61 protein-coding genes (1 of these 61 cut by a window edge) are annotated in these 54,463 nt (G+C 73.7%); 39 read left to right on the top strand and 22 right to left on the bottom strand.

Going from position 1 to position 54,463, the window contains the following annotated elements; genetic code table 11:
• The 3 genes from proC to ABZ885_RS02805 all read left to right on the top strand — a co-directional run.
• Positions 1–267 carry the 3' portion of a pyrroline-5-carboxylate reductase gene (gene proC / locus ABZ885_RS02815; protein ID WP_360182636.1) on the top strand. The gene continues 561 nt to the left of window position 1, outside the view, so the window shows 267 of its 828 coding nt (coding positions 562–828); the start codon falls outside the window, past its left edge; its stop codon occupies positions 265–267.
• Positions 268–296: 29 nt separating this feature from the next.
• Positions 297–956 carry an HAD family hydrolase gene (locus ABZ885_RS02810; protein ID WP_360182633.1) on the top strand — a complete coding sequence of 220 codons (660 nt, stop codon included), beginning with the start codon at positions 297–299 and terminating at the stop codon, positions 954–956.
• Between the two features lie 171 nt (positions 957–1,127).
• Positions 1,128–2,339: an MFS transporter gene (locus tag ABZ885_RS02805; protein ID WP_360182654.1), complete on the top strand. Its 1,212-nt coding sequence runs from the start codon at positions 1,128–1,130 to the stop codon at positions 2,337–2,339.
• On the opposite strand, the gene ABZ885_RS02800 is transcribed toward ABZ885_RS02805, so the two are convergent.
• Positions 2,319–2,792, bottom strand: a complete 474-nt coding sequence (locus ABZ885_RS02800; protein ID WP_360182630.1) for a MarR family transcriptional regulator — start codon at positions 2,790–2,792, stop codon at positions 2,319–2,321. The genes ABZ885_RS02805 and ABZ885_RS02800 overlap by 21 nt on opposite strands.
• A gap of 109 nt (positions 2,793–2,901) precedes the next feature.
• Here ABZ885_RS02800 and ABZ885_RS02795 point away from each other — a divergent pair, with 109 nt between their 5' ends.
• The 6 genes from ABZ885_RS02795 (at position 2,902) to ABZ885_RS02770 (ending at position 7,558) form a co-directional block, all read left to right on the top strand.
• Entirely contained in the window at positions 2,902–3,276 is a 375-nt protein-coding gene (locus ABZ885_RS02795; protein WP_360182627.1) for an HGxxPAAW family protein, read from the top strand.
• Between the two features lie 110 nt (positions 3,277–3,386).
• Positions 3,387–4,583, top strand: a complete 1,197-nt coding sequence (locus ABZ885_RS02790; RefSeq protein ID WP_360182624.1) for an acetoin utilization protein AcuC — start codon at positions 3,387–3,389, stop codon at positions 4,581–4,583.
• Positions 4,584–4,786: 203 nt separating this feature from the next.
• Complete coding sequence (locus ABZ885_RS02785) at positions 4,787–4,996, top strand: helix-turn-helix domain-containing protein (RefSeq protein ID WP_148644250.1); 210 nt, start codon at positions 4,787–4,789, stop codon at positions 4,994–4,996.
• Between the two features lie 191 nt (positions 4,997–5,187).
• Positions 5,188–5,286 carry an AURKAIP1/COX24 domain-containing protein gene (locus tag ABZ885_RS02780; protein ID WP_003948845.1) on the top strand — a complete coding sequence of 33 codons (99 nt, stop codon included), beginning with the start codon at positions 5,188–5,190 and terminating at the stop codon, positions 5,284–5,286.
• Between the two features lie 147 nt (positions 5,287–5,433).
• A complete protein-coding gene (locus tag ABZ885_RS02775) occupies positions 5,434–6,540 on the top strand; it encodes an NAD-dependent epimerase/dehydratase family protein (protein WP_360182651.1) in 1,107 nt (368 codons plus the stop codon).
• A 7-nt stretch (positions 6,541–6,547) separates the two neighbouring features.
• Entirely contained in the window at positions 6,548–7,558 is a 1,011-nt protein-coding gene (locus tag ABZ885_RS02770; RefSeq protein WP_360182621.1) for a lysophospholipid acyltransferase family protein, read from the top strand.
• 103 nt (positions 7,559–7,661) lie between these two features.
• Here the strand turns inward: ABZ885_RS02770 and ABZ885_RS02765 are convergent, their stop codons facing one another.
• From ABZ885_RS02765 to ABZ885_RS02755, 3 genes are all read right to left on the bottom strand, one after another.
• Entirely contained in the window at positions 7,662–8,972 is a 1,311-nt protein-coding gene (locus tag ABZ885_RS02765) for a DUF5667 domain-containing protein (RefSeq protein ID WP_360182618.1), read from the bottom strand.
• 256 nt (positions 8,973–9,228) lie between these two features.
• Positions 9,229–10,116, bottom strand: coding sequence for an ECF subfamily RNA polymerase sigma factor, BldN family (locus ABZ885_RS02760; protein ID WP_360182615.1), 888 nt, complete (start codon positions 10,114–10,116; stop codon positions 9,229–9,231).
• Between the two features lie 540 nt (positions 10,117–10,656).
• Complete coding sequence (locus ABZ885_RS02755; RefSeq protein ID WP_360182612.1) at positions 10,657–11,697, bottom strand: HAD-IB family hydrolase; 1,041 nt, start codon at positions 11,695–11,697, stop codon at positions 10,657–10,659.
• Between the two features lie 176 nt (positions 11,698–11,873).
• Here ABZ885_RS02755 and ABZ885_RS02750 point away from each other — a divergent pair, with 176 nt between their 5' ends.
• From ABZ885_RS02750 to hemB, 7 genes are all read left to right on the top strand, one after another.
• A complete protein-coding gene (locus tag ABZ885_RS02750; RefSeq protein WP_360182609.1) occupies positions 11,874–12,158 on the top strand; it encodes a glutaredoxin family protein in 285 nt (94 codons plus the stop codon).
• A 185-nt stretch (positions 12,159–12,343) separates the two neighbouring features.
• Positions 12,344–13,231 carry a 3'-5' exonuclease gene (locus ABZ885_RS02745; protein WP_360182606.1) on the top strand — a complete coding sequence of 296 codons (888 nt, stop codon included), beginning with the start codon at positions 12,344–12,346 and terminating at the stop codon, positions 13,229–13,231.
• Positions 13,232–13,332: 101 nt separating this feature from the next.
• On the top strand, positions 13,333–14,235 hold the full coding sequence (locus tag ABZ885_RS02740) for a redox-sensing transcriptional repressor Rex (RefSeq protein WP_360182603.1): 903 nt from the start codon (positions 13,333–13,335) through the stop codon (positions 14,233–14,235).
• A gap of 31 nt (positions 14,236–14,266) precedes the next feature.
• Positions 14,267–15,616: a glutamyl-tRNA reductase gene (locus ABZ885_RS02735; RefSeq protein WP_360182600.1), complete on the top strand. Its 1,350-nt coding sequence runs from the start codon at positions 14,267–14,269 to the stop codon at positions 15,614–15,616.
• 41 nt (positions 15,617–15,657) lie between these two features.
• Positions 15,658–16,683 carry a hydroxymethylbilane synthase gene (gene hemC / locus ABZ885_RS02730; protein WP_360182597.1) on the top strand — a complete coding sequence of 342 codons (1,026 nt, stop codon included), beginning with the start codon at positions 15,658–15,660 and terminating at the stop codon, positions 16,681–16,683.
• The gene (locus ABZ885_RS02725; protein WP_360182594.1) at positions 16,680–18,347 is read left to right on the top strand and encodes a bifunctional uroporphyrinogen-III C-methyltransferase/uroporphyrinogen-III synthase; all 1,668 of its coding nucleotides are present in this window, start codon (positions 16,680–16,682) and stop codon (positions 18,345–18,347) included. The genes hemC and ABZ885_RS02725 overlap by 4 nt, the downstream gene beginning before the upstream one ends.
• Positions 18,348–18,428: 81 nt before the next feature.
• On the top strand, positions 18,429–19,409 hold the full coding sequence (gene hemB, locus ABZ885_RS02720; protein ID WP_360182591.1) for a porphobilinogen synthase: 981 nt from the start codon (positions 18,429–18,431) through the stop codon (positions 19,407–19,409).
• A 108-nt stretch (positions 19,410–19,517) separates the two neighbouring features.
• On the opposite strand, the gene ABZ885_RS02715 is transcribed toward hemB, so the two are convergent.
• The 3 genes from ABZ885_RS02715 to ABZ885_RS02705 form a co-directional block, all read right to left on the bottom strand.
• Complete coding sequence (locus tag ABZ885_RS02715) at positions 19,518–19,778, bottom strand: hypothetical protein (protein ID WP_360182588.1); 261 nt, start codon at positions 19,776–19,778, stop codon at positions 19,518–19,520.
• Positions 19,779–19,998: 220 nt separating this feature from the next.
• Positions 19,999–20,343: a rodlet layer protein gene (locus ABZ885_RS02710; protein ID WP_360182585.1), complete on the bottom strand. Its 345-nt coding sequence runs from the start codon at positions 20,341–20,343 to the stop codon at positions 19,999–20,001.
• A 103-nt stretch (positions 20,344–20,446) separates the two neighbouring features.
• Positions 20,447–20,791: a rodlet layer protein gene (locus ABZ885_RS02705; RefSeq protein ID WP_238863694.1), complete on the bottom strand. Its 345-nt coding sequence runs from the start codon at positions 20,789–20,791 to the stop codon at positions 20,447–20,449.
• A gap of 299 nt (positions 20,792–21,090) precedes the next feature.
• Between ABZ885_RS02705 and ABZ885_RS02700 the strand changes: the two genes are divergently transcribed.
• Positions 21,091–21,747 (top strand): hypothetical protein, encoded by a 657-nt coding sequence (locus ABZ885_RS02700; RefSeq protein ID WP_360182582.1) that lies wholly within the window; start codon positions 21,091–21,093, stop codon positions 21,745–21,747.
• Positions 21,748–21,842: 95 nt separating this feature from the next.
• Here the strand turns inward: ABZ885_RS02700 and ABZ885_RS02695 are convergent, their stop codons facing one another.
• The 4 genes from ABZ885_RS02695 to ABZ885_RS02680 all read right to left on the bottom strand — a co-directional run bounded on the left by ABZ885_RS02695 (position 21,843) and on the right by ABZ885_RS02680 (position 23,524).
• On the bottom strand, positions 21,843–22,208 hold the full coding sequence (locus ABZ885_RS02695; protein ID WP_360182579.1) for a hypothetical protein: 366 nt from the start codon (positions 22,206–22,208) through the stop codon (positions 21,843–21,845).
• 120 nt (positions 22,209–22,328) lie between these two features.
• Positions 22,329–22,601 (bottom strand): chaplin, encoded by a 273-nt coding sequence (locus ABZ885_RS02690; protein ID WP_360182576.1) that lies wholly within the window; start codon positions 22,599–22,601, stop codon positions 22,329–22,331.
• A 110-nt stretch (positions 22,602–22,711) separates the two neighbouring features.
• Positions 22,712–22,954 (bottom strand): chaplin, encoded by a 243-nt coding sequence (locus ABZ885_RS02685; protein ID WP_238863698.1) that lies wholly within the window; start codon positions 22,952–22,954, stop codon positions 22,712–22,714.
• Between the two features lie 318 nt (positions 22,955–23,272).
• Positions 23,273–23,524 (bottom strand): chaplin, encoded by a 252-nt coding sequence (locus tag ABZ885_RS02680; protein WP_360182573.1) that lies wholly within the window; start codon positions 23,522–23,524, stop codon positions 23,273–23,275.
• A gap of 232 nt (positions 23,525–23,756) precedes the next feature.
• On the opposite strand from ABZ885_RS02680, the gene ABZ885_RS02675 reads away from it, so the two are divergent.
• From ABZ885_RS02675 to ABZ885_RS02645, 7 genes are all read left to right on the top strand, one after another.
• On the top strand, positions 23,757–23,996 hold the full coding sequence (locus tag ABZ885_RS02675) for a chaplin (RefSeq protein WP_238863700.1): 240 nt from the start codon (positions 23,757–23,759) through the stop codon (positions 23,994–23,996).
• 256 nt (positions 23,997–24,252) lie between these two features.
• Complete coding sequence (locus ABZ885_RS02670) at positions 24,253–25,923, top strand: RICIN domain-containing protein (RefSeq protein WP_360182570.1); 1,671 nt, start codon at positions 24,253–24,255, stop codon at positions 25,921–25,923.
• A 247-nt stretch (positions 25,924–26,170) separates the two neighbouring features.
• Entirely contained in the window at positions 26,171–27,571 is a 1,401-nt protein-coding gene (locus ABZ885_RS02665; protein WP_360182567.1) for an ATP-grasp domain-containing protein, read from the top strand.
• A 67-nt stretch (positions 27,572–27,638) separates the two neighbouring features.
• Positions 27,639–28,910 (top strand): hypothetical protein, encoded by a 1,272-nt coding sequence (locus ABZ885_RS02660; protein ID WP_360182564.1) that lies wholly within the window; start codon positions 27,639–27,641, stop codon positions 28,908–28,910.
• A gap of 153 nt (positions 28,911–29,063) precedes the next feature.
• Entirely contained in the window at positions 29,064–29,552 is a 489-nt protein-coding gene (locus tag ABZ885_RS02655) for a MarR family winged helix-turn-helix transcriptional regulator (RefSeq protein ID WP_360182561.1), read from the top strand.
• 91 nt (positions 29,553–29,643) lie between these two features.
• A complete protein-coding gene (locus tag ABZ885_RS02650; RefSeq protein ID WP_360182558.1) occupies positions 29,644–31,125 on the top strand; it encodes an MFS transporter in 1,482 nt (493 codons plus the stop codon).
• Positions 31,126–31,534: 409 nt separating this feature from the next.
• Positions 31,535–32,248: a winged helix-turn-helix domain-containing protein gene (locus tag ABZ885_RS02645; RefSeq protein WP_360182555.1), complete on the top strand. Its 714-nt coding sequence runs from the start codon at positions 31,535–31,537 to the stop codon at positions 32,246–32,248.
• Positions 32,249–32,320: 72 nt separating this feature from the next.
• On the opposite strand, the gene ABZ885_RS02640 is transcribed toward ABZ885_RS02645, so the two are convergent.
• Positions 32,321–32,809 carry a hypothetical protein gene (locus tag ABZ885_RS02640; protein ID WP_063348869.1) on the bottom strand — a complete coding sequence of 163 codons (489 nt, stop codon included), beginning with the start codon at positions 32,807–32,809 and terminating at the stop codon, positions 32,321–32,323.
• A 443-nt stretch (positions 32,810–33,252) separates the two neighbouring features.
• On the opposite strand from ABZ885_RS02640, the gene hemL reads away from it, so the two are divergent.
• The 7 genes from hemL to ABZ885_RS02605 all read left to right on the top strand — a co-directional run bounded on the left by hemL (position 33,253) and on the right by ABZ885_RS02605 (position 40,267).
• Positions 33,253–34,581: a glutamate-1-semialdehyde 2,1-aminomutase gene (hemL, locus tag ABZ885_RS02635; protein WP_360182552.1), complete on the top strand. Its 1,329-nt coding sequence runs from the start codon at positions 33,253–33,255 to the stop codon at positions 34,579–34,581.
• Between the two features lie 63 nt (positions 34,582–34,644).
• Positions 34,645–35,292 carry a histidine phosphatase family protein gene (locus ABZ885_RS02630; protein WP_360182648.1) on the top strand — a complete coding sequence of 216 codons (648 nt, stop codon included), beginning with the start codon at positions 34,645–34,647 and terminating at the stop codon, positions 35,290–35,292.
• 147 nt (positions 35,293–35,439) lie between these two features.
• Positions 35,440–36,054 carry a TlpA disulfide reductase family protein gene (locus ABZ885_RS02625; RefSeq protein ID WP_360182549.1) on the top strand — a complete coding sequence of 205 codons (615 nt, stop codon included), beginning with the start codon at positions 35,440–35,442 and terminating at the stop codon, positions 36,052–36,054.
• Positions 36,051–36,824, top strand: coding sequence for a cytochrome c biogenesis protein CcdA (locus ABZ885_RS02620; protein WP_360182546.1), 774 nt, complete (start codon positions 36,051–36,053; stop codon positions 36,822–36,824). The genes ABZ885_RS02625 and ABZ885_RS02620 overlap by 4 nt, the downstream gene beginning before the upstream one ends.
• Positions 36,825–36,826: 2 nt before the next feature.
• Entirely contained in the window at positions 36,827–38,599 is a 1,773-nt protein-coding gene (locus tag ABZ885_RS02615) for a cytochrome c biogenesis protein ResB (protein WP_360182543.1), read from the top strand.
• A gap of 3 nt (positions 38,600–38,602) precedes the next feature.
• On the top strand, positions 38,603–39,739 hold the full coding sequence (gene ccsB / locus ABZ885_RS02610; RefSeq protein ID WP_360182540.1) for a c-type cytochrome biogenesis protein CcsB: 1,137 nt from the start codon (positions 38,603–38,605) through the stop codon (positions 39,737–39,739).
• Positions 39,740–39,862: 123 nt separating this feature from the next.
• Positions 39,863–40,267: a hypothetical protein gene (locus tag ABZ885_RS02605; protein ID WP_360182538.1), complete on the top strand. Its 405-nt coding sequence runs from the start codon at positions 39,863–39,865 to the stop codon at positions 40,265–40,267.
• A gap of 187 nt (positions 40,268–40,454) precedes the next feature.
• On the opposite strand, the gene ABZ885_RS02600 is transcribed toward ABZ885_RS02605, so the two are convergent.
• On the bottom strand, positions 40,455–41,552 hold the full coding sequence (locus tag ABZ885_RS02600; RefSeq protein ID WP_360182535.1) for a ScbA/BarX family gamma-butyrolactone biosynthesis protein: 1,098 nt from the start codon (positions 41,550–41,552) through the stop codon (positions 40,455–40,457).
• Between the two features lie 343 nt (positions 41,553–41,895).
• On the opposite strand from ABZ885_RS02600, the gene ABZ885_RS02595 reads away from it, so the two are divergent.
• Positions 41,896–42,495, top strand: coding sequence for a ScbR family autoregulator-binding transcription factor (locus tag ABZ885_RS02595; protein WP_360182532.1), 600 nt, complete (start codon positions 41,896–41,898; stop codon positions 42,493–42,495).
• Between the two features lie 196 nt (positions 42,496–42,691).
• Here ABZ885_RS02595 and ABZ885_RS02590 read toward each other — a convergent pair whose 3' ends face one another.
• The 3 genes from ABZ885_RS02590 to ABZ885_RS02580 all read right to left on the bottom strand — a co-directional run bounded on the left by ABZ885_RS02590 (position 42,692) and on the right by ABZ885_RS02580 (position 45,405).
• Positions 42,692–42,904 carry an acyl-CoA carboxylase subunit epsilon gene (locus ABZ885_RS02590; protein ID WP_360182529.1) on the bottom strand — a complete coding sequence of 71 codons (213 nt, stop codon included), beginning with the start codon at positions 42,902–42,904 and terminating at the stop codon, positions 42,692–42,694.
• Positions 42,905–42,959: 55 nt separating this feature from the next.
• A complete protein-coding gene (locus tag ABZ885_RS02585) occupies positions 42,960–44,561 on the bottom strand; it encodes an acyl-CoA carboxylase subunit beta (protein WP_360182526.1) in 1,602 nt (533 codons plus the stop codon).
• A 439-nt stretch (positions 44,562–45,000) separates the two neighbouring features.
• Entirely contained in the window at positions 45,001–45,405 is a 405-nt protein-coding gene (locus ABZ885_RS02580) for a PLD nuclease N-terminal domain-containing protein (RefSeq protein WP_360182523.1), read from the bottom strand.
• Between the two features lie 115 nt (positions 45,406–45,520).
• On the opposite strand from ABZ885_RS02580, the gene ABZ885_RS02575 reads away from it, so the two are divergent.
• Positions 45,521–46,978, top strand: a complete 1,458-nt coding sequence (locus ABZ885_RS02575; RefSeq protein ID WP_360182520.1) for a menaquinone biosynthesis decarboxylase — start codon at positions 45,521–45,523, stop codon at positions 46,976–46,978.
• A complete protein-coding gene (gene mqnP / locus ABZ885_RS02570; protein ID WP_360182645.1) occupies positions 46,975–47,883 on the top strand; it encodes a menaquinone biosynthesis prenyltransferase MqnP in 909 nt (302 codons plus the stop codon). Before ABZ885_RS02575 ends, mqnP begins: the two co-directional genes overlap by 4 nt.
• 15 nt (positions 47,884–47,898) lie before the next feature.
• Here the strand turns inward: mqnP and ABZ885_RS02565 are convergent, their stop codons facing one another.
• The gene (locus tag ABZ885_RS02565) at positions 47,899–48,111 is read right to left on the bottom strand and encodes a DUF4287 domain-containing protein (protein WP_360182517.1); all 213 of its coding nucleotides are present in this window, start codon (positions 48,109–48,111) and stop codon (positions 47,899–47,901) included.
• A gap of 50 nt (positions 48,112–48,161) precedes the next feature.
• The gene (locus ABZ885_RS02560) at positions 48,162–48,326 is read right to left on the bottom strand and encodes a hypothetical protein (protein ID WP_360182514.1); all 165 of its coding nucleotides are present in this window, start codon (positions 48,324–48,326) and stop codon (positions 48,162–48,164) included.
• 125 nt (positions 48,327–48,451) lie between these two features.
• Between ABZ885_RS02560 and ABZ885_RS02555 the strand changes: the two genes are divergently transcribed.
• Positions 48,452–48,931, top strand: a complete 480-nt coding sequence (locus ABZ885_RS02555) for a diadenosine tetraphosphate hydrolase (protein ID WP_360182511.1) — start codon at positions 48,452–48,454, stop codon at positions 48,929–48,931.
• Between the two features lie 36 nt (positions 48,932–48,967).
• Here ABZ885_RS02555 and ABZ885_RS02550 read toward each other — a convergent pair whose 3' ends face one another.
• Positions 48,968–49,426, bottom strand: coding sequence for a DUF5959 family protein (locus ABZ885_RS02550; RefSeq protein WP_360182508.1), 459 nt, complete (start codon positions 49,424–49,426; stop codon positions 48,968–48,970).
• A 155-nt stretch (positions 49,427–49,581) separates the two neighbouring features.
• Here ABZ885_RS02550 and ABZ885_RS02545 point away from each other — a divergent pair, with 155 nt between their 5' ends.
• Together ABZ885_RS02545 and ABZ885_RS02540 are read left to right on the top strand one after the other, a co-directional pair.
• A complete protein-coding gene (locus tag ABZ885_RS02545; protein WP_360182505.1) occupies positions 49,582–50,442 on the top strand; it encodes a hypothetical protein in 861 nt (286 codons plus the stop codon).
• A 129-nt stretch (positions 50,443–50,571) separates the two neighbouring features.
• The gene (locus ABZ885_RS02540; protein ID WP_360182502.1) at positions 50,572–51,198 is read left to right on the top strand and encodes a DJ-1/PfpI family protein; all 627 of its coding nucleotides are present in this window, start codon (positions 50,572–50,574) and stop codon (positions 51,196–51,198) included.
• 6 nt (positions 51,199–51,204) lie between these two features.
• Here ABZ885_RS02540 and ABZ885_RS02535 read toward each other — a convergent pair whose 3' ends face one another.
• Both ABZ885_RS02535 and gcvH read right to left on the bottom strand, forming a co-directional pair.
• Complete coding sequence (locus ABZ885_RS02535; RefSeq protein ID WP_360182499.1) at positions 51,205–51,708, bottom strand: GNAT family N-acetyltransferase; 504 nt, start codon at positions 51,706–51,708, stop codon at positions 51,205–51,207.
• 74 nt (positions 51,709–51,782) lie between these two features.
• Positions 51,783–52,181, bottom strand: coding sequence for a glycine cleavage system protein GcvH (gene gcvH / locus ABZ885_RS02530; RefSeq protein WP_360182496.1), 399 nt, complete (start codon positions 52,179–52,181; stop codon positions 51,783–51,785).
• 170 nt (positions 52,182–52,351) lie between these two features.
• Here gcvH and ABZ885_RS02525 point away from each other — a divergent pair, with 170 nt between their 5' ends.
• A complete protein-coding gene (locus ABZ885_RS02525) occupies positions 52,352–53,239 on the top strand; it encodes a hypothetical protein (protein WP_360182493.1) in 888 nt (295 codons plus the stop codon).
• A gap of 8 nt (positions 53,240–53,247) precedes the next feature.
• Here the strand turns inward: ABZ885_RS02525 and ABZ885_RS02520 are convergent, their stop codons facing one another.
• Positions 53,248–53,883 carry a hypothetical protein gene (locus ABZ885_RS02520; protein ID WP_360182490.1) on the bottom strand — a complete coding sequence of 212 codons (636 nt, stop codon included), beginning with the start codon at positions 53,881–53,883 and terminating at the stop codon, positions 53,248–53,250.
• A 73-nt stretch (positions 53,884–53,956) separates the two neighbouring features.
• Between ABZ885_RS02520 and ABZ885_RS02515 the strand changes: the two genes are divergently transcribed.
• Complete coding sequence (locus tag ABZ885_RS02515; protein WP_360182487.1) at positions 53,957–54,328, top strand: VOC family protein; 372 nt, start codon at positions 53,957–53,959, stop codon at positions 54,326–54,328.
• Positions 54,329–54,463: the final 135 nt, after the last annotated feature.

The following is a 54,463-nucleotide window of genomic DNA, read 5'->3' as shown; positions in this document are numbered from 1 at the left end:
GAGGCGATGACCGACGCGGGCATCCTGCTCGGCCTGCCCCGGCAGGTGGCGCACGACCTGATCGTGCAGTCGGCGATCGGCGCCTCGGTGATGCTGCGGGACTCCGGCGAGCACCCGGTGAAGCTGCGCGAGGCGGTCACCTCGCCGGCCGGCACCACCATCTCGGCCATCCGCGAGCTGGAGAACCACGGGGTGCGGGCCGCGCTGCTCGGCGCCCTGGAGGCGGCCCGGGACCGCTCGCGCGAGCTGGCCTCCGGCGGGAAGTGACCCCCGGTCCACCCCTTAGGCTCGAACGCATGGCCTATGACCTGGTGATCTTCGACAACGACGGCGTCCTGGTGGACAGCGAACCGCTCTCCAACCGGGTGCTGGCCGAGTACCTGACCGAACTCGGCTACCCGACGACGATCGAGGACTCCTACCGCGACTTCATGGGCACCGCGGCGCACCGGATCCACGACGTGATCGCCGAGCGGTACGACGGCGCGCGGCTGCCGGAGGGCTTCGACGAGCTGTTCCACGGCCGGGTGTTCGCCGCCTTCGGGGCCGGACTGGCCGCCGTCCGGGGCGCGGAGGCGCTGCTGGAGGAGCTCGGGCAGCGCTCCGTGCCGTACTGCCTGGCCTCCTCGGCGCACCACGCGTGGATCCGCACCGCGCTGGAGGTCACCGGCCTGCTCGGGTACCACGCCGAGGAGCGGATCTTCAGCGCCCAGGACGTCGGCGTCGGCAAGCCGGCGCCCGACCTCTTCCTGCACGCCGCCCGCACCCTGGGGGTGGAACCGGCCCGCTGCCTCGTGCTGGAGGACAGCGTCAACGGCGTGCTCGCCGCCCGGGCGGCCGGCATGGACGTCTACGGCTACACCGCGCTCACCGACCCGGCGAAGCTGACCGCGGCCGGCGCGACCGGCCTGATCGCCGACCTGGCCGAGGTGCCCGCGCTGCTGGGACGGCGCTGACCGACCGGAACGCCGGCCGACCGGAACGCCGGCCGAAAGGAACGCTGTCCGGCAGGAACGCCGACCGACCGGAACAACCGCGGCGCGACCCCTCCCCAAACGCCGCCCGGGCCCCTACGCTCTCGCCAACATCGTCGTACCGGCCAGTAGCGAGGTGTCCGCGAGGTGTCTGTGACTGACGGGATCACGCCCCGGCTGCGGGCGGGCCGGGCCGCGCTGGCCGCGAGCTTCCTGCTGCAGGGCGTCACCTTCGCGCTGCTGGTCACCTGCATCCCCGAGATCCAGGACCGGTACGGGCTGAGCGACGCGCTGCTGCCGGTCTTCCTGGCGGCCGTGCCGGTGCTGGCCGGGGTGGGCTCGATCGCCTCCGAGCAGCTGGTGAAGCGGACCGGCGCCCGGGCCGTGCTGCGGGTGGTCCAGCCCGCCGTCTGCCTCAGCCTGGCCGCCGCCGGGCTCGGCCGGACGCTCTGGCAGCTCGCGCTCGCGCTGGGCGCGTTCGGGCTGCTGGTCGGTGCGCTGGACGCCAGTATGAACATGCTCGGGGTGGGCCTGCAGCACCGTTACGGCCGCTCGGTCATGCTCGGCTTCCACGCCGCGTTCAGCCTCGGCGGCATCCTCGGCGCGGCCGTCGCGGGCCTCGGCTCGCACTACGACCTCGGCCTGCCCGCCCTGTTCGGGACGGCCGCCGCCGTGATCGCGCCGCTCGCCGTCCTGGCGGGTGCCGGGTTCGCCGGGCCCGCCGAGCTCGGCGACGCCGTCCGGGAGGCCGCCGAGGCCGCCGCCCGGACGGTCCCGTGGCGGCCGCTGCTGCCGCTCTGCCTGGCGATGGCCTTCACCTACATCGCGGACGCCTCGGTCTCCAACTACAGCGTCAAGTACCTCACCGACGGCCTGGGCAGCCCCGAGGACGTCGCCAAGCTCTCGTACCTCGGCTACATGGTGGCGATGCTGCTCGGCCGGGCGGTCGGCGACCGCGCCGTCCAGCGCTGGGGTGCCGTCCCGGTGGTCCGGGCCGGCGCCGCACTGGCCGCGCTGGGCTTCGCGGTGGCGGCCGCGGCGCCCGGCGCCCCGGCCGGGATCGCCGGGTTCACCGTGCTCGGCTTCGGCATCTGCGCGATCATCCCGCAGGTCTTCGCGGCCGGCGGGCGGCTGTTCCCGGCCGACTCGGACGCCGCCGTGGCCCGGCTCAACCTGTTCAACTACGCGGGATTCCTGGTCGGTTCGCCGCTGGTCGGGGCGATCGCGGACGCGAGCTCGTACCGCTGGGCACTGCTCGCCCCGATGCTGCTGGTGCTGGCCGTGCTGCCGCTCGCGGCCCGCTTCGCCCCCGCTCCGGCGGTGGTCCCGGTCGGGGGGAAGGGCTCAGCGGAGCTCGTCCAGTGACTCCCGGAGCAGCGCCTTGGCCCGGGTGAACCAGTCCGCCAGGACGGCGATCTCGTCCGGCGTGTAGTCGGCGAACAGCCCGCCGATCCGTTCGTAGAACGGGCCGTAGACCTGGAGGATGCGCTCCTGCGCACCGTCCTCCATCACCACCCGCACCCGGCGGCGGTCGGCCGGATCGGCCTCCCGGCGGGCGTACCCGGCCTTCTCCAGCCGGTTGAGCACGCCCGTCACGGCGCCGGTGGTCAGCTGCGCGCGCTCCGCGAGGTCGCCGGCGGCCAGCGGCTCCGCGGCCAGTGCGGCCTCGATGACGAAGCCGAGGCACGTCAGGTCGGTGACGTTGAGCCCGAGCCGGGCGGCGATGTCCTGCTGGCCGAACTGGGCGAGCGCGATCATCCGGTCCATCGCGTACTGCGCCTGCTGGGGCGTCGCCTGGGGGCGCGGCTTGCCCTTCACCCGAGATCTCCTTAGCATCTAAGTTACTTAGCTCGTGAGATAAGTTGTTTCTCTCCCGGCCGGGAGCGGCCCGGCCCGGGAACCCGTCCATCACACCAAACGAGGAGCCATGGGCGCACACGGCGATCACGACATGGGGCACACCGTCGCCGGCTGGACCGGCTCGGCCGTCGCCACCCTCGGCAGCGCGGTCGCGGGGGTGGCGTTCGCGGCCGGCTCGGCCGCCGGGCTCTGGCTCGGCGCGGGCCTGGTCGTCCTCGGCGGCCTGGCCAGCTGGGTCCTCCACCTGGCGGGCTGGGGCAAGCCCACCGGCCCGCGCCCGCACGGCCGCCGGCACTGGCGGTTGCCCGACCCGGCGGGCGGCCGGGGGCACCCCGACTGCCTCGGCTGCCGGCTGGCCGGGCGCCGGCCCGGGCGGGCCCCGCCCACCGGCCCCGCCGCGGCGCCGGTCACCGGCCGGGTGCGGCAGCGGGCCGGCGCCTGACACCCGCCGCGGCGCGAGGATCCGCTCCGGCGAACGAGGACCCGCCGCGGCGCGAGGACTCGCCCGGGCCGGGGGCGGGCCCGACGCCCCCACCCACTACGGTGGACGCCATGCCCGAAGCCGAGCGTGACACCCCCTGCGGCCTGCACCTCTTCTGGGACGAGGCGGTCACCGCCTACGACTTCGGTCCCGGCCATCCGATGGACCCGACCCGACTGGCGCTCACCATGCGGCTGGTGGAGTCGCTCGGGCTGCACACCGGGCCGGGCGTGACCGTCCGCTCCGCCCCGCCGGCCGGCGACTCCACGCTCCGGCTGGTGCACACCCGCGAGTACGTCGAGGCGGTCAAGCACGCCGCCGCCCACCCCGACGAGCAGGACCAGCGGCACGGGCTCGGCACCGACGACAACTGGTCCTTCCCGGCCGTGCACTCCGCCTCCGCCCTGATCGCCGGGCAGTCGGTGGCCGCCGCCGAGGCGGTCTGGCGCGGCGCGGCCCCGCACGCCGTCAACTTCGCCGGCGGCCTGCACCACGCCATGCCCGGCAGAGCCTCCGGCTTCTGCATCTACAACGACCCGGCCCTCGCCATCGCCCGGCTGCTCGAACTCGGCGCCGAGCGGGTCGCCTACGTCGACGTGGACGTCCACCACGGCGACGGCGTCCAGCAGGCGTTCTGGGACGACCCCCGGGTGCTCACCGTCTCGCTGCACGAGCACCCCGCCACGCTCTTCCCGCAGACCGGCTGGGCCACCGAGACCGGCGGCCCCGGCGCCCCCGGCACCGCCGCCAACCTGCCGCTGCCGGCCGGCACCGGCGACGCCGGCTGGCTGCGCGCCTTCCACGCCCTGGTGCCCGAGCTGCTGGCCGCCTTCCGCCCGCAGGTCCTGGTCACCCAGCACGGCGCGGACACCCACCTGGAGGACCCGCTCGCCCACCTCGCCGTCACCGTGGACGCCCAGCGGCTGATCGCCGAGGAGCTGCACGCCCTCGCCCACGAGCACGCGGACGGCCGCTGGATCGCGCTCGGCGGGGGCGGCTACGCCGTCGTGGACGTCGTCCCGCGGAGCTGGACCCACCTGGTCGCCACCGCCGCCGGCCGGCCCGTCGACCCGGCCACCGAGACCCCGGAGGACTGGCGTGCCGAGGTCTACCGGCGCACCCGCCGCCCGGCCCCGCTGCGGATGACCGACGGCGCCCGGCCGGCCTGGCGGGACTTCGACGCGGGTTACGATCCTGCCGACCGGCTCGACCAGGCGATCCTGGCCGCCCGCCGCGCCGTCCTGCCGCACCACGGCCTGCTGCCCTGAGCCGGGGCGGTACGCACGCCCGCTACAGCAGACCGCCGAGCGACTACGTACTGCAACAGGCTTATCTCTCACCGTACGAGGACTGCGCTTCCCCCTCTTCCCACTGGTACCACCCATAACTACTCTGGGGATACACGTGTGCCGGTGGAGTCACCGGAGGGGAAGCCGGTGCCTTGCACACGGGTAAGGGTCGGGTGATGGTCATGAGTTCCGGCGAGCGCCCCCTGCAGGAAGTCGTCTTCCTGACCGTGGCCGAGGTGGCCGCGGTCATGCGGGTGTCGAAGATGACGGTGTACCGGCTGGTGCACAGCGGAGAGTTGCCGGCCATCCGGGTCGGGCGGTCCTTCCGGGTGCCCCAGCAGGCGGTTCACGAGTACCTCAAGGAGTCCTACGTGCGGCTCGAGAGCGCGTAGGACCGGGCCGCGGGGGCGGGGCCCACAGCCGGTGGGTCCCGCCCCCGTTCGCCGCAGATTTCCCCCGAGTTTCCCGGTCACGGGAGGCACGATTACGGCCCTGGCCGTACGGACGGTAGGCTTAGGCCCTCCGTCAGTCGTATGGACTCCGTCTCTCACGGGCGAGAGTCTCAGTGAGCGAGGGTTGTTCCGTGGGCTCTGTCATCAAGAAGCGTCGCAAGCGTATGGCCAAGAAGAAGCACCGCAAGCTTCTGAAGCGCACTCGCGTTCAGCGTCGCAACAAGAAGTAAGCGCCCGCCGCGCTCAGCGCGCCTTGCGCTTCCGCCGCCCGCCCGTGCCCTCGTGGTCCGGGCGGGCGGTGTCGTTTCACGGCCGGGTACGGCGGCGCGGTACGGTGCACGCAGGCTGCCGAGGCCGAGGAAATGGGGTGCAGCACTGTGGGGACGGTCGTGCTCGTCACCGGCGTGGCCCGCCGGCTCGGGGCCCGCTTCGCCGCCGAGCTCCGCCGCCGGCCCGGGGTCGACCTGGTCGTCGGCGTGGACGTGCAGCCGCCCCGGCAGCCCGTCGAGGAGCCGGACGGGCCCGCCGCGCCGTACCGGTTCCAGCAGCTCGACCTGCGCCGTCCTGCGGTCGCCCGGGTGATCGCCGAGCACGGCGTCGACACCGTCGTCCACCTGGCCGTCAGCGCCACCGGACTCGGCTCCACCAACCGCTCGGCGGTCAAGGAGTCCAACGTCATCGGCACCATGCAGCTGCTCGGCGCCTGCCAGAAGGCGCCCGGGGTGCGCCGGCTGGTGGTGAAGTCGACCACCGGCGTGTACGGCTCGGCGCCGCGCGACCCGGCGGTGTTCACCGAGCGGACCCAGCCGAAGAACCTGCCCGGCGGCGGCTTCGCCAAGGACGCGGTGGAGGTCGAGGGCTACGTCCGCGGCTTCGGCCGGCGCCGCCCGGACGTCGCGGTGACCGTCTTCCGGTTCGCCAACATCGTCGGCCCCGGTGCCGACACCCCGCTCTGCGAGTACTTCGCGCTGCCGGTGCTGCCCACCGTCCTCGGCTACGACCCGAGGCTGCAGTTCGTCCACGAGGACGACGTGCTCGCGGTGCTCTCCCGGGCCTGCGACGAGCCGGAGCCGGGCAGCGTGAACACCGGCACCTTCAACGTCGCGGGGGAGGGCGTGCTGCTGCTCTCCCAGTGCGCCCGCCGGCTGGGCCGGCCGATGCTGCCGCTGCTGCTGCCCGCGATCAGCTGGATGGCCGGGCTGGCCCGGCAGACCAGGCTGGTCGACTTCTCGCCCGAGCAGCTCCGGCTGCTCACCCACGGCCGGGTGGTGGACACCGCCCGGTTGCGCGAGACCTTCGGCTACCGGCCGCGGTACACCACCGCGGAGGCGTTCGCCGACTTCGCCGCCGCGCAGTCGGCCGGCCTGCTGCCGCCGGAGCGCCTCGCCGCCGTCACCGACGGGCTGGCCGGGCTGCTCGGGCGCGAGCACGGCCCGTCCGCCCCCGCCGCGCCGGTCTCCCGTCCGAACCGACCCAGGAGCTGAACCCGCGATGAGTGCCGCAGCCGAGAACGCGTCGGGCGAGGCGAAGGTCATCCCGATCGAGTCCGCGCCCAGTTGGAGCGAGCCCGACCGCCCCGCCGGGCTGGCCGACCAGCTGGCCGACGCCGTCGGCGGGGCGCTGGCCGGGCGGCTCGGCCCGGCGGCCACCCGGCTGTTCGGCAAGGGCTGGGAGGGCCGCGCCGCCGAGGGCCTGGCCTTCCTGCGCCGCCGCCTGACCGGCGACTACGAGGTGGACGAGTTCGGCTTCGACCGCGAGCTGACCGACCAGGTGCTGCTCTCGGTGCTGCGGCCGGTCGCCGAGAAGTACTTCCGGGTCGAGGTGCGCGGGATCGAGAACATCCCGGCCGAGGGCGGCGCGCTGATCGTCGCCAACCACTCCGGGACGATCCCGCTGGACGCCCTGATGACCCAGGTCGCGATCCACGACCACCACCCGGGCCGGCGGCACCTGCGGATGCTCGCCGCCGACCTGGTGTTCGTCCTGCCCGGCATCAACGAGCTGGCCCGCAAGGCCGGCCACACGCTGGCCTGCAACGAGGACGCCCAGGGGCTGCTGGAGCGCGGCGAGCTGGTCGGGGTCTGGCCGGAGGGCTTCAAGGGCATCGGCAAGCCGTTCTCCGAGCGGTACAAGCTCCAGCGGTTCGGCCGCGGCGGCTTCGTCTCCTCGGCGCTGCGGGCGCGGGTGCCGATCGTCCCCTGCTCGATCGTCGGGGCGGAGGAGACCTATCCGATGATCGGCAACTTCAAGACGCTGGCCCGGCTGCTGGGCCTGCCGTACGTGCCGATCACGCCGACCTTCCCGTGGCTCGGGCCGCTCGGTGCGGTGCCGCTGCCGACCAAGTGGACCATCCAGTTCGGCGAGCCGATCGCCACCGACCGGTACCCGGCGGAGGCGGCGGACGACCCGATGCTGGTCTTCGACCTGGCCGACCAGGTGCGGGAGACCGTCCAGCACACCCTCTACAAGCTGCTGGTGCAGCGGCGCTCGGTGTTCTTCTGACGGTGCGCGCGTTCCTCCGCCGGTGAGCGTGCTCCGCTGCCGGTGAGCGGAACAGGACGAGGGGCCCGGCGCTGCCGCCGGGCCCCTCGTCCTGTTCCTGCCGTCAGCCGCCGAGGATCCGCAGCCCGGGCAGCAGCCCGGGGATCAGCGGCGGCACGTCGACGCCTTGCTGCTGGCCGCCGCCGGTGGCGGCGCTGGGCGTACCGGACGGCTGCGCCGGCGCCTGGTCGGGTGCCGGGTCGGGGCTCGGCGACGGCTTGGTGCCGGTGAGCCCGTTGGTGAGGTTGTCGACCAGCCCATTGACCGCACCCGGGGCGTTGCTGGGCAGGCTGCTCGGGAGCCCGGCCCCGCCGCTGCCGCCGGGCGTGCTCGCCCCGGCGGACGGGGGCCGCTCGGCGGTGCCGGGCTTGCCGCCGCCCGTACCGGCCGCGCCGCCGCCCTGGGCCGACCCGGCGCCCGGTGCGGCGTTGCCGCCCGCGGCCGGGGTGTCGGCCTGGGAGCCGCCGTTCGCCGCGGAGCCCGCGCCGCCGCCCGTCCCGGTGCCGGCCGTACCGCCGCCCTTGGCGGGCGGCTGGGCCAGGCGCAGGGGCGCGACGTCCTCGCTTATGTCGTCGAAGAGCTGGTCGACCAGGTGCGCCTGCGGGATCAGCTGGACCGGCAGCCTGCTCTGCAGTTCGCTCCAGCGGTCGTCCTCGTCCTGGGCGAAGCCGGCCAGGGTGCGCATCGGGTCGAGCGAGCCGTTGCTGCGGTAGACCGAGCGCAGCAGGTCCCGGCCCCTGAGCGCGTCGGCGTGCATGTCGTCCAGCGCCCTGCGGACCCGCTCGACCGTGCCGGGGCTGAGCTCCCCGGCCGTGTCCGCCCGCCCGACCAGGCTCTTGGCCTCGTCGAGCCGGGTGGCGGCGTTGCCGAGCAGCAGTTCGCCGCGCTCGCTGTCGGAGTCCGCGAGGTTGAGCCGGAGCCCTTCGAGACCGCGCTTCATCCCGTAGAGCGTGTCCCCCGGCAGGGCGCTGGAACTGGCGGCTGCCGCGCCGGCGAAGCTGCCGACGGCGAGCCCGGCGACCAGTCCGCCGATCGCGAACCGGCGGCTCCAGCGGCCGCGCGGGGCCACCCGCAGTGCCCGGTGCCTGCGCTGGCGGGGCACCACGGCACCCGGGCCGCCGGCGAAGGCCTGCTCGAACGCGGCCATCAGCTGGGCGCGTTGGACGGTTCTGACCTCCGGGTCCAGCTCCGGTCCGGGCAGTGCGCCGAGTGCCCCGGCCATGCCGACCAGCCCGGCCATGGCGGCCGAACCGGCGCCGGTGGACACGGTGTTGGCCGATTCGGCAGCAGCGGCGCCGCGTTGCTCTGCCTGGTGGGCCTCCAGCGCCTCGGCGAAGGCCTTCGCCCGCCGGTGCTCCAGCACGTTTGCCGTCACGGGCCACACCTCCCTTCGTCGTTGTCGACACGCCGGCCTGCCGGACGGTTGCCTCGGCGGGCCAAAGCCACTCCATCGGGTGAGAGGTCGCAATTCGACTTGACCGTACGCCTGGTGGGGGCTTGCACGCTGGCCAACGAGCGGTGCGGGCGGTCGGTTACGCACGGCTGATCATCGGACCGACCGTTCACCCGGACGTGTCGGGCCGGCACCGATGGTGACGGCCCTCCGGTTATCTCCCCCCGTGGTGCGGTGCTCACCGTGCGTCGGGCGGCAGCAGCCGCGCCAGCGTCCGGACCGCGCGGTACTGGAGGGTCTTGATGGCGCCCTCGTTCTTGCCCATGATCCGGGCCGTCTCGGCCACCGAAAGGCCTTGCAGGAAGCGGAGGGTGACGCACTCCTGCTGCTGCGGGTTGAGCCGCCGGACGGCCTCCAGCAGGGCGGCGTTGGAGAGCGACTCCAGCACCGACTCCTCGGGGCTGCGCTCGCACTCGTTGGAGTCGAGCATCTCGCCGGTGGTGACCTCCAGCCGGAACCGGCTGGACTTGAAGTGGTCGGCCACCAGATTGCGGGCGATGGTCACCAGCCAGGCGCCGAAGTCCCGGCCCTGCCAGGTGAAGGTGCCGATCCGGCGCAGCGCGCGCAGGAAGGTCTCGCTGGTGAGGTCCTCGGCGGTGGCCCGGCTGCCGACCCGGTAGTAGATGTAGCGGTAGACGGTGTCCGCGTAGTGGTCGTAGAGGCGGCCGAAGGCCTCGCTCTCGCCGGCCTGGGCCCGCTCGACCAGCTCCATGATCGGGTTGTGCTCGGTCTCGTAGCCGGGGCTCGGGGGCGTCCGGGTCCGGCTGCGGCCGGTGCCGGCGGTCCCGGAGCGGCCGCGGGAGCCGGTGCCGGTGGAGGAGCCGGCGGCGGTGGCGCGCAGGACCGGGCCGACGGGCTGGGGCTGGCCGTAGCCGGACGGGGCGCCGGCGGGGACCAGCTGGGGGGAGGCGGCGAGCTGGCTGCGGAGCAGGCTGCGCAACAGTTCCAGGCCGGTGGAGATCTGCCGGGCGGAGGCCGGGCGGCCGCGGAGGCTGGTGCGGGAGCGCAGGGGCGCGGTCGACGGGCGGGAGGGTGCAGGCGCGTCGTTCCGGACGGGTGGGTACACGGGACTCCCAGAGGCAGAACTGTGGACGGATCACCTCCGCCTGCGCGGAGAGCACGCCCGCGCGGCCCGGTCGGGAGGGGCGCGTGGGTGACGTGCATCCAGGAGAGGATAACGCTTTGTGCAATGACAGCTACACCGTGTGGTCGAAGTGGTCGTTTGGGATCCACATGGCGTGCATATTCGGCTGACACTGACCGAACGTGTCATCGTTCATCCGGCTCAACGTGACCGAACGGGTGCGTTGGGTGACAAATTCGGGGGTGTGGCGGGCGGTTTCCCGGAGGTTGGCCTCCGTAATCCCCGACTTTCCCGGTCTGGCGAACGATCAGAACCGGTCACCGGGTGACACGTACGGTCAGGGGGTCCGGGCGGCCCGGTGCGGCCGGGGAGTTCGCCCGTACGGGCGGCCTGGTCGGTATGCGGATTGACGGCCGGTCACCCGTGCAGGGGATGGTTTCCCGCGTCCGCGGACGGCGCCCGAGGGGCCGGGGACGGTGCCGGGGGCCGGGGCGGGGGACGGCGCCGGGGGCGGCGCCCGGCTCAGGCCCGCTGGCGGCGGTGCAGCGCGACCGCGGCAGCCGCCGCACCCGCGAGGACGCCCAGCGCGGCCGCGGCCGGCAGGCCCACCCGGGCCGCCTTGCGCCCGGTCCGGAAGTCCCGCACCCGCCAGCCCTGGGCCCGGGCGTGCCGCCGCAGCGCGCCGTCCGGGTTCACCACGTACGGGTGGCCGACCAGCGAGAGCATCGGGATGTCGTTGGCCGAGTCGCTGTACGCGGCGCAGCGGTCCAGGTCGAGCCGCTCGTGCCGGGCCAGCGCGCGGACGGCGGCCGCCTTGGCGGGCCCGTGCAGCAGGTCGCCGACCAGCCGTCCGGTGTAGTTGCCGTCCCGGGCCTCGGCGACGGTGCCGAGCGCGCCGGTCATGCCGAGCCGGCGGGCGATCACCCGGGCCACCTCCAGCGGCGCCGCGGTGACCAGCCAGACCCGCTGGCCGGCTTCCAGATGCATCTGCACCAGGGCGCGGGTGCCGGGCCAGATCTTGTCGGCGACGACCTGTTCGAAGACCTCCTCGCAGATGGCCTCCAGGTCGGCGGTGCGCTTGCCGGCCACCAGGCCGAGCGCGGTGTGCTGGGCGTCCGCCATGTGGTCCGGGTCCTCGGCGCCGTGCAGCCGGAACCAGGCCTGCTGCCAGGCGAACCGGGCGATGTCGCGGCGGGTGAGGAAGCCGCGGCGGTAGAGGCCGACCCCGAGGTAGAAGATCGCGGCGCCGCGCAGGATGGTGTTGTCGCAGTCGAAGAAGGCGGCGGCGCGCGGGTCGTCCCGTTCGGGGGTGTGGTTCCCGGCCGGCGCCTTCGGGGCCTTCGCGGGCTTCCCGGCCGCCGCGGCCGGTTCCGCCGCGGCCGGTTCCGCCAGGGCGGGCTCCTTCGGCGTGCGCTCCGCCGGCGTGGGCTCCGCCGGGGCGACCGGGGCGAACGCTCCGGCCCGCAGGGCGGCCTCCGCCGCCGCGGCGGCGGCTTCGCCTGCCAGGGCGGTCCGCTCGGTGGAGGGACGCCTAGCCTGGGTGAGCCTTCGGAGCACGGCCATGCCACCGAGCATAGCCAGCCGGGCCGGGAGGAGCCGTGACGGCGGCGTGCCCGCGCGGTGAACAGCGGACGGCCCGGCCGTTGCCGCCGGGAGCGGGCGCCGGAAGCGTCCCGCGCCCCGGGGCCGGGCGCCCCCGGGGTGGGCGGCCGGCTCGCCGCCGGGCGCACAATGGCCGGGTGAGCCCACTGCTGCGACGTGACAAGAACCCGAGCCCGAAGCCGGCCGACCGGACCGTGACCCTGGTCGGCAAGCCGGGCTGCCACCTGTGCGACGACGCCCGGGAGGTGATCGTCCGGGTGACCGGCGAGCTGGGCGCCGGCTTCGAGGAGCTGGACATCCTCCAGGACGAGGAGCTGTACCGGACGTACGCGGAGCAGATCCCGGTCACCCTGATCGACGGCCGCCAGCACGACTTCTGGCGCGTCGACGAGCGGCGGCTCCGCGCCGCCCTGGGGGCCTGAGCGCGGGTCCGGCGGGGGTGGGTGACGCGGCCCGCACCGCCTCCCGGCGCCCCGCCGACCGGCGGGGGCGGTTCGCCGAATCGTTGTGAAGAAAACCGGAATCGGTCTGGGGCGCCCCCCGGTGGTCGGCTTACGATCGAGCTCGTTTGCGCCCGTGGGGGGCTGAGCACGCGAGGAGTGCCGCCATGCTTCCCGGCCCGACCCCAGGGTTGCCCGAAGCCCCCGCCGGGGCCGGGGGCTTCGCCGTCGTGGACGTGGAGGCGACCGGCCGCAGCCCGTGGCGGCACCGGGTGGTCGAGGTGGCCGTGGTGCTGCTGGACGGGGCGCTGCGCCCGGAGGCCGAGTTCAGCACCCTGCTGGACCCGCTGGGCCCGGTCGGCCCCACCCACGTGCACCGGATAGCCCAGGCGGACGTCGAGGGCGCCCCCCGGTTCCGCGAGATCGCGCCGCGGCTGCTGGAGCTGCTGGCCGGCCGGGTGCTGGTCGGCCATCACGTGACCTGCGACCACGCCTTCCTGGAGCGTGAGTTCGCCCGGATCGGCGTACCGCTGCCGCCGGTCCCGCTGCTCTGCACGATGCGGCTGGCCCGCGCCCACCTGCCGCAGGCCCGCGGCTTCGGCCTGGCGGCCTGCGCGGAGGCGGCCGGGCTCGGCTGGTACCCGGCGCACACCGCGCTGGGCGACGCCCGGGCCACCGCCGAGCTGCTGCGGCACTGCCTGGAGTCGCCGTCCTGCCCGCCGGACGACTGGGCGGTGCCGCTGCGCGAGGCGGCCCGGGTGCCGTGGCCGCGGCTGGGCCGGGCCCGCTCCCGGCCGTCGGGCGAGCCGGTCCCGCTGCTGCGCCGCGAGCCGCCCGCGTCCCCGGACGGCGCCCCGTCCGGGCTGCTGCGGGAGCCGCTGCCGGAGTCCCTGCCGGAGCCCCTGTCCGGGCCGTATCCGGAGCCCCCGGCGGGACCGCTCCCGCGGCCGCGTCGCGAGGCGCCGGCCCCGCCCCCGTACGGCCCGCCGGCGGCCGGTGCGCGGCCCCCGGCGGCGGCCCGGAAGGAGACCGGTGCTATGGGGTCGACGGCGTGATGCGCATCACTGTGCGGGGACAAAACGGACACCATCTTTGTGCACACGTTCACAAACGCATAGCCTGGCTGCCAAAGCCCAGCTTCACCCACAGGAGCACCGTGGCAATCGGCCGATCACCACAGAGCAGTTCGCAGACGCCCGACCAGGGCGCCGCGCGCCGACCCTCGCGTGCCCGGGGCATCCCGGAGGCGACCGTCGCCCGCCTTCCCCTCTACCTGCGGGCCCTCACCGCGCTCTCCGAGCGCTCGGTGCCGACCGTGTCGTCCGAGGAGCTGGCGGCCGCCGCCGGCGTGAACTCCGCCAAGCTGCGCAAGGACTTCTCCTACCTCGGCTCGTACGGCACCCGCGGGGTCGGCTACGACGTCGAGTACCTCGTCTACCAGATCTCCCGCGAGCTGGGCCTGACCCAGGACTGGCCGGTCGTCATCGTCGGCATCGGGAACCTCGGCCACGCGCTCGCCAACTACGGCGGGTTCGCCTCCCGCGGTTTCCGGGTAGCCGCCCTGCTGGACGCCGACCCGGCGGTGGTCGGCAGCAGCGCGGCCGGCCTCCCGGTGCGCCACATGGACGAACTGGAGTCCATCGTGGAGAGCCAGCACGTCTCGATCGGCGTGATCACCACCCCGCCCGGCGCCGCCCAGCAGGTCTGCGACCGGCTGGTCGAGGCCGGTGTCACCAGCATCCTCAACTTCGCCCCGACCGTGCTGACCGTCCCGGACGGCGTGGACGTGCGCAAGGTGGACCTCTCCATCGAGCTGCAGATCCTGGCCTTCCACGAGCAGCGCAAGGCCGGCGACGAGCCCGACCGCACCGAGTCGGTGCTCGACCGCGCGCCCGGCCCGGTCCGCGCGGCCGCGGCCAAGCTGCGCCGGGCCGCCGGCGGCAGCGGCAAGTCCCGCCCGGCCGCCGAGCCGGCCGCCAATGACGCCGAGGCGGCGGGCAAGGCGGCCAAGCCCGGCAAGGGCGGCGAGGGTGAGCTCTCCGCGGTGATGCCGGCGTGAGCACCGAGAACCGTGGCACCAGGGGGCGGTCGTGAGTCTTCTTGTCGTTGGGCTGAGCCACCGCACCGCCCCGGTCGGCGTGCTCGAGCGCGCCGCCCTGACCGGTGACGTCCCGACCCGGCTGCTGCACGACGCGGCGGCCACCGCGACCGTCGCCGAGGCCGCGCTGCTGAACACCTGCAACCGGATCGAGCTGTACGCGGACGTGGACAAGTTCCACGCCGGCGTCGCCGAGCTGTCGCTGCTGCTGGCCCACCACAGCGGGGTGGACCTGGAGGAGCTGACCTCGCACCTCTACGTCCACTACGAGGACCGCGCCGTCCACCACCTCTTCTCGGTGGCCTGCGGCCTGGACTCGATGGTGGTCGGTGAGGGCCAGATCCTCGGCCAGCTGCGCGACGCCCTGGCCAAGGCCCAGGAGGAGCACACCGCCGGGCGCGGCCTGAACGAGCTGTTCCAGCAGGCCCTGCGGGTCGGCAAGCGGGCGCACAGCGAGACCGGCATCGACAAGGCCGGCCAGTCGCTGGTCACCTTCGGCCTGGAGCAGGTCGCGGCCGGCGCGGGCGAGATCGCCGGCAAGCGGGCCCTGGTGGTCGGCGCCGGCTCGATGAGCTCGCTGGCCGCCGCCACCCTGGTCCGCTCCGGCGTCACCGACCTGCTGATCGCCAACCGGACGCCCGAGCGCGCCGAGCGGCTGGTCGAGATCCTCGGCGCCGGCGTGGCCCGGACGGTCGAGCTGGCCAAGGTGCCCGAGGCGCTGGCCGACGTCGACCTGGTGATCTCCTGCACCGGCGCGGCCGGCGTGGTGATCAAGGCCGAGGACGTGGCCGCCGCAGTGGCGGTCCGCGCGGCCGACGCGGCCGCGGACACCCCGCTGGCCCTGCTGGACCTCGCCATGCCGCGCGACGTCGACCACGCCGTGCACGAGCTGCCCGGCGCGCTCCTGGTCGACCTGGAGAGCCTCTCGCACGCCCACGCCGCCACCCCCGGCGCCGGGGACGTGGACGCGGTCTCCGGCATCGTCGCCGACGAGGTCGCCGCGTTCGGCGCCGCCCAGCGGGCCGCCCGGATCGCCCCCACCGTGGTGGCGCTGCGGGCGATGGCCTCCGAGGTGGTCGCCGCCGAGCTGGGCCGCCTGGACTCCCGGCTGCCCGGTCTGGACGAGCGCTCCCGCGCGGAGATCACCCAGACCGTCCGCCGGGTGGTCGACAAGCTGCTGCACGCGCCGACCGTGCGGGTGAAGCAGCTGGCCGCCGAGCCCGGCGGCGCGTCCTACGCGGACGCGCTGCGCGAGCTGTTCGACCTCGACCCGGCGGCCGTGCACGCCGTCTCGGGCACCCCGATCGGCACCCAGCAGCCTTCGGGCGGGGGCGCCAGATGAACCGTCAGCCATCCCACGAGTACCACCGGGACGATCACCTCATGAATGGTCAACCGCTCACCGGCCGGGCCCCGGCCGCCACCGCACCCCTGCGGCTCGGCACCCGGCGCAGCGCGCTCGCCATGGCCCAGTCGGGCATGGTCGCCCGCGAGGTGACCCGGCTCACCGGGCACCCCGTCGAGCTGGTGGAGATCACCACCTACGGCGACACCTCCCGGGAGGCGCTGGCACAGATCGGCGGCACCGGCGTGTTCGTCTCCGCCCTGCGGGACGCGCTGCTGGCGGGCCGGATCGACTTCGCCGTGCACTCGCTGAAGGACCTGCCCACCGCCGAGCCCGCGGGCCTGGTGCTGGCCGCGGTGCCCGAGCGCGAGGACGTCCGCGACGCCCTGGTGGCCCAGGAGGGCCTGGCCCTCGGTGAGCTGGTCGAGAAGCTGGCCGGCGCGGGCCGCACCGCCCGGATCGGCACCGGCTCGCCCCGCCGGATGGCCCAGCTGAACGCCTGGGCCCGCGCCCGCGGCGCCCAACTGGAGACGGTCGCGATCCGCGGCAACGTGGACACCCGGATCGGCTTCGTCGCCTCCGGCGAGCTGGACGCGGTGGTGCTGGCCACCGCCGGCCTGAACCGGCTGGGCCGCAGCGCCGAGATCACCGAGCACCTCGACCCGGAGCTGATGATCCCGGCCCCCGGCCAGGGCGCGCTCGCCATCGAGTGCACCACCGCCGCCGGGCTGCCGGACGGCGGGTCGCTGACCGCCGCGCTGTCCGCCCTCGACCACCTCCCCACGCGGGTCGCGGTGGCCGCCGAGCGCGCCCTGCTGGCCGCCCTGGAGGCCGGCTGCTCCGCGCCGGTCGCCGCGCTGGCCACCTGGGGCCACGAGTACGAACTGCGGCTGGAGGGCGTGGTCGGCACCGTCGACGGCGCCACCCTGCTGAAGATGTCCGCCAACGGTCCGATCGTCCTCGACGAGACCGCCGAGCAGCAGGCGACGGCCCTCGGCCACGCCCTCGCCGCCCGGCTGCTCGACGCGGGCGCGGCCGCCCTGATGGGGGAGCGAGCCCGATGAGCCCCACCGCCGCCACCGACACCCCGTTCCCGGCCGACAGCCCGTTCGCGGGCGGGCCGGCCGCCGCCGGGCGGTGCACCTTCCTGGGCGCGGGCCCCGGGGACCCGGGCCTGCTGACCCTGCGCGCGGTCGAGGTGCTGGCCTCGGCCGACATCCTGGTCGCCGACCCGCTGACCGCCGCCGCCGTGCGCAGCCACTGCCCGGCCGGCGTGCAGGTGCACACCCCCGCCGCCGACGGCACCGAGCTCGACCTGGCCAAGCTGGTCGCCGAGGCGGTCCGGGCCGGCAAGCACGTCGTCCGCACCGTCGACGGCGACCCGGGCCTGGACGGCTGCGCCGCCGAGGAGATGCTCAGCTGCGCCGGTGACGGGATCGCGTTCGAGGTGATCCCGGGCGTCGCCCAGTCGGTCGGCGTGCCGGCCTACGCGGGCGTGCCGCTACGCGGGACGGCCGGCACCGACGTCCGGTTCGTGGACGGTGCCGCGCTGCTGGCCGGCAGCCCGGTGGACCTGGGCGCGCCGGAGACCACCCTGGTGGTCCGCACCACCCTGGGCCAACTCCCGGCCACCGCCAACGCGCTGGTCGCCAACGGCCGCAAGCCGGACTCCGCGCTCAGCGCGACGCTCTCCGGCACCACCACCCGCCAGCGCACCTTCACCGCCACCCTGGCCACCATCGCGGCCGACCTGAAGGCGGCCCGGGTGCTGCCCTCGCCGGTCTCCGCCCCGGTGGACCCGGCGACCTCGGTGATAGCCGTGGTGGGCGAGCAGGTCGCCCACCGCTCCTCGCACTCCTGGTTCGAGACCAAGCCGCTGTTCGGCTGGAACGTGCTGGTGCCGCGCACCAAGGAGCAGGCCCACGGCCTGTCCGAGCAGCTGCGCTCGTACGGCGCGGTGCCGCAGGAGGTGCCGACCATCGCGGTCGAGCCGCCGCGCACCCCGCAGCAGATGGAGCGGGCGATCAAGGGCCTGGTCACCGGCCGCTACGAGTGGATCGCCTTCACCTCGGTGAACGCGGTGCGCGCCGTCCGCGAGAAGTTCGAGGAGTACGGCCTGGACGCCCGGGCGTTCGCCGGCATCAAGGTCGCGGCGGTCGGCGAGACCACCGCGCAGGCGCTGGTGGACTTCGGCGTGAAGCCGGACCTGGTGCCCTCGGGCGAGCAGTCCGCGGCCGGCCTGCTGGAGGACTGGCCGCCGTACGACCCGGTCTTCGACCCGATCGACCGGGTGCTGCTGCCGCGCGCCGACATCGCCACCGAGACCCTGGTGGCCGGCCTGGTCGAGCTGGGCTGGGAGGTCGACGACGTGACCGCGTACCGGACGGTGCGCGCCTCGCCGCCGCCGGCCGAGACCCGCGAGGCGATCAAGGGCGGCGGCTTCGACGCGGTGCTCTTCACCTCGTCCTCCACGGTGCGGAACCTGGTCGGCATCGCAGGCAAGCCGCACAACGTGACGGTCATCGCCTGTATCGGCCCGGCCACCGCGAAGACCGCCGAGGAGCACGGCCTGCGGGTCGACGTGATGGCTCCGGCCCCGTCGGCGGCCGCGCTGGCCCAGGCGCTGGCAGACTTCGGGGCCAAGCGCCGCGACACCGCGACGGCGGCGGGTGAGCCGGTCTACCGGCCCAGCGAGCGCCGTCCCGGCTCGCGCCGCAAGGCCCGCTGAGGCCCTGCGCGAGAAGCACCCAGGCCGGGGGCGGTCCACCCGCCGCCCCCGGCGCTGCACAACCGTTCGGAGAGAGAAGCCGTGTCCGCTGAATTCCCGTACGTTCGCCCCCGCCGGCTCCGTCAGACCCCGGCGATGCGCCGGCTGGTCGCCGAGACCCGGCTGCACCCGGCCGAGCTGATCCTGCCGCTGTTCGTCCGCGAGGGCGTCAGCGAGCCGGTCCCGGTGACGTCGATGCCGGGCGTGGTCCAGCACACCCGCGACACCCTGCGCAAGGCCGTCGTCGAGGCCGCCGAGGCGGGCCTGGGCGGGGTCATGCTGTTCGGCGTGCCCGCGGTGCAGGACGCCGTCGGCAGCGAGGGCACCAACCCGGACGGCATCCTGCAGCAGGCGATCCGGGACGTGGTCTCCGAGGTGGGCGACTCCCTGGTGGTGATGTCCGACCTCTGCCTGGACGAGTACACCGACCACGGCCACTGCGGCGTGCTGGCCGCCGACGGCAGCGTGGACAACGACGCGACGCTGGAGCGCTACGCCGAGATGGCCCGGGTGCAGGCCGACGCCGGCGTCCACCTGGTCGGCCCGTCCGGGATGATGGACGGCCAGATCGGCGTCGTCCGCCGGGCGCTGGACGAGGCCGGGCACCAGGACGTGGGCATCCTGGCCTACACCGCCAAGTACGCCTCGGCGTTCTACGGCCCGTTCCGGGAGGCGGTCGGCTCCTCGCTCAAGGGCGACCGCAAGAGCTACCAGCAGGACCCGGCGAACGCCCGGGAGGCGCTGCGCGAGCTGGAGCAGGACCTCGCCGAGGGCGCGGACCTGGTGATGGTGAAGCCGGCCATGGCCTACCTTGACATCCTGCGGCAGGTGGCCGACGCCTCGCCGGTGCCGGTCTCGGCCTACCAGGTCTCCGGCGAGTACGCGATGGTCGAGGCGGCCGCGGCGAACGGCTGGATCGACCGGGAGCGGATGATCCTGGAGACGCTGACCTCGATCCGCCGGGCCGGCGCCCAGCAGATCCTCACCTACTGGGCGCTCGAAGCCGCCGCGATGGTCGGGTAGCGCCGCGCCGCACACCGGACGCAGCGCACACCGGAAAGCGCCGTACGCCGGAAGGCCGGGCTCCTCCCACGGGAGGGGCCCGGCCTCGGCGTTTGCCGCCGGCAGTCGTCAGTCGCCGATGTGGGCGAAGCCCTCCTCGCCGCCGGCGAGGTCGGTGGAGGTGGCGGCACCGAAGCCGTGGGCACCGGTGAGGATGTGCGAGGTGTGGCCGACGCCCCACCACTCGCCGGCCGCGAACACCGGGTGCGCCGACGCGACGAACTCGCCGCCGCCGGCCAGGCCGACGTGGGCGAACGCCGGGGTGGCGACGCCGACCAGCGCCAGCGCGCCGAAGGCGGTCAGTGCGGCCTTGCCCAGCTTGCTCTTCATGGATCTGCCCTCTCGTTCGGAGCACTCGTCAGGAGTGCTCTGCCACTGATCACGTGAACACACGCTGCCGTCCGCCGGGGCGCCCCACGCGCCGCGCCGACGGCCTGTCACCCGGCCGGACCGCACCCGAACGAGGCGGCCCGGCCGGACACTCGATCCCTCAAGCCCGGAGGGCCCGGGGAGAAGTCCCCGGGCCCTCCGTCCGCGCCATGCCCCTGGATCAGCCGATCAGGTGCGAGACACCCGCGTCGCCCGAGGACTGGGTGTTCTGGCCGACGTTGCAGATCTGCTTCGGGGTGCTGTTGAGAACCGGGACCTCGACCGGAACCGCGACACCGATGACGGCGACCGCGATGTTGTGCACCTCGGGAAGGCAGACGTTCGCGTTGTCCAGGGTGTGGAAGTTCGGGCTGCCGTTGCCGTGGGTGCCGGTCTGGTTGGTGCCGCCGTTGCCCTGGGCGGAGACGGCCGAGCCGTCCGAGTCGGCGATGGCGGAGGCCGAGCCGGCGGACATCGCGATGGCGGCGGCGGCCAGGCCGGCGGCGGCGAGGGTCTTCTTGATCATTTCTGGGTTTCCTCTCGGGGGTGAATCGGGGAGCGATTCGAAGGGTGGTGCAGGGGGTGGTGCAGGGGGTGGTGCAGGGGGGTGGTGCGGCTGGGGGAGCGGGTCAGCCGATCAGGTGCGAGACGCCGGCGTCGCCCTTGCTCTGGGTGCCCTGACCCTGGGTGCAGTACTGCTTGCCACCGCTGTTGGCGATCGGGACCTCGACCGGGACGGCCACGCCGAGCACGCCGACCGCGATGTTGTGGATCTCGGGGAGGCAGACGTTCGCGTTGTCCAGGAAGTGGAAGTTCGGGCTGTTGTCGCCGACGGTGCCGGTGAAGTTGGTCCCGCCGTTGCCCTGGAGGGACGCGGCGGAGCCGTCCGAGTCCGCGATGGCCGAGGCCGGCGCCGCGGCGGCGGCCAGCGCGGCGACGGCCAGGCCGGCGGCGGCGAAGGACTTCTGGATCATGGGGAGATCCCTCTCTGAAAAGCTTTTGGTTTCCGTGCGTACAACGCGTACAACGCTCAGACCCGGTCTGCGGTCACTGACATTCAGATCAAAGAATGACGGCACGGAAGGTTACGGGGATTTTTGAAAAGAGTCCGGGAGGCGCGGCCGGAAGGCGTTTCCGGTCGGATTATTAGGCCGAACCGGTTAACCGCCGCAATCCGGGCTCCGGGTGACTCGTTGAGACAGAGTGCTTTCCGGCTGCGCCAGCGCAGCCGACCCCCCAGATCCCCAGTACGGACAGCAGAACGGTGAAAAGCATGAAGTTCTCCAAGCGGGCCGGCGCGATGCTGCTGGCGGTCGGTGCGGGCATGCTCGCCTCCCCGGGGGCGGCGTCCGCGGCCGTCCTCAACCCCGACCAGGTCGGGGCTCTGGAGGACAGGCTGGCCACCCAGCAGGTCCCGGTCGACGTGCCGCTCGCCCCGCTGGACAGCCGGATCTCCGGCGGCATCCCGACGTCCCTGGTGATGCCGCCCGTACCCGGCCGGACCACCGGCACCGAGCTGCTCCCGGACCGGCTCGTCCCGGCGCTCGGCACCGGCAAGGTCGGGCCGACGGCCAAGGCCGAGCTGCCGCTGCCGCTGGTCGACCAGGGCGCCGACCTCGGCGAGGTGCTGCTGGAGGCCCCGGCCGCGCCGCTGCACGCCGACACCCCCGGGGTGGGCCTCGGCAAGCCGCTCGCGCTCGCCCAGGACGGCACCGGCCAGCTGGCCGACGGCGCGCTCAAGGTCGGCGAGGTCGACCCGCGGCTGATCACCGGCGCGGTCCAGGCCGTCCCGGGCGCCAAGGCGACGCTCGGCAACGAGGACGAGCGGATCTCCGTCACCGACTCGCTGGAGGGCCTGGCCGCGACCACCACCGCGACCACCACCGGCGTGGTGCAGCAGACCGGGGTGGCCGGGCTCGCCAACCTCTGAGCCGCCCGCCGCGGCCCGTCCGGCCGGCCCGGGAGCCCGGTACCCGTCTCCGTGAGGACGGGGGTACCGGGCTCCCGGGTGTCCGGCGCCGGGGCTCAGCCCGGCAAGGCGCCGAGCAGCTGCCCGACCACCGGCAGGTCCCGCGCGCCGCCGCCGGCGCTCAGCGGGCCGGTCAGCGTCCCGGTGGAGACCGGCGCCAGGCCGGAGTCGTCCGGCTGGACGGTGGCGCCGTTGTTCAGCACGTCGGCCGAGGAGTTGGCCCACGGGTCCAGGCGCAGGTCCTTGACCGGCGCGATGCCGTAGCCGAGGCCGGCGGTCGTGCCGCCGAGCGCCTTCGCGACGTCGGTCTTGGCCAGCGAGGCGCCGCCCTCGGCCGGCGCCGCGTGCGCCGTGCCGGCGCCGAGCAGCATCGCGGCGCCCAGGGCGGCGGCGAGGCCGGCCCCGCTCTTCTTCGAAACCATGCGGAGTCACCCTTCGGGGATCGGGGGCCCCGGGCGGCTGGACTGCGCCCGGGTACGCCGAACTGCCCCCCGGCCGGCTGGTCGGGGGGCAGGACGGCCGGAATGCGTGCCGATCGGGGATCAGCAGTCGTCCGCGTCGTGCTGCGGGTGCGCCTCGATGTTGGCGCAGCTGTTGCCGAACGCCGGGTTGAGGGCGCCGATCACGTCGATGGAGTTGCCGCACAGGTTGACCGGGATGTGCACGGGCACCTGGAGCTGGTTCCCGGAGAGCACACCGGGGGAGCCGGCGGCGACGCCCTCGGCGCCGGAGCTGGCGTTGGCGGCACCCGCCGCGCCCAGCACCAGGCCGGCGGCGGCGGCGGAGAGGACGGCGGCCTTCTTCACGTTCTGCATGGGGGTTGATCTCCTCGATCACACACGGGTTGAGCGGGCCGCACCCCGACGGCAGCGGGGTGCGGCACGGACTCGGTGAGGTGGCTGTCGCCGTACCGGCGACCGCCGGTTCAGCCGATGTTGGCGCAGTGGTTGCCGAACGCCGGGTTGAGGATGCTGACGATGCCGATGGAGTTGCCGCAGACGTTGACCGGGATGTGCACCGGGATCTGGATCTGGTTGCCGGAGAGCACACCGGGGGAGCCGGCGGCGACGCCCTCGGCACCGGAGCTGGCGAACGCGCCGCCGGCCGCGCCGACGACCAGGCCGGCGGTGGCGAGGGACAGGGCGGCGGCCTTCTTGAGGTTACGCATGTGGGTTCTTCCTCCGTTTTCTGCCCGACCGTAAATGGGAAATAGTCGGGAGCCGGGCGAAAGGAAATCATCGCCCGCTGGCTTCTGGGAATGCCGTGATTGTCACTCTGGCGGCCCAAGTGGCGCGTGTCGCCCGTGGCTTGGACGATGGGCGGCGGCCGCGTCACCGCGCGTCGCGAACCAATTCCCGCACGGCCGGGAACAATTCGTGCAGACGCGCGACCAGGAGTAATTCCGGACGGGCTCGGACCGGCGGCGGATCTCCCGGAGTCGGTGGGCCGCCCGGCGGGGTGCGCCGGGCGGCCGTTCGGCGCTGGGTCAGGCGTTCGCGCAGTGGTTGCCGAACGCCGGGTTGAGCAGGCCGACCAGGTCGACCGAGTTGCCGCACACGTTCACCGGGATGTGCACCGGGACCTGGATCTGGTTGCCCGAGGCCACGCCGGGCGAACCGGCCGCCACGCCCTCGGCGGAAGCGCCGTGGGTGTGGTGGGCGGAGGCGACGCCGGCGCCGGCGGCCAGCATGGCGGCGGTGGCCGCGGTGCCGAGGACGCCGTGGGCGAGCTTGCGCATGTGCGGTATCTCGATTCGTTCTGGGGGCCTGGGTGGAGCGTGTTCCGCCAGGGAGAACGAGGAAGCGCCCGGGGGGAAACGGCCCGGCCGCGGGCGATCACCCGAATGCCTGGCGCCGGGTGCGTTGGGCCACTCGGGTGACAAAGCACCCTCCGTCGCAACCGGGTCGGGCAGGTCTCGTTCTAGATGTCGCACTCCCCGTGCATCTCTGTCGATTAGTCAGGAGGCTCCTATGAGCATCAAGAAGACGGCCGCCGTCGGTGCCGCCGTGGTAGGCATCGTGGCGGCCGGTGCCGGCACCGCGATGGCCAGCTCGGGCGCCGAGGGCGTCGCCGCGGGTTCCCCGGGCGTCATCTCCGGCAACCAGATCCAGGTCCCGGTGCACGTGCCGGTCAACCTGTGCGGCAACACCATCAACGTGATCGGCCTGCTGAACCCGGCGTTCGGCAACCACTGCGTCAACGCGGGCTGATCCGCGCCCGGTTCGGCCGGCGCGAGCCGCCGTTCCGCGCTTCCCTCCTGGGGCGCGGGGCGGCGGCTCTCCGTTTTCCGGACGCTCCGCGCGCCGTCCGTCCGGAGCGGCGCCGGCGGCGGCTCCCGGCGCCGTCACAAGCCTTGTTGCGTTACCGGTCGGTACCTAGAATGTGAGACCTGCTCACCTTTCTTTGCTCCGATGCGTCCGGCGCCCCTCGGCCGGGCGGGATCCCCCACCCCGCAAGGAGTTGCGTGTGATCAGGTCACGATTGTCAGGTGCGCGCCGACCCCGGCCGGCCGCGCGCCGCTCCCCGTACGCCGCACTGCTCGCGACGGGCGCCCTCGTCGTCGCCCTCGGCCTGGCCGGTGCCCCCGGCGCCGTCGCCGCACCCGCGGCCGGCACCGCCAAACCGGCCGCGATCGTCGCCCTCGGCGACAGCGCGATCTCCGGGGAGGGCGCCGGCACCGACACCGGCGACGGCTACTTCCCGGAGACCGACAACCCCTCCGACTACTGCCACCGGCACCCGAAGTCGGAGATCTTCGTCACCGGCATCCCCGACGTCACCCCGGTCGACCTGGCCTGCTCGGGCGCCCAGACCGGCGACCTGGTCAGCGACCCCGAGCTGGCCAAGGTCACCGGACCGGGCAGCGGCGACTTCGGCGAGCGCAAGCAGGACGTCCAACTCGCCGAGGCGGCGGGCAGGTACGACGTCAAGATGGTCGTCGTCACGATCGGCGCCAACGACGACTTCGACTTCAGCGGCATCATGATGCACTGCCTCGCGCAGTACTTCCCCGTCCCCAAGGACCAGGGCTGCCGCGACACCATCGGCAGCGAGGAGATCACCCAGCGGGCCAAGCGGGTCCAGCCCAAGGTGGTCGCCGCGCTGCAGGACATCCGGCAGACCATGCGGAAGGCCGGCTACGCCGACTCCTCGTACCAGCTGGTCTACCAGTCGTACTTCAACCCGATCACGCCCGACATCCGGCGCAACGACTACCTCGGCAAGATCGCCGACGGCTGCCCGGCCTTCCCCGAGGACCTCGCCTGGGGCCACAACTGGGTGGTGCCGCTCTTCAGCGACACCCTGCGCGCCGCGGCCGAACAGGTGCCCGGCGTCCGGTACCTGGACCAGCGGCGGGTCGCCTTCGGCCACGAGGTCTGTGCCGAGTGGACCAGCTCCCCGTACGAGTACACCAACGGGGACGTCATCAACCTCTCCGAGTGGGTCCGCAACGGCTGCGACGCGCAGATCGGCATCCCCGGGCTGTGCATGAACATGGTCCGCCAGTCGTACCACCTGCGGGTGGCCGGCTACCGCGGCGAGGGCGTCTGCCTCGGCCAGTTCTACGCCCGGCCCGACCAGCAGCAGGCCTACTGCACGCTCGACCAGCAGAACGTCACGTCGATCCGGCCGCTCACCCCCGGCAGGCCCTTCGGCGACGTGCCCGAGGACGGCGCCTGGTACCAGCTCACCAACTCCGCCGACGGGAAGGCGCTCGACCTCACCGGCGGCGGCACCTACGGCGACTCCGTCAACGGCCGCGCCGCCATCACCTACGCCGCCACCGGCGGGCTCAACCAGTCGTTCGTCCTGGAGGCCAAGCCGGGCGGCGCCTACGAGCTCGACTTCAGCGGCAACCGGGACATGTGCCTGGACGCCGACGCCGGCTCCACCGCCCCCGGCACCCGGCTCCAGCAGTGGGGCTGCAACGGCGGCGGCAACCAGCACTGGGTCCTCAAGCCCGCCGGCGACGGCCTCTACGAGCTGGCCGACTCCCAGGACCGGTCCAGGGTCGCCACCGCGAGCGGTGACCTCGACGCCAAGGGCAACCGGCTCGTCGAACTCGCCGCCGACACCGGCGCCGCCAACCAGCTCTGGCAGCTCACCAAGCTCGGCATCGTGTACCTCCACGGCTGATCCGCCCCGCCCCGCCGCCCCCGTCCGGTCAGCCGGGCGGGGGCGGCGGCACTCCGGAGGGTGCTCCGGCACGGGCGCACGCGGGCGCCGGGGCGAGGGACCGGCGGGGCGGGCGGCGGCCGGCGGGCGCTGGTTCGTGCGCCCACCCCGGCCCGCGGGGGAGGGATTCTAATGCATCGTCAGATGCCTTGAGCGGTGCTTGCCTTGGCGTGACGTCCGGCGGGCGCGGCGGTGGATAATCCATCGGGTGATCGCCACTCTGGAGGACGCCCGACGGCTGCTCCGCCCCGCCGTGCACCTCGGGATCGTCGCCCGGCCGCTCTACCTGCTGCCACTGCTCCGCACCGGCGCGCTGTCCGCGCTGCTGTCCGCCGAGGCGGCGGACGCCGGCTGGGCCGCGCGCTTCGGGGTCGAGCTGCACTCGCTGGAGGAGCACACCCTGATCCGGACGGGCGGTGCCGCCGGCGCGAGCCTGGACGAGCTGACCGCCCGGCTGCCCGGGCTGACCGGCACCCGCTGGCGCGGCCGGGAGCTGCGGCTGGCCGGCTACGGCAGCCACCGCGAGCACTGGACCGCCGCCGTGGAGGCCACCGGTGCCCGGCTGCTGGTGCCGCCGCTGCGGGCGGACGCCGAGGTGCTGAGCGACAAGACCGCGATGCGCGAGTGGTTCGGGCACCTCGGCGTACCGGTCCCGGCCAGCACCGTGGTGGCCGGGACGCTCGACCACACCGCGCTGCGGCGCCGGTTCGGCGCGGTCTACGTCGCCCAGACCCCGCGCGGCTCCGCGGGCAACGGCACCCACCTGGTCCGCTCCGCCGAGGACGCGGCCGCCCTGCCCGCCCGCGACCGCTGGCTGGTCAGCGAGTACGCCGGCGACACCGCACTCAACGTGCACGGCTTCGTCGGACTGGACGGCCTGCCGCAGGTGCTGCGCCCCTCCCTGCAGTTGATCGGGATCGCGGCGGCGGGCGCCGGGTTCGGCCAGTACAGCGGCTGCGACTTCGAGGCGCCCGAGCGGCTGGCTCCGCGCGCGGTGGCCCGCTGCCTGGACGCGACCGAGCGGATCGGCTGGGGCCTGGCCGGCCTGGGCTACCGGGGCGTCTTCGGGGCGGACTTCGTCCTCCGGGACGACCGGGCCCTCGCCCTGGAGATCAACTGCCGGATGCAGGGCTCCAGCTGGCTGCTCGGCGAGCTGGAGCTGGAGCGGGCGGACGGGCGGCTGCCCACGGTGCTCCGGCACGTGCTGGAGCGGCACGGCGTCCCCACCCTCGGCAAGCCCGACCCGGACCCGGCGTACGGCGTGCAGCTGACCGTCCGGCACACCGGCGCCCCGGCGGAGGCCGTCGGGGTGCCGGCGGCCGGGGCGTACGTGCTGCGCGACGGCGTGCTGGTCCGCCGGGGCGACGCCGCCGGCCTGCTGGAGTGCGGCCCCGACGAGACCGTGCTGGTCAACCTGCCGCCGGCCGGTGCGGTCCTGCAGCACGGTGCCGTCCTCGCCCGGCTGGTGAGCCGCCGTTCCCTCACCGCCCCGGACGGTCGCACCCTCACCGCGGGCGGCCGCGCCCAGGTCGACGCCCTGCACCGGCTCTACTCCTTCGTGGGACCGGCACGGAAGGTTGACGCGGGCCCCCGAACCCCCGTGCCGTAGGCTCGCCCGGCGGCGGCGCGTTTCGTGGCCGCGCCGATCACGAGCGGGGGCGGGGAGTCCAGAGCTGATGAGCACGGCATCGAGCACATCCAGTACGGAGCCGGCGAGCGCGGAGCCGCCCGGCGCCGACGACCGGTCCGCGGCTACGGAGCGCCGGGGCCGGTTCGCCGCCGCGGTGGACCGGTTCGCGCCCGCACTCGGCGCGTACGCGGTGGTCAAGGCGACCGGCCTGACCGTCTTCATGCTGTTGCTCTCGCACACCGGGGACTTCCTGAAGAAGGAGATCGGCCGCGGCGGCGGTGCCCGGCCGTGGGACGTGCTCGGCACCTGGGACGGCATCTGGTACCAGCGGATCGCCGAGAACGGCTACGACCCGCAGCTGATCCCGCTGCACGGTTACCCGCTGGCCACCTACTACGAGAACTCGGCCGCCTTCTTCCCGCTCTACCCGTGGCTGATGCGGCTGGTCGGCGCGGTCACCGGCCTCGGTCCGTACGGCTCCGGGATCGCCGTCTCGGTGATCGCCTCGTTCGTCGCGGCGGCCGGGATCTTCGCGGTCGCCGAGCGGCTCGGCGGCTTCCGGGCCGGGGTGATCGCCGCCGTGATCTGGGGGCTGTTCCCGGGTTCGGGGGTGGAGTGGGCGGTCTACTCGGACTCGCTGTTCGTCGCGATCTCCGCCTGGGCCTGCTACTGCGTGATGACGCGCCGCTGGGTCGCCGCCGGGGTGCTCGCCCTCGCGGCCGGCCTCAACCGGCCCACCGCGGCGGCGCTGATCGCGGCCGTCTCGATCGCCGCACTGGTGGCGCTCGTCCGGCGGACCGACGGCATCGCCCGCCCGCTGACCGCGATGCTGATCACCCCCTGGGGCCTGCTCTGGTACGTCGCCTGGGTCGGCTACCGGATGGGCGACTGGGGCGGCTACTTCAAGCTGCAGCGCGGCGCCTGGAACCGCTACTTCGACTGGGGCGCCTCCACCTCCCGCACCTTCCTGGACGTGATCACCGGGCACTGGGACTTCTGGCAGTCCAACCCGGTGCCCGACCTGATCGCGGTGGCCCTGCTGATCGCCCTGCCCGGGCTGCTGGTGCTGCTGCTGCGCGCCCGGCCGCCGCTGGTGCTGGTGGTCTTCACCCTGCTGACCGTCTTCACCGCGCTGAGCAGCAACCAGATCTTCGGCAACATCTCGCGCTACCTGCTGCCCGCCTTCCCGCTCTGCATCGGCCTGGCGCTCGCGCTGCGCCGGCTGCGGCTGCCGACCCTGGCCGGCCTGTTCGCCGTGCCGGCGGTGGCGGCCGGCTGGTACGCCGGGTACGCGCTGTTCGAGCTGGGCATCCCGTAGGCCCGCAGGCCCGCAGACTCGTAGGCCCGCAGGCCCCGCCTGCCTGGACGCCCGCCGGCCCGGACCCGGGCCCCCGCCTTCCCGGCGGCACGCCGGGAAGGTGGTTGGTCACGGGATCATCCGGCGCGGGACGGCATTGCTAACCTCGGTTGTATGACGACGAGCCCGCCCGTGCGCCAGATCCGTGACATCTCCGGTCTGCTGGACCACGCCAGCCACGTGCTGGCGACCCGGATGGCGGCCGCCTTCACCGAGCTCGGGATCACCCCGCGCGCCTACTGCGTGCTCTTCCACGCGCTGGAGGCCGAGCGCACCCAGATCCAGCTGGCCGAGCTGAGCGACCTGGACAAGACCACCATGGTCGTCACCGTCGACGAGCTGGAGAAGGCCGGCCTCGCCGAGCGCCGCCCGTCCGCCACCGACCGCCGGGCCCGGATCATCTCGGTCACCGAGGCGGGGGAGCGGGCCGTCGTGCAGGGCACCGCCATCGCCGACAGGGTCCACCGCGAGGTGCTGGAGTCGCTGCCGGACGGGGAGCGGACGGCCTTCGTCTCGGCGCTGTCGCGACTGGTGGACGGGCCGCTCGCGGAGCCGGTGGAGAGCGACCGGACGGTCCGGCGGGCCCGCCGCTCTCGGAGCTGAGACCTGAACGGGACTTTCCCGAGAAAGATAGTCCCGAACAAAACCATCTGTTAGCGTCTTACCCGGTACTCAACCCACCGGGAGACCCGCCATGACCACGCACGCCCCCCTCACGCATGCCCCGACCCGGCCCGACTCCAGCCGGGCCGCCGCCCGCTCCCGCGTGCTCGCCCTCGCGGTGCTCTGTGCCGGGATGCTGATGATCATCCTGGACGGCTCCATCGTCACCGTGGCCCTGCCGGCCATCCAGGACGACCTCGGCTTCACGCCCGCCGGCCTGACCTGGACGGTCAACGCGTACCTGATCGCCTTCGGCGGCCTGCTCCTGCTGGCCGGCCGGCTCGGCGACCTGGTCGGCCGCAAGAAGGTCTTCGTCGCCGGACTGGCGCTCTTCACCGCCGCCTCGCTGCTCTGCGCGGTGGCCACGGGCCAGGGCGTGCTGATCGCCGCCCGCTTCCTCCAGGGGATCGGAGGTGCGATGGCCTCCGCGGTCAGCCTCGGCATGATCGTCACGCTCTTCCCCGAGCCGCGCGAGCGCGGCCGGGCGATCGCGGCCTTCAGCTTCACCGGTGCGGCCGGCGCCTCGATCGGCCAGGTGCTCGGCGGCGTCCTCACCGAGGCCCTGAACTGGCACTGGATCTTCCTGATCAACCTGCCGCTCGGCCTGGCCGCCGCCCTGCTCGCCGTCCGGGTGCTCGACGCCGACCACGGCCCGGGGCTGCGGGCCGGGGCCGACGCCCTGGGCGCCGTCCTGATCACCGCCGCCCTGATGCTCGGCATCTACACCATCGTCGGCACCGGCGAGCACGGCTGGGCCTCCGCCCGCACGCTCGGCCTCGGCGCGCTCTCCGCGCTGCTGCTGGCCGCCTTCCTGGTCCGCCAGGCCCGGGCCGCCCGGCCGCTGCTGCCGCTGCGGATGTTCCGCTCCCGCAACGTCACCGGCGCCAACGCCGTGCAGGTCCTGACCATCTCCGGGATGTTCGGCTTCCAGGTCCTGGTCGCCCTCTACCTGCAGAACGTGCTCGGTTACGGCGCCGCCGCGACCGGCCTGGCCATGCTCCCCGCCGCGGTCGCCATCGGAGCCGTCTCGCTGCTGCTCTCCGCCCGGCTCAACGCCCGGTTCGGCGAGCGCAACGTCCTGCTGGCCGGGCTGGCGCTGCTGGTCGCCGCGCTTGGGCTGCTGGCCCGGCTGCCGGCCGGGGCCGACTACGTGCCGCACCTGCTGCCGACCATGCTCCTGATCGGCGGCGGCGGGCTGGTGCTCTCCGCCCTCACCGCCCTGGGCATGTCCGGCGCGGGCGCGGCCGACGCGGGCACCGCCTCCGGCCTCTTCAACACCACCCAGCAGGTCGGCGCCGCCCTCGGTGTCGCCGTCCTGACCACCCTGGCCGGCTCCCGCACCTCCGCCCTGGCGGCGGCGGGCCACCCGGCTGCGGACGCCCTCACCGGCGGCTTCCGCCTCGCCTTCGCGGTCGCGGCCGGCCTGCTCGTGGTGGCCTTCGTGCTCACCGCGGTGGTCCTGCGCAAGCCCGCCCCGGCGGCCGCGGACCGCCCGGTGGCGCCGGTGGCCTGACGGCCCGGGAGGTGCCGGAACACAGCGGAGCGGGCGGCCTGCCGGAGGGGGACTCCGGCGGGCCGCCCGCTCGACCGGGCGGTGTGGGGGTCCGCCCGACGGCCCGGGCGGCGTGGAGGGTCCGCCCGGACCGTGGTCAGGCCGGGTCCCGGGCCGGCCCGCCCCCCGCGCGGGCCGGCCCCGGGACCTCGTTCTGACCCCCCCTCAGTGGTGGTCGAAGCTCCATCCGGTGTCCGGTGTCCGGGACTTCCGGACGGACGTGGAGGGAGTGCGGGCGGAGGAGTCGGTGACGGCTGCGGACACGACGTTGGCTGTCATGCGGCTCACGCTAAGGGCGCGACACTTCGGCGGCCGCCGAACTGTCCCTGACACCCCGTCCGCCCGCCGGCGCGTGCGGCATGATGGGAACATGTCGCACGATCAGGACGTACCGCTCGCACGGATCGCCGCGCTGCTCGCCGATCCCACCCGTGCCACCGTGTGCACCGCGCTGCTCGACGGCCGTGCCTGGACCGCCGGCGAACTGGCCCGCCACACCGGGGTCTCGGCGTCCACCGCGAGTGAGCACCTGTCCCGCCTGATCGACGCGACCCTGCTGGTCGAGGAGCGCCAGGGCCGCCACCGGTACGTCCGGTTGTCCGGGCCGGAGGTGGCCGGCCTGATCGAGGACCTCACGGTCTTCGCGCAGGCCGCCTGGCCGAGCCCGGTGGAGCCGCCCCGCAGCCTGCGCGAGTCGACCCGGCGGAGCGCCGAGGCCCGGGCCCGCACCTGCTACGACCACCTGGCCGGACAGCTCGGGGTGGCGGTGCGCGACGCCAGCGTCGCCCTCGGGCTGGTGCTGGACGAGCCGGGCCTCGTGGTGACCGAGCAGGGCTGGGCCTGGCTGGCGGAGCTGGGGGCCGAGCGGCCCGCCCGGGCCCGGTCGCGCCCGGCCGTCCGCAGCTGCGTGGACTGGACGGAGCGCCGCCGGCACCTCGGCGGGGTGTTCGGGGCCACCGTCCACCGGACGGCGTTCGAGCGGCAGTGGGTGGAGCGGATCGGCTCCGGCCGGGCGCTGCGGCTCACCCCCGCCGGGGCCGACGGGTTCCACGAGCTGCTGGGGCTGGACCTGGCCGCCGCCTGACGCCCCGCGCCGCGGCGGCCCGGCGCCAGGGCCGGACTCGTCAGGGCTGGACTCGTCAGGGCCGGACCGGTGTCAGGGCCAGACCAGGCAGTACAGCTGGTGCCCGGCCTCGTGCAGCCGGTTGGCGAAGTCCTGCCACTCGTGCAGCATGCTGTAGATCACGAAGGCGTCGCGCGGCCCGCGGCGGTCCGGGACGGTGGACCAGATGAAGGCGGCGGCGCCGAGCTCGGTCTCGTCGGCCTTGCGCAGCGGTTCGACGACGTTCTGCGGGAGCTGGACGACGGCGTAGTCGGGGTGCAGCACGACCAGCTCCAGCGGCGGGACCTGGTGCAGCGGGACGCCCTGGATGCCGGTGAGGACCATGGCGCTCATGGTCTCCGGCTTGATCTTGGTGGAGAGGTGCCCGTTGGGGGAGCCGCTGGTCTCCATCAGGTCGCCGAGCCGCCCGAGCGAGCCGAGCTCGCCCGCGTCCAGGCCGAGCCCGCCGGGACCGAGCGCGGTCGGGACTCTGGCGGCGGTGGCGCGGTCGGGTGCTCCGAAGTACTTGTAGGTCACCCCCACGCGTCCCTCACCCCGCCTCTCGCCACCGCGACCTCCACGACCCGTTCCCGCTCCCGTACCCCCGCGTGCGGCCTCGGCGGGCCTGCGGGAGCCACCCGCGGCCTCGTCGTGGCCGTCCTGCGCCTCGGACACTCGGACCATCCTCACCGGAATTCGCCGGAATCGACAGACCCCCGCACGTCCGGCGTCCGTCCGGACGTGCTCCTTACCCGTCATGCGCCGCCGTACCCAGCTGGGGCACGCGGCAGTCCTCTTCACAGCCCTGCACACGCCGGAACCCTGCGCACCCCGGGTGGAAAGCCCGAGTGCACAGTCTGACTGGTCCGTCGCCGGGGTCAGTCAGGGGTCCCGTTGTACGGATAACCGTACAGACTTCCTCGCCCGGATCATCGTTCCAGATGATGAGGTCCGACATGCAGAGGTGAAGGACACGATTTGAGACCATGTCTCCCGTGAGCTACCCCTACGAAGCACCCCAGTCCCAGTCGCTCTTCGACCGCGCCTCGGTCGTGACGCCCGGCGGCGTCAACTCCCCGGTGCGCGCCTTCCGCGCGGTGGGCGGCACGCCGCGCTTCATGGTGTCCGGCACCGGCCCCTACCTCACCGACGCCGACGGCCGTGAGTACGTCGACCTGGTGTGCTCGTGGGGTCCGATGATCCTCGGCCACGCGCACCCCGCCGTGATCGACGCCGTCCAGCAGGCGGTCTCCCGCGGCACCTCCTTCGGTACGCCCGGCCAGGGCGAGGTCGAGCTGGCGGAGGAGATCGTCGCCCGGGTCGCCCCGGTCGAGCAGGTCCGCCTGGTCTCCTCCGGCACCGAGGCGACCATGTCCGCGATCCGGCTGGCCCGCGGCTTCACCGGCCGGGCGAAGGTCGTGAAGTTCGCCGGCTGCTACCACGGTCATGTGGACGCACTGCTGGCCGCCGCCGGTTCCGGCGTCGCGACCTTCGGTCTGCCGGACACCCCGGGCGTGACCGGCGCCCAGGCCGGCGACACCATCGTGCTCCCCTACAACGACCTGGCCGCCGTCGAGGAGGCCTTCCGGGCGCACCCGGGCGAGATCGCCTGCGTGATCACCGAGGCCTCGCCCGGCAACATGGGCGTCGTCCCGCCGCTGCCCGGGTTCAACGGCGGCCTGGCCCGGCTCTGCCGGGAGAACGGCGCGCTGTTCATCTCGGACGAGGTGATGACCGGTTTCCGCGTCTCCAGGGCCGGCTGGTACGGCCTGGAGGCGGCCCGGGAGGGCTGGGCGCCGGACCTGCTCACCTTCGGCAAGGTGATGGGCGGCGGCTTCCCGGCCGCGGCCTTCGGCGGCCGCGCCGACGTGATGGGCCACCTGGCGCCGGCCGGCCCGGTCTACCAGGCGGGCACCCTCTCCGGGAACCCGATCGCCACCGCGGCCGGCCTGGCCCAGCTGCGCGGCTGCACCGACGAGGTGTACGCCACGCTGGACCGGGTGGCCGCGGAGATCGCCGGCCTGGTGTCGGACGCCCTGGGCAAGGAGGGCGTGGCGCACCGGCTGCAGACCGCCGGGAACATGTTCTCGGTGTTCTTCACCGAGGACGTGGTCACCGACTACGACCTTGCGAAGACCCAGGAGGCGTTCCGGTTCAACGCCTTCTTCCACTCGATGCTCAGCCAGGGCGTCTACCTCCCGCCGTCCGCCTTCGAGTCCTGGTTCGTCTCGGCGGCCCACGACCAGCGGGCCGTCGACCGGATCGCCGCCGCCCTGCCGGCCGCCGCCCGCGCGGCCGCCGAGGCCACGGCCTAGCCCCCACCGAGCCCCCAGGAGTATTGAGCAGTGAGCGCCAAGGACATCACCGTCGTCCACCTGATGCGGCACGGTGAGGTGCACAACCCGGAGGGCATCCTGTACGGCCGGCTGCCCGGCTACCGGCTCTCCGAGCTGGGCCGGCAGATGGCCGACCGGGTGGCCGAGGACCTCGCCGGCCGGGACATCACCCACGTGGTGGCCTCCCCGCTGGAGCGGGCGCAGGAGACGGCCCAGCCGATCGCCGAGTCGCACGGCCTGGACCTCGCGGTGGACGAGCGGCTGATCGAGGCCGACAACATCTTCCAGGGCAAGACCTTCGGGGTCGGCGACGGTTCGCTGAAGAACCCCGGCTACTGGAAGTACCTGACCAACCCGTTCAAGCCCTCCTGGGGCGAGCCGTACCTGGAGCAGGCGGTGCGGATGATGGGCGCGCTCGCCGCGGCCCGGGACGCCGCGCGGGGGCACGAGGCGGTCTGCGTCAGCCACCAGCTGCCGATCTGGATCGTCCGCTCCTTCGTGGAGCGCCGCCGGCTCTGGCACGACCCGCGCAACCGGCAGTGCTCGCTGGCCTCGCTGACCAGCTTCACCTACGAGGGCGACAGGATCGTCTCGGTCGGCTACCGCGAGCCGGCCCGCGACCTGCTGCCCGCGCACCTGGTCGGCAAGGGCGGCAAGAGCAAGCCGGTGGGCAAGAGCTTCGGCGCCTGACGCCGGGCGCGTAAGCCGGGCGTAAGTATGAGCCGGATCACTCGGGAGCGACCCGGGTGATCCGGCTCAGTCGCAGGTCAGAGGGGGTGCGACACGGAATGCCGGACCCCCCCGAACCTGCCCGGAACTCCATGCGAAACTTTTCACATGTCTGGCACGACGCGCCCCCGAACCCGTCTCGCCGCAGCGGCCGCCGCCACCGCCGCCGCTGCCGCACTCGCCCTCACCGGCTGCTCCTCGTCCGGCTCGTCCGGCAGCGGTGACGGCCAGATCGGCTTCGTCAACGCCAAGGGCAACGTGTCCACGGCCGAGGCCGGGCACCGCCAGGACGCGCCGGACATCTCCGGCGAGACCCTGGAGGGCACCCCGGTCAAGCTCTCGGACTACCGGGGCAAGGTCGTCGTCCTCAACGTCTGGGGCTCCTGGTGCGGTCCGTGCCGCGGCGAGGCGGACGACCTCCAGCGGATCTGGGAGAAGTACAAGGACCAGGGCGTCCAGTTCCTCGGCATCAACACCCGGGACCCGGAGAAGGCCAACGCCGTCCGCTTCGAGCAGGAGAAGGGCGTCACCTTCCCCAGCCTCTACGACCCGGCCGGCACCCAGCTGCTGAAGTTCCCCAAGGGCAGCCTCAACCCGCAGTCGGTGCCGACCACCCTGGTGGTCGACCGGGACGGCAAGCTCGCCGCCCGCGCCGTCGGCGGCCAGGTGGACGACGCCCTGGAAGCGATGCTCCAGCCGGTGGTCGCGGAGCAGAAGCAGTGAGTGCGGCACTCCAGCTGGCCGACACCACCGGGACCATCCAGAGCGGGGCGCTGCTGGTCGCCGCGCCGATCGCGCTGGTGGCCGGGCTGGTCTCGTTCTTCTCGCCCTGCGTGCTGCCGCTCGTGCCCGGCTACCTCTCCTACGTCACCGGCTTCTCCGCCGCCGACCTCGCCGACGCGCGCGGCGGGCGGCGCGGCCGGATGCTGCTCGGGGCGCTGCTGTTCATCCTCGGCTTCACCGCCGTCTTCGTCTCCGGCGGCGCGCTGTTCGGCTACTTCGGCTCGACGCTGCAGGAGCACAAGCGGGTCATCTCGATCGTGCTCGGCGCGCTGACCATCGTCATGGGCCTCGCCTTCATGGGCCTGGTGCCCGGGCTGAGCATGCGCGAGCTGCGCTCGCACCGCCGTCCGGCGGTCGGCCTGCTCGGCGCGCCGATGCTCGGCGTGGTCTTCGGCGTCGGCTGGACGCCCTGCCTGGGCCCGACCCTGGCCGCCGTCCAGAACCTGGCCCTGAACGAGGCCGACGCCGGCCGTGCCGCCCTGCTGATGACCGCCTACTGCCTGGGCCTGGGCGTACCGTTCGTCGTGGCCGCGCTGGCCTTCCGCCGGGCGCTGGGCGCGTTCGGCTGGGTCAAGCGGCACTACCCGCTCGTCATGCGGATCGGCGGCGGCATGCTCGTCGCGGTCGGTCTGCTGCTCGTCACCGGGATCTGGGACTCGATGGTGAACGAGCTGCAGTCCTGGACCGCCGACTTCCAGATCGGAATCTGACCGTGAGCAAGACCACGACCGATACCGGGCTGCCCCCGGCGGCGGCCGAGGACGCGGCCGAGCGGCTGACCACCGCGCCGGTCGAGTCGGAGGGCCCCGCGGGCATGGGGGTGTTCGGCTGGCTGCGCTGGACGTGGCGCCAGCTGACCTCGATGCGGGTCGCGCTGATCCTGCTCTTCCTGCTGTCGCTGGCCGCCATCCCCGGGTCGCTGATCCCGCAGAACGGCCAGAACCAGTTCAAGGTCGAGACGTGGAAGGCGCAGCACACCACCGTCGCGCCGGTCTACGAGAAGCTCCAGCTGTTCGACGTCTACAGCTCGGTCTGGTTCTCGGCCGTCTACATCCTGCTGTTCGTCTCGCTGGCCGGCTGCATCGTCCCGCGCACCTGGCAGTTCGTCGGCGTGCTGCGGGCCCAGCCCCCGGGCGCGCCGCGCAACCTGACCCGGATGCCGGTCTACGCGGCCTGGCGCACCGACGCGGACGCCACGGCGGTGAACGCCGCCGCACACCGGCTGCTGCGCCGGCGGCGGTTCCGGGCGAACCTGGCGGGCGGCTCGGTGGCCGCCGAGAAGGGCTACCTGCGCGAGGTCGGCAACCTGGTCTTCCACCTGTCGCTGTTCGCGCTGCTCGGCGGCTTCGCCTGGGCGAGCCTGGCCAGCGGCACCGGCGGCAAGCTGATGGTGGCCGGCGAGGGCTACTCCAACACCATCACGCAGCTGGACGACTTCACCGGCTCGCGGTTCTACGGCTCCGACGACCTCGACCCGTTCTACCTGAAGCTGGACAGCTTCAAGTCCCGGTTCCAGAGCAAGGGCGACCAGCTCGGCGCCGCCCGCGAGTTCACCGCGGAGGTCGAGTACTACGCGGGCAGCGACGCGTCCAAGCTGACCAAGGGCACGATCGAGGTCAACCACCCGCTGGAGATCGGCGGCAGCAAGGTCTACTTGATCGGCCACGGCTACGCCCCGGTGATCACGGTGAAGAACGCGGCCGGCCAGGTCGTCTACACCGGCGCGACGCCCTTCCTGCCGCAGGACGGCAACCTGACGTCCAGCGGGGTCGTCAAGGTCTCCGACTACGGCGAGAAGGACGGCAAGAAGACCCAGCTGGGCCTCTCCGGCTTCTTCCTGCCGACCGCCCCGCTCAGCTTCGAGGGCACCGGCCCGATCTCGCTGTTCCCGGGCGACGCCGCCCCGGAGGTGGTGCTCAACGCCTTCGCCGGCGACCTGGGCACCGACTCCGGCCTGCCCCAGAACGTCTACCAGCTCAACCAGAAGAACCTGACCCAGCTCCAGCGGGACGGCCAGCCGGCCAAGGCGCGGCTGAAGCCGGGCCAGACCTGGGAGCTGCCGGACGACTACGGCACGGTCACCTTCGAGGGCTACCGGCAGTGGGCCAGCTTCAACGTCTCGCACCGCCCGGGCAACGCGATCGCCCTGGCCGGCGGTGTGCTGGCGATCCTCGGCCTGATCGGCTCGCTGTTCGTGCAGCGGCGCCGGATCTGGGTCCGCGCGGTGGCGCTGCCCGGCGGCGGCACCCTGGTCGAGCTGGCCGGGCTGGCCCGCAGCGAGTCGGCGAAGATCGCCGAGGAGCTGGCCGAGCTGGCGGTGGACCTCCAGGACGACGCGCCCGCGCTGGACGACGAGCCGGCCGACGGGGACGGGCCGGCCGACGCGGACGGGCCCGCCGCGGAACCCGCGCACGCCGAAGACCCCGAAGACCCCGAAGACCCCGAAGACCCCGCAGTCCCTGCCGACCAGAACTCCAAGGAGTAGACGGTGCACCTCGCCTCGGCGGTCGACCCCCACCTGGCCGACCTCTCCAACAAGCTGATCTATTCGGCCATGGCCGTCTACACGATCGCCATGCTCGCCCACATGTTCGAGTGGACCTTCGGCAGCAAGGGTGCCGTCGCCGTCCGCTCCACCGAGCAGGCGGGCAGTCTGGCCGAGACGGTCGCCGCGGCCGGATCCACGGGCAAGGGCGCGAAGAAGGTCACCGTCACGGTCGCCTCGGCCGGCGGCGGCACCACCACGCTGACCCGCACCGCCCTCGCGGGCGAGGGCGCGACGGTGGTCACCAGCGGCCGGGGCGAGGAGGGCGCGGACGGCCCGGGCGCGGCCGGCACCAGCGAGCGGGCCGACCTGGCCGGCCGGATCGCGGTCTCGCTCACCGTCCTGGGCGCCCTGCTGCACGCGGGCGGCGTGGTCACCCGCGGCCTCTCGGTCTCCCGCTGGCCGTGGGGCAACATGTACGAGTTCTCCTGCGCCTTCGCGCTGGCCATGACGGTCGCCTACCTGGGGCTGCTGGCCGCGCGGAAGCAGGTCCGCTGGCTCGGCCTGCCGGTCACCCTGGCGGTGGTGCTGACCCTCGGCATCGCCACCCAGGTGCTGTACACCGAGTCCGAGCAGCTCGTCCCGGCGCTGCACTCGTACTGGCTGGCGATCCACGTCTCCACCGCGATCGTCTGCGGCGGCGCCTTCTACGCGGCGTTCATCGCCACGCTGCTCTACCTGGGCAAGGACTCCTTCGACAAGCGCACGGCGGCCGGCCTGACCAGCGGCCCGCTCGGCACCTCGGCGTCGATCTGGCAGCGCCTGCCCGCCGCGGCGACGCTGGACAAGCTCTCCTACCGGATCAACGCGCTGGTCTTCCCGCTCTGGACCTTCACCATCATCGCGGGCGCGATCTGGGCCGAGGCGGCCTGGGGCAAGTACTGGGAGTGGGACCCGAAGGAGACCTGGTCGTTCATCACCTGGGTCGCCTACGCCTGCTACCTGCACGCCCGCGCGACCGCCGGCTGGAAGGGGCGCAAGGCCGCCTACCTGGCGCTGGCCGCGTTCGCCTGCTGGCTCTTCAACTACTACGGCGTGAACATCTTCGTCACCGGCAAGCACTCCTACGCGGGGATCTGACCGGGGGGACGGCACCCACCGGCCCGGCGCTCCTGATCGGAAGCCGGGCCGTGGCGTGACAGGGGTAGTGCGTGCCGGCCACCCGCGCCGGTACGGGGAGGAACACGAGGAGGAGATCGCGCAATGGAGTGCGACGAGGTCATGCTGACCGTCCGAATCACCGCGGCCGAGCAGCTGCTGCTCCGCCGGCTCGCCCAGGGGCACCGCAGCGACGTGTCCGAGGTGGTGGCCGACGGCCTGCTGGACGTCATCCCCACGATCAGCTCGCCGGCGGACGCCTACCGGCTGCTGGGTGCGCTCACGGCCCCCGCGCCGTGCGCCCTGACGGTCTGGCTGCCGACGCCGCTGGCCGACCTGCTGGTCCCGGGCGCGGCCCGGATCGCCCAGGTCACCCAGGTCCGGATCGGCTCGGCCAGCGCCATGCTGGGCGCCGCGCTGCGGCTCTGGCTGGCCCAGGACCCGGGCCTGCTGGCCGCCAACCTCAGCGTGATGCACGCCGGGCGGCCGTCCGCACTGGTCGCGGCCTGAGCGGCCCGAGTGGCCCGAGTGGCCCGAGTGGCCCGAGTGGCCCGAGTGCCTGAGGGGGCGCGGGCGACCGCAACGCCTGAGGGGCGCCTGAGGCGCGCCTGAGTGGCCCGAGGGGGCGTGAACGGCCGAGAAGGCCGGCGGGGTCCGGGCCGGCCCGGGGAAGGGCCGGTACGGGGCCCTGGAGGGGTCAGCTGGCCAGCGGCAGGCCCGGGGTGCGGCCCGGGCGGCCGTCGGCCCGCGAGCGGGCCGGGGCGTCGCCGGCCGGCTCGGTGAGCACCCGGCACTCGGCGACGGTCCGGTCGTCCTGCACCAGCACCACCCGGACCGGCACCCGCCCGCGCCCGTTGGCGTACCCGTGCCCGTCCTCGTACCCGTTCCCGCCACGGGCCGGCGGAACGGTGCCGGACTCCGGGACGGCCCGGACCAGGCAGGGCCGGTCCCGCTCGATGAGGCTGTTGAACGAGGACACCAGCTCGACCGGTACCACCGGCTCGCGGTACAGCCGTTGCGCGGCCTGCCGGGCGGCCTCCAGCACCAGCATCCCGGGCACGTGGTCGGCCGCCTGGTCGAACAGCACCGGGTGCCCGGCGTCGGCGCGCAGCAGCCAGCTGCCCGGCACCGGCGACGGCGCGAGGACGGCGTCGGCGCCCCGGTCGAGCACGGCCGGCTCGGGCCCCCAGGACGCGCCGTGCTGCCCGGGGCCGGCGGGGGCGTGTCTCGCGTCCCCACGCAGCCGGGCGTACGCGACGGGGGAGTACACGCGCAGCTGTCCGGCCGCCCGCCCGACCGGCCGGCCGTCCCGCCGGATCTCGGCCTGCACCCGCAGCGAGGCCAGCCGCCCGTTGCGCATCCGGACGTCGTGGCAGCCGATCTCCAGCATCAGGCAGGCCGGCGCGGCGGTGGCGGCGAGGCCGTCCACCCCGTCGGGACCGAGCGCGTAGCAGAGCTCGTCGAGCGCGAACTGGTGGCCGCGCGGCACGCCGAAGCCGACGTGGCCGATCAGCAGCCCGGCCTGCCGGACGGTCTCGGCCAGCAGCAGCGGGTCGTGGTGCCGGACGCCGGGCAGCCGGTGGGAGCCGTGCTGCCGGGGCCACTGCGCGCCGACGAGGAAGTCGTACGGGCCGGTGGACTGCCAGCCGGTGATCAGCACCTCGGAGACGGCGGCGCGGTGGACCAGGTGCCGGGAGACGGTCCGCTCGTGGAAGTCGTAGCCGGCGGCCGGGTGGCTGTACGAACCCGGATGCGGATACGGACCGCGGTCGTCCGGTTCAAAGAACATTGGCATGACGGGCCCACTCCCGGGTGTCGGTCGACCGGCCGCGCCGGGCGGCCAGAGCAAAAATACAGACCACCCGGTTTGCTGTCAGCAGTCGGGGTCCCACTGCCGAACACTTGGCGTGACCACGTTACCGGGCCTGTGCCCCAAGGCAATCCCCGGCTGCACGACGTCCGACGTTGGAGGGGGGTTACTCCCCGCTGGACGGCGGGGGCCGCCGAGACGCTAGATTAGATACCAACCATGCGGTTTCGGGCGGGCCGTCCGCATGCGAGGCGTCGCCCCGGACGGCGGTGCACTGACAGCAGCCGGCGAGCCGGGATCTCGTCGGGACCGAGGCCGGAGGGGCCCAGTGGTCAAGCAGGAACGTGCGGGGAGGACCAGGCGGGCCGTGCTGCTCGCGGCGGCGGACACGTTCGCGGACGCGGGGTTCGAGTCGGCCAGCCTGATCGACATCAGCCGCCGGGCGGGGGTCAGCAAGGGCGCGCTCTACTTCCACTTCGTCTCCAAGCAGGCGCTCGCCGACGGCGTCCGCGCGGCGGCCGCCCGGGAGATCGGCTCGGCCGCCCTGCACGCCAGGCGCTGCGGCGGCCCGGCCTTCCAGTCCCTGATCGACTTCTCGCACGAGCTGGCCCGGCTGGTCCGCGAGGACGTCGTGGTCCGGGCCGGCGTCCAGCTCGGCCAGGGCGGCCGGGGCGGCGCGGCGGACGCCTGGTGCAGCCTGAGGTCGGTGTTCGGCCGGCTGCTGGAGCGGGCCCACGCGGCCGGTGAGCTGCACCCCGAGGTGGACCTCCGGCGGGCCGCCGAGCTGCTGACCACGCTGGCGGCCGGGCTGGTGCTGCTCGCCCCGGACGACGCCGACCGGCTCCGGCCGGAGGCCGTGCACAGCCTGTGGACGGCCGCGCTCCCGGCGCTGGTCCCGGCGGAGCGCTGCGCCGCGTACCGCATCTGAGCCCGTCACTGCGAGCCCGGAAGCGCCCCGGGGAAACACAGACCGGGCGGTCGGTATTCGGGCCTGAGGCCCCGCCAGCCCCGCCGGCCCGGGCTCCGGGAACGCTGCCGGCCCGGGCTCCGGGGCTCCGGGAACGCCGACGGCCGGCCGCCCGGGAGGGGCGACCGGCCGTCGGTCGGGTGCTGCGGGGGCCGCGTCAGGCGGCCTGCTGCCAGCTCACCGGCGAGAAGTACGCCGGGCGGCGCTCCAGGCGGTGCCAGTTGGCGATCGGCTCGACCGGCGCGGCGGCGGCCGCGGCCTGCTGGGCGGCCGCGGCGCGGGCCATCAGCACGGCGGTCAGGGCCGCGAGTTCCTCGTCGGAGAGCGAGCCGCGGACGATGCGGACGAGAGGTTCGGCGGAAGCGGTCATGGTGTGGTTTTCTCCCCCTGCACGTGTCTGGTGAATGGTCAGCAGAACTTTGGTGCTACATGGGCGGGTTGCCGTGCTTGCGGCTCGGCAGGTCGGCGTGCTTGGTGCGGAGCATGGCCAGCGAGGAGGCGAGCACCTGGCGGGTCTCGGCCGGGTCGATGACGTCGTCCACGAGGCCGCGCTCGGCCGCGTAGTACGGGTGCATCAGTTCGCTCTTGTACTCCTTGATCTTCTGCGCCCGCATCGCGTCGGGGTCCTCGGCGCCGTTGATGTCCCGGCGGAAGATCACGTTGGCGGCGCCCTCGGCGCCCATCACGGCGATCTCGTTGGTCGGCCAGGCGAACGAGAGGTCCGCACCGATCGAGCGGGAGTCCATGACGATGTACGCGCCGCCGTAGGCCTTGCGCAGGATCAGCTGGATGCGCGGCACGGTGGCGTTGCAGTAGGCGTAGAGCAGCTTGGCGCCGTGCCGGATGATGCCGTCGTGCTCCTGGTCGACGCCGGGCAGGAAGCCGGGGACGTCGAGCATGGTGACCAGCGGGATGTTGAAGGCGTCGCACATCTGGACGAAGCGCGCGGCCTTCTCGCTCGCGTTGATGTCGAGGACGCCGGCCAGCGACTGCGGCTGGTTGGCGATGATGCCGGTGACGTGGCCGTCGATCCGGGCCAGCACGCAGAGCACGTTGGTGGCCCAGCGCTCGTGGACCTCGAGGTACTCGCCGTGGTCGACGATCTCCTCGATGACCTTGCGCATGTCGTACGGCCGGTTGCCGTCGGCGGGCACCAGGTCGAGCAGCGAGTCGTTGCGGCGCTCGACCGGGTCGTCGTTGACGGCGGTAGGCGGCATCTCGCGGTTGTTCTGCGGCAGCAGCGAGAGGAGGTAGCGGACCTCCTCGATGCAGGACTGCTCGTCGTCGTACGCGAAGTGCGAGACGCCGGAGACCCCGGAGTGGACGTCGGCGCCGCCGAGGCCGTTCTGGGTGATCTTCTCGCCGGTCACGGCCTGGACGACGTCCGGGCCGGTGATGAACATCTGGGAGGTCTCGCGGACCATGAAGATGAAGTCGGTCAGGGCCGGCGAGTAGGCGGCGCCGCCGGCGCAGGGGCCGAGCATGACCGAGATCTGCGGGATGACGCCGGAGGCGCGGGTGTTGCGCTGGAAGATGCCGCCGTAGCCGGCGAGGGCGGTGACGCCCTCCTGGATGCGGGCGCCGGCGCCGTCGTTCAGGGACACCAGCGGGGCACCGGCCGCGATGGCCATGTCCATGATCTTGTGGATCTTCTGGGCGTGGGCCTCGCCCAGCGCGCCGCCGAAGATCCGGAAGTCGTGGGCGTAGGTGAAGACCGTCCGGCCGTGGACCGTGCCCCAGCCGACGATGACACCGTCGGTGTGCGGCTTCTTGGCCTCCAGGCCGAAGCCGGTGGCGCGGTGCCGGCGCAGCGGCTCGACCTCGCGGAACGAGCCCTCGTCGAGGAGCAGCTCGATGCGCTCACGGGCGGTCAGCTTGCCCTTGGCGTGCTGCGCCTCGGTGGCCTTCTCGCTCGGGCCGCGGCGGACCTGCTCGCGCAGTTCGTGCAACTCGGCGACCCGACCGTGGGCGTCGGCCGGGATCTCGGGGATCTCGTCGCCGACCGGCGCCTCGTGCACAACCGTCATCTCGAACCACTCCAAGGGTGAGGGAACTGTCCGACAGCCAACGTCTGCATTGCCCCCGGCTGCGAATCACTTCTTCACTTATGACTGTACGAGGGGCCGTGCGCTGGATTCGGCGTCGAATCCGTACAAGGTCGCGTCCGATTAGATGTCGAAGGTGAACAGAAACCGGCCCGAGCGGCCATGTGCGCAACGTGGTCGTTCGATTACCCGGACTGATCCGTCCGAATGCCCCCGGATGATCTGGGCCTGTGGAAACGTGCAGGTCAGAGCCTGCTTCTAAAGCCGCCGGCAAAGGGGCCCAAGCCACCTCCAAGGCGGTCTTCAGAGGAGTGTGCCGGGTGGCGCGGAAGCGGTCCGACGGCTGATCAGTCGTAGGGATACGCCAAAAACGCCGCAGCCCACCCGGATGGCACCGGGTGGGCTGTCCGAGGGATCCGGGTCAGCTCCTGCGGCCGTCCTCCGGCTCGTCCCTGCCACGCAGTTCCTCCTCGCGGCGGCGCAGGTCCGCCTCCCACTGCTTGAGCATGTCCTCGTGCTGCTTGTCGTCCTTCTTCAACGAGGCCAGGAACTCCGGGTCGTCGTCCGGCGCGAGCGGCCGGCCGCCGCGCGGGCGCTCGTACTCGGGGTGGCCGGCGGTGCGCCCCGCCGGGCGGGCCTGCAGGGCGCCGCGCTGCTTGCCGGCCACCAGCCAGGCGATCGAACCGACCAGCGGGAAGAGCAGCACGATGATCACCCAGACCACCTTGGGCAGGTGCTTCACCTCGTCCTCGGGGGTGGTCAGGCAGTCGATGAACGCCCACACCCAGAGGGCGAGCGGCAGGACGAAGGTCAGGATCCTCAGCACGGCGGCGATCTCCCCCGGCGACGGCGATGGCGGCGGGCCGGGTGCCTGAAGCACGGGGGCTTCAAGGGGGGCCCTTGACACGGGCCAGGCTATCGGGTGGCGGATACTGTCTCGCATGGCATACGACGATCTCCGCTCGTTTCTGCGGGCCCTCGACCGTGAGGGCGACCTCAAGCGCATCAAGGCCGAGGTGGACCCCCACCTGGAGATCGGCGAGATCGTCGACCGGGTGCAGAAGGCCAAGGGTCCGGCCCTGCTGTTCGAGAACGTCAAGGGCTCGTCGATGCCCCTGGCGATGAACGTCTTCGGCACCGAGCGCCGGCTCGCCAAGGCCCTCGGCCTCAAGGGCCCGGACGACATCGCCGAGAAGATCGCCGGCCTGCTGAAGCCGGAGCTGCCGCAGGGCTTCACCGGCTTCCGGGACGCCTTCGGCAAGCTCGCCTCGATGGCGCACGTGCCGCCGAAGCACGTGAAGTCCGGCGACGCGCCCGTGCACGAGGTCGTGCTCACCGGCGACGACGTCAACCTGGACGAGCTGCCCGCCCTCTTCACCTGGCCGCTGGACGGCGGCTCCTTCTTCAACCTGGGCCTCACCCACACCAAGGACCCGGACACCGGCGTCCGCAACCTCGGCCTCTACCGGCTCCAGCGGCACGACCGGCGCACCATCGGCATGCACTGGCAGATCCACAAGGACAGCCGCAACCACGCCGCCGTGGCGGCCAAGCGCGGTGAGCGCCTGCCGGTCGCCATCGCCTTCGGCTGCCCGCCGGCCGTCACCTACGCCGCCACCGCGCCGCTGCCCGGTGACATCGACGAGTACCTGTTCGCCGGCTTCGTGGCGGGCGAGCGGGTGAAGATGGTCGACTGCAAGACCGTGCCGCTGCAGGTCCCGGCCGACGCCGAGGTGGTGCTCGAAGGCTGGCTGGAGCCCGGCGAGATGCTGCCCGAGGGCCCGTTCGGCGACCACACCGGCTTCTACACGCCGCAGGAGCCGTTCCCGGCGCTGACGATCGACTGCGTGACGATGCGCCGCCGTCCGATCCTGCAGTCCATCGTGGTCGGCCGCCCGCCGACGGAGGACGGCCCGCTGGGCAAGTTCACCGAGCGGTTCTTCCTGCCGCTGCTGAAGGTCATCATCCCGGACATCGTCGACTACGACCTGCCCGAGGCCGGCGGCTTCCACAACTGCGTGATCGTCTCGATCGACAAGAAGTACCCCAAGCACGCCCAGAAGACGATGCACGCCATCTGGGGCGCCCACATGATGTCGCTGACCAAGCTGATCATCGTGGTGGACTCCGACTGCGACGTGCACGACTACCAGGAAGTGGCCTGGCGGGCCTTCGGCAACGTCGACTACAGCCGCGACCTCACCGTGGTCGAGGGCCCGGTCGACCACCTCGACCACGCCTCCTACCAGCAGTTCTGGGGCGGCAAGGCGGGCATCGACGCGACCCGCAAGCTGCCCGAGGAGGGCTACACCCGGGACGGCGGCTGGCCGGAGATGGTCTCCTCCGACCCGGACACCGCCGCCCTGGTGACGCGCCGCTGGAAGGAGTACGGGCTCTGATGAGTACCGCTGCCGCGCTTCCCGAGGTCCCGCCGGGCAAGGTCAAGGCCTTCCTGCGGCTGGTGATGATCGAGCACTCGGTCTTCGCCCTGCCCTTCGCCTACATCGCCGCGCTGACCGCGATGTTCCTCGCCGACGGGCGGGTGCACTGGGGCGAGCTGTTCATCGTCACCGTCTGCATGGTCGGCCTGCGGACCTTCGCGATGGCCGCCAACCGGATCATCGACCGTGAGATCGACGCCCGGAACCCGCGCACCGCCGGCCGCGAACTCGTCACCGGCGCGGTGTCGGTGAAGACGGCGTACGTCGGCTCGGCGGTCGCGCTGGTGGTCTTCCTGGGCGCCGCCGCCCTGCTGAACCCGCTCTGCCTGGTGCTGGCGCCGGTGGCCGTCGTGCCGATGGTGGTCTACCCCTACGGCAAGCGGTTCACCGACTTCCCGCAGGCGATCCTCGGCCTCGCCCAGGCGATGGGCCCGGTCGGCGCCTGGCTGGCGGTCACCGGCTCCTGGTCCTGGGACGCCGTGGTGCTCGGCGCGGCGGTCGGCATCTGGATCGGCGGCTTCGACCTCATCTACGCCTGCCAGGACGTCGAGTCCGACCGCGAGGGCGGCGTGCGCTCGGTGCCGGCCCGGTTCGGCGTCCCGGCGGCGGTGTGGGGCGCCCGCGTCTGCCACGTGCTCACCACGCTGCTGCTCGGCTGGTACGCGGTGCTGACCGACGCCGGGGTGGCGTTCTGGCTCGGCCTCGCGGTGGTGGCCGGCGCCTTCGTGTACGAGCACACCATCGTGAAGCCGGGCGACCTGTCCAAGCTCAACCGGGCGTTCTTCCAGACGAACGGGTTCGTCGGGATCTCGCTGTTCTTCTTCGCCCTGGTGGACCTGGTCGTGCGCGGCCTCGGAGTCTGAGCCCCCTCTGCGTGGCTACTGGGCGCCCTCGTCGAGCGTGTGCTTGACGAGGGCGTTCGCGTGCCCGTGGCCGAGGCCGTGCTCGGCCTTCAGCCAGGCGACCAGCTCCATGTGCCTGGTCAGCGGGGAGGAACGGATGAGGTCCTTCCAGTGCCCGACCGGCCGGCCGTACTTCTTCTCGATGGACGGGAAGTAGCTGGCGGGGCCCTTGACGGCGTCGGTGCTCATGAGGGTGCGTCTCCTGTCGGTTCGTCAGTTCGATCGTATCGGGGCGGTTCTCACGCGGAGAGCCGGGCGGCGACGGCGCTCAGCCGGCCGAGCCCGAGGGCGGCGCCGGCGGTGAAGGCCAGGACGGTGGCGCCGGAGCCGGAGCCCGCGGTGAGCAGGGTGCGGGTCGCGGGGGCGGCGGCGGTCAGCGGGGCTGCGGTGAGCGGGTTCGTCATGCTGGTAGGACCGGGTGCGGGCGCGGAACTCATCGGTGCGGCGGGTGTGATCCGGGTCACGCGCCCGTTCCGGCCCGGTGCCGTGCGGCGGCGCTCGCGATCTTGGTGTCGTCTAGCCTCGGCGGATGACCGAAACGAACGCAGACTTCCGTACCGACCGGATCGGCAGTGCGCTGCGGGGTGAGAACCCCACCGTGATGCGCCGGCTCGACGCCGGGTTCGCCGTGATCGGGGACGTGCAGTTCCTGCCCGGGTACTCGATCCTGCTCACGGACGAACCGGGCGCCGAGCGGCTCTCCGACCTGCCGCGGCCGCGCCGGCTGGCGTACCTCGCGGACATGGACCGGCTCGGCGAGGCGGTCGAGCGGGCCTGCCGGGCCGCCGATCCGGCGTTCCGCCGGGTGAACCTGGAGATCCTCGGCAACAAGGACGCCTTCCTGCACGCCCACGTGTGGCCCCGCTACGACTGGGAGTCGGAGCACCTGGTGCAGAAGCCGGTCTGGCTCTACCCGCCGGACCGCTGGTACGACGGGCAGTACGCCCTCTCCCCGCAGCACGACGCCATCCGCGCCGCCGTCACCGCCGAGCTCGACGCCCTGCGCTGACGTCCCGTGGGAGGCGTCCGCCCCCAGGCGCGTCCGTCACTGCGGAGCGAACGGCCAGGCCGTCCGGACCTGGGCGAGCCGGTGGCGCTGGGCGTCGATCCAGCCGTCGGGCAGGCGCACCAGCACGGTCGTCGAGGTGAGCGACGCCGCCGCGTCCCGGACCGTCACCTCGATCGCGTCGAGGGGCCCGTGCGGGGTGCCGTACGGGCCCCGGGGGACGATCCGGATCTCCGGGTTGCGGCCGTCGTCCATCCAGTCGACCGCCTCGCCGGCGGTGAGCCGGTCGAGGGCCGCGGCCCAGTCGTCCAGGTCCTCGGGCAGCAGGCAGACGCCCGTGAGCCGGCCGTTGGCGAACGCGCTGGCCACCGTGATGTCCGCCTCGAAACAGCCGTCCCAGAAGGGGCCGTTGGTGGTCGTCGGCCCCGCCACGCGCACGACGACGCTGTTCTCGCCGTCGGCGAGGCGGACCAGGTCCACCGGACCGTTCGTGGTCACAATCCGCCCCTTTCGGCGAGAAGTCGACTGTTCCGCAGACCGACTACCGCGCTGCGTCATGGCCGTGTTACCGTCCGCGACGTCAACAGAAAAGAAGAAGACCCCAGCGGTGCGCCAACACCCCGGGGTCAGGCACCAGGAGAGAAAAGCTCCAGATGCAGATTCATCGTAGCGCGCACGCGCGCGGTTTCACCGTGTTGCCGAACGGGCTCTTGCAGGACCGCCGGCTCAGCTACACCGCCCGCGGACTCCTCGTCGACCTGCTCTCCCGGCCCGACGGCTGGCGCGAGGACGGTCGGCAGATGGCCGACACCAGCCCGCAGGGGCGCGGCACCGTCCGACGGGCCCTCAAGGAGCTGGCCGAAGCGGGGTACTACCGCGTCGACCGGGTCCGGATGCCCGACGGCACCGTGCGCTCGCAGGCGCACGTCTACGACACCCCGCAGCTCGCGCCGCCACCGTGTGCCGCCCGTCCGGTCGCCGGTGGGGCGGTGGCCGGTGGCCGTGTCACTCCTCCCGTAAAGGAACGGGAACAAGCACCCACCCTCCCGGCCGAGTTGCCCGACGAGCAGACCCGCGCCGCGGTCGCGGCGCTGTTCCGGGCGGTCCGGCCCGAGCCGCGGCTGTGGCTGGGCGGGCGCGAGGCGCTCGCCCTGGCGCCGCTCGTTGCCGAGTGGCTGCAACGCGGCACCAGTGAGGACGAGTTGGCCCGGGCCCTGGTGTCCGGCCTGCCGGCGGCCGTGCAGTGCCCGGTGGGCATGCTCCGCAGCCGCCTGCAGCGCAAGATGCCGCCCGAACGAGGGGCTCCCGAGGCGCTGCCCGCCCGGTACGCCGAATGCGGCAGGTGTCACGACCCGGTGCCCCGCACGGGCATCTGCCGTGCCTGCGCAGGCCTGGAACCCCGGCCCGGCCCCACCGGGGCCACCGCCGCGGTGACCTCCGCCGGAGCCGCCCGCGCCCGCCTCGCGCTGCGCACCCGCCGCCCGGACGCAGGCGCCGTCCCCGCCGTGTGCTGATCGCCGCCGGTGTGGTCCGTGCCGCACCGACCCGTCCGGGTTCCCGGGGGCGGGGGAGGCCACCCGATCTCGTGAACTTCCGCGTGGGGGCCTGGGCGGGTCGCTCAACTCGTGCCTAGGCTCCGGGACATGGACATCGTGATCCCGCTCTTCGAGCGCTTCGAGCCCCTGGACGCCATCGGCCCGTACGAGATCCTCGGGTACGTGCCGGGCGCGCGGGTGCGCTTCGTCGCGCCCGAACCGGGCCGGGTCACCGACGGGCTGGGCGCGCTCTCCGTGGAGGTGTCGACCAGGTACTCGGAGGTGGACGCCTGTGACGTGCTGCTCGTGCCCGGCGGGCACGGCGCGGCCGCCTTGGTGGCCGACCCGGACTTCCTCGGCTGGGTGCGGGCCGTGCACGCCACCACCCGGTTCACCACCTCGGTCTGCACCGGCTCCCTCGTGCTCGGCGCCGCCGGGCTGCTCAAGGGGCTGACCGCCACCACCCACTGGGGCGCCGCCGACGCGCTGGAGAGCCACGGTGCCACCTACACCGCCGAGCGCGTCGTCCGGCACGAGTCCGAGCGGATCATCACCTCGGCCGGGGTGTCGTCCGGCATCGACATGGCCGTCCGGCTCGCCGCCCTGCTCACCGACGACATCACCGCCCAGGCCATCCAGCTCTGCACCGAGTACGACCCGCAGCCGCCGTTCGACTCCGGCTCCCTGGCCAAGGCGCCGGCCGCTGTCGTCGAGCGCACCCGCACGCTCGGCTGAGCACGGTCAGCCGGTCAGACCGCGCCGGTACCGGACGCCCGGGCGGTCGCCGATGACGGTCTCCCCGAGGACGGTGAAGCCGGTGCGGCGCAGCACCGCCATGGACGCCGCGTTGTCCGACGTGGTCCTCGCCGTGAGCGCGGACAGCCCGTACCCGGCCGCCGCCAGCCGGCAGACCTCCAGCACCGCGGCCGTCGCCACGCCCCGGCCGGCGGCCCGTTCGCCGATCCGGTAGCCGAGTTCGGCCTCGCCGTGCTCGACGTCCACCAGGTTCACCCGGCCGAGCAGCGCCCCGGACCCGTCCAGCACGAGGTGGAAGTGGCAGGTGCCGGCGTCCTGTTCGGCGAGCAGGGCGGCGTGCCGGGCGGCGAACCCGGCGAAGTACGCGTCCCCGCGGTCCGGCACCGACCGCGCGAAGTACTCCCGGTTCGCCCGCTCGAACGCCAGCACGGCGTCCGCGTGGTCGGCCCGCAACCGCTCCAGCCTCATCCCGGTCATGCGCGCCAGCATAGGCGGACGGGCCGTGGGGGCGCCGCCCGTCCGGCGGGGGTGCCCTCACGGCCCGGGATCCGGGGCGGTTGCCGCTACTCGGCGGCCTCCTGCTTGATGTAGTCCTCGTACTCGGCGGCGGTGAGGAGGTCGTTCAGCTCGGACTCCTTGGCCATCGTGATCTCGATCATCCAGCCGTCGCCGTACGGGTCGTCGTTGACCTGCTCGGGGGAGTCGTTCAGGTCCTCGTTCACGGTGGAGACCGTGCCGGCCACGGGCATGTAGGTCTCGCTCACCGACTTGACCGACTCGACGCTGCCGAACGGCTCCGACTGATCGAACCTGTCCCCCTTCTTCGGGAGTTCGACGAAGACGATGTCGCCGAGCTGCCGCTGCGCGTGGTCCGTGATGCCCACGCGGACGATGCCCTTGCCCAGGGACTGCACCCACTCGTGGTCCTTGGAGTACTTCAGGTCTTCCGGGGTGTTCGCCATCGAGGTCTCCGTCGGGTCGTCGGCTTGACTGACGGTGCGTCAGTCGCGGAAACGAGCCTGCCGCAGGTTCCCGCCCCCGGGCCGGACGTTCACCCGGACGTGTGAGCCCGCGGGTCGCGGAGGCCGTCCCTACACTGAGGGCCATCGGAGCCGATGAACGGGAGAGTCGCGTGAGCACTGTCAGGATCGCCGTCGTGACCAGTCTGGCCGACGCGGACCTCGACCCGGACCTGCCGCTGCTCGTCGATGCGCTGCGGTCGGACGGCCTGGCGGCCGAACCGGTGGCGTGGGACGCCGACGCGCCGGGGTGGGAGCGGTTCGACCTGGCGGTCGTCCGGTCGACCTGGGACTACACGGAGCGGCTCGGCGAGTTCCTGGCCTGGGCCGACGCGACGGCCCGCGTCACCCGGCTCCGGAACCCGGCGGCGGTGGTGCGCTGGAACTCCGACAAGCGCTACCTGCCGGAGCTCGCCGGGCGCGGCGTCCCGGTCGTGCCGACCCGGATCATCGAGCCGGGATCGCCGTACGGGGAGGGCGACTTCGACCACGCGGACGGCGTGGTGGTCAAGCCCGCGGTCTCCGCCGGGGCCCGGGACACCGCGCGCTACGAGCCCGGCCGGGCCGCGGACGCCGCCCGGCACGCCCGGATGCTGCTGGACCAGGGCCGCGCGGTCGTCGTCCAGCCGTACCTGCCCCTGGTGGAGGAGGGCGAGCGGGCCCTGGTGTTCATCGGCGGCGGCTTCAGCCACGCGATCCGCAAGGGGCCGGTGCTGACCGAGCCCAACGTGATCGACAACCTCCGGATGCCGCACCCCGGTGTCACCGTCCACCGGCCGACCGAGGCGGAGCTCCGGACCGCCGGGGCGGCCCTGGCGGCGTCGACGTCGCCCGGGGAGCTGCTGTACGCCCGGGTGGACCTGGCCCTGGACGAGGCCAGGGAACCCGTGGTGATGGAACTGGAACTGATCGAGCCGAACCTGTTCCTCGGACACGACCCGCAGGGCCTCGACCACCTCGTCACGGCGGTGACCGCGGAGCTGAAGTCCGCGCGCAGCTGACCCGCGCCTCAGGCGAGCCGCGGGGCGTCCGGGTGGTAGGCGCGCTGGCGTTCGACCGGAGCGTCGCGGAAGTCGCCGTTGCCGTTGACGACCTCGCCCACGCCGACGCGGATGCCCTGGGCCCGGCCGAAGCCCTTGAGGACGCCGCCGCGGGTGTCCGGGTCCGGGTGACTCGCGGGGCGGCCGGCGGCCAGGGTGACCGAGCGGGCGGAGACCGGCCCTAGCACCTGGGCGCCGGAGCCGATCCGGCTGGAGCCCATCACCTCGGCACCGTTGGCGAGCCGGGTCTCGTCGCCGATCTCGACGGAGTCGGGGCCGGCCGCCTTGATCTGCGCGCCGCCCTCGCCGATCACCGAGCGCTCCCCGATGACGATGGTCCCGCCGCCGGTCGCGGCGATCCGGGTGCCGCCGTGCAGCACGTTCCCCGGCCGGACCAGGCAGCCGCTCCGCTCGTCGCACTCGATGACCGCGCCGGGGTAGAGCACGTTTCCGGGGTGCAGCCGCACGTGCCGCGAGACGATCACCGAGAACGGGTCCAGCACCACGACCCCCCGGTCGGCGAGCTCCATCAGCTCCGCGGGCGTCAGCAGCCCCCGTTCCCGCCGTATCCGGTCCAGCCGTTCGCCCGCCGCTCCCGTGATCATCCGCCCATGCTCCCGGCTGCCCGTCCCGTCGTCCAGGGGCGAGAATCGGACGGACGACCCCAGGAGGCACACCATGATCGGCACACTGCAGTGCATCGTCCTCGACTGCCCGGAACCGGCCGGGCTCGCGCGGTTCTACGCGGCGCTGCTGGGCGGGGAGGTGGACCGGCCGGACCGGCGGTGGGCGCTGGGCGAGGGGTGGTCGACGCTGCACACCGAGGGCGGGCAGGTGCTCTGCTTCCAGCGGGTGGAGGACTACCGCCCGCCGCGGTGGCCGGACGCGGCGCACCCGCAGCAGCTGCACCTGGACATCGACGTGCCGGACCTCGACGCCGCCGAGCGCGAGGTGCTCGCGCTCGGCGCCGTCCGGCTGTCCGACGCCGGCGGCTGGCGGGTCTACGCCGACCCGGCCGGGCACCCGTTCTGCCTGCTCCCGGCGGGCTGACCGGCCGCCGCCCCGGTGCCCCCCCCCCCCGGGCCCGGGCCACCCGGCCGCGGCCCCCCCCAACCGGCCCTCGGACGGGTCCCGCGCCCCGGGGCGACGCGCCACCGGGAACCCGTGGTACATCTGGGCCAGCTG

This window comes from Kitasatospora sp. NPDC047058 (assembly GCF_040643935.1).
GTDB lineage: Bacteria > Actinomycetota > Actinomycetes > Streptomycetales > Streptomycetaceae > Kitasatospora.
This window is presented reverse-complemented; position numbering and strand designations above follow the sequence as displayed.

Bases quoted from the DNA above. Each gene is read 5' to 3' on its own strand.
- ABZ885_RS02545 (WP_360182505.1), top strand. From the start codon at position 49,582: ATGCAGATTCATCGTAGCGCGCACGCGCGCGGTTTCACCGTGTTGCCG.
- hemC (WP_360182597.1), top strand. From the start codon at position 15,658: ATGAATGGTCAACCGCTCACCGGCCGGGCCCCGGCCGCCACCGCACCC.
- ABZ885_RS02695 (WP_360182579.1), bottom strand. From the start codon at position 22,208: ATGGTTTCGAAGAAGAGCGGGGCCGGCCTCGCCGCCGCCCTGGGCGCC.
- ABZ885_RS02705 (WP_238863694.1), bottom strand. From the start codon at position 20,791: ATGATCCAGAAGTCCTTCGCCGCCGCCGGCCTGGCCGTCGCCGCGCTG.
- ABZ885_RS02810 (WP_360182633.1), top strand. From the start codon at position 297: ATGGCCTATGACCTGGTGATCTTCGACAACGACGGCGTCCTGGTGGAC.
- ABZ885_RS02585 (WP_360182526.1), bottom strand. From the start codon at position 44,561: ATGACGGTTGTGCACGAGGCGCCGGTCGGCGACGAGATCCCCGAGATC.
- ABZ885_RS02535 (WP_360182499.1), bottom strand. From the start codon at position 51,708: ATGCTGGCGCGCATGACCGGGATGAGGCTGGAGCGGTTGCGGGCCGAC.
- hemL (WP_360182552.1), top strand. From the start codon at position 33,253: ATGTCTCCCGTGAGCTACCCCTACGAAGCACCCCAGTCCCAGTCGCTC.
- ABZ885_RS02680 (WP_360182573.1), bottom strand. From the start codon at position 23,524: ATGCGCAAGCTCGCCCACGGCGTCCTCGGCACCGCGGCCACCGCCGCC.
- ABZ885_RS02605 (WP_360182538.1), top strand. From the start codon at position 39,863: ATGGAGTGCGACGAGGTCATGCTGACCGTCCGAATCACCGCGGCCGAG.
- ABZ885_RS02725 (WP_360182594.1), top strand. From the start codon at position 16,680: ATGAGCCCCACCGCCGCCACCGACACCCCGTTCCCGGCCGACAGCCCG.
- ABZ885_RS02625 (WP_360182549.1), top strand. From the start codon at position 35,440: ATGTCTGGCACGACGCGCCCCCGAACCCGTCTCGCCGCAGCGGCCGCC.
- ABZ885_RS02645 (WP_360182555.1), top strand. From the start codon at position 31,535: ATGTCGCACGATCAGGACGTACCGCTCGCACGGATCGCCGCGCTGCTC.
- ABZ885_RS02575 (WP_360182520.1), top strand. From the start codon at position 45,521: ATGGCATACGACGATCTCCGCTCGTTTCTGCGGGCCCTCGACCGTGAG.
- ABZ885_RS02710 (WP_360182585.1), bottom strand. From the start codon at position 20,343: ATGATCAAGAAGACCCTCGCCGCCGCCGGCCTGGCCGCCGCCGCCATC.
- ABZ885_RS02700 (WP_360182582.1), top strand. From the start codon at position 21,091: ATGAAGTTCTCCAAGCGGGCCGGCGCGATGCTGCTGGCGGTCGGTGCG.
- ABZ885_RS02590 (WP_360182529.1), bottom strand. From the start codon at position 42,904: ATGACCGCTTCCGCCGAACCTCTCGTCCGCATCGTCCGCGGCTCGCTC.
- ABZ885_RS02660 (WP_360182564.1), top strand. From the start codon at position 27,639: ATGAGCACGGCATCGAGCACATCCAGTACGGAGCCGGCGAGCGCGGAG.
- ABZ885_RS02715 (WP_360182588.1), bottom strand. From the start codon at position 19,778: ATGAAGAGCAAGCTGGGCAAGGCCGCACTGACCGCCTTCGGCGCGCTG.
- ABZ885_RS02560 (WP_360182514.1), bottom strand. From the start codon at position 48,326: ATGACGAACCCGCTCACCGCAGCCCCGCTGACCGCCGCCGCCCCCGCG.
- ABZ885_RS02515 (WP_360182487.1), top strand. From the start codon at position 53,957: ATGATCGGCACACTGCAGTGCATCGTCCTCGACTGCCCGGAACCGGCC.
- ABZ885_RS02790 (WP_360182624.1), top strand. From the start codon at position 3,387: ATGCCCGAAGCCGAGCGTGACACCCCCTGCGGCCTGCACCTCTTCTGG.
- ABZ885_RS02520 (WP_360182490.1), bottom strand. From the start codon at position 53,883: ATGATCACGGGAGCGGCGGGCGAACGGCTGGACCGGATACGGCGGGAA.
- ABZ885_RS02785 (WP_148644250.1), top strand. From the start codon at position 4,787: ATGAGTTCCGGCGAGCGCCCCCTGCAGGAAGTCGTCTTCCTGACCGTG.
- ABZ885_RS02555 (WP_360182511.1), top strand. From the start codon at position 48,452: ATGACCGAAACGAACGCAGACTTCCGTACCGACCGGATCGGCAGTGCG.
- gcvH (WP_360182496.1), bottom strand. From the start codon at position 52,181: ATGGCGAACACCCCGGAAGACCTGAAGTACTCCAAGGACCACGAGTGG.
- ABZ885_RS02745 (WP_360182606.1), top strand. From the start codon at position 12,344: ATGCTTCCCGGCCCGACCCCAGGGTTGCCCGAAGCCCCCGCCGGGGCC.
- ABZ885_RS02755 (WP_360182612.1), bottom strand. From the start codon at position 11,697: ATGGCCGTGCTCCGAAGGCTCACCCAGGCTAGGCGTCCCTCCACCGAG.
- ABZ885_RS02690 (WP_360182576.1), bottom strand. From the start codon at position 22,601: ATGCAGAACGTGAAGAAGGCCGCCGTCCTCTCCGCCGCCGCCGCCGGC.
- ABZ885_RS02655 (WP_360182561.1), top strand. From the start codon at position 29,064: ATGACGACGAGCCCGCCCGTGCGCCAGATCCGTGACATCTCCGGTCTG.
- ABZ885_RS02795 (WP_360182627.1), top strand. From the start codon at position 2,902: ATGGGCGCACACGGCGATCACGACATGGGGCACACCGTCGCCGGCTGG.
- ABZ885_RS02770 (WP_360182621.1), top strand. From the start codon at position 6,548: ATGAGTGCCGCAGCCGAGAACGCGTCGGGCGAGGCGAAGGTCATCCCG.
- ABZ885_RS02540 (WP_360182502.1), top strand. From the start codon at position 50,572: ATGGACATCGTGATCCCGCTCTTCGAGCGCTTCGAGCCCCTGGACGCC.
- ABZ885_RS02600 (WP_360182535.1), bottom strand. From the start codon at position 41,552: ATGCCAATGTTCTTTGAACCGGACGACCGCGGTCCGTATCCGCATCCG.
- ABZ885_RS02650 (WP_360182558.1), top strand. From the start codon at position 29,644: ATGACCACGCACGCCCCCCTCACGCATGCCCCGACCCGGCCCGACTCC.
- ABZ885_RS02565 (WP_360182517.1), bottom strand. From the start codon at position 48,111: ATGAGCACCGACGCCGTCAAGGGCCCCGCCAGCTACTTCCCGTCCATC.
- ABZ885_RS02630 (WP_360182648.1), top strand. From the start codon at position 34,645: ATGCGGCACGGTGAGGTGCACAACCCGGAGGGCATCCTGTACGGCCGG.
- ABZ885_RS02685 (WP_238863698.1), bottom strand. From the start codon at position 22,954: ATGCGTAACCTCAAGAAGGCCGCCGCCCTGTCCCTCGCCACCGCCGGC.
- ABZ885_RS02675 (WP_238863700.1), top strand. From the start codon at position 23,757: ATGAGCATCAAGAAGACGGCCGCCGTCGGTGCCGCCGTGGTAGGCATC.